Below are 54,123 nucleotides of genomic sequence, written 5' to 3' on the forward strand. Positions count from 1 at the left end.
TCGGCCGCTACTCGATCCAGACCGTCTTCTTGTTGACGAACTCCTTGATGCCGGCCTCGGAGAGCTCCCGGCCGTAGCCGGACTCGCCGACGCCGCCGAAGGGGACCCGCGGATCGGACTTGACGAGTTGGTTGACGTAGACGCAGCCGGCGTCGATGCGCCGGGCGAGTGCCTCGCCGCGCTCGCGGTCGGTCGTCCAGACGCTCGCGCCCAGCCCGAACTCGGTGTCGTTTGCGAGTTCGACCGCCTCGGCCTCGTCGGAGACCTCGTACACCGCGGCGACGGGGCCGAACGTCTCCTCGCTGTCGGCCGGACAGCCCGCCGGGATGTCAGTGAGCACGGTCGGCGGGTAAAAGGCGCCCGGGCGGTCGAGCGGCTCGCCGCCGGTCCGGACCGTCGCGCCCGCCTCGACGCTCGCCTCGACCTGCTCGTGGAGCTCCCGCATGAGATCCGGGCGGGCCTGCGGACCGACGTCGGTGTCCTTGTCGGTCGGATCGCCCACGACGAGAGAGTCGAACCCCTCGGTCAGGCGCTCGAGGAACGGCTCGTACACGTCCGTGTGGACGATGAACCGCTTGGCGGCGATGCAGGACTGACCGCCGTTCTGCGTGCGGGCGCGGACGCCGACGTCGGCGGCGGCCTCGATATCGGCGTCGTCGAGGACGACGAAGGGGTCGCTGCCGCCCAACTCGAGGACGGTCTTTTTGAGGTTCTCACCGGCGCTCGCGGCGACGGCCCGCCCCGCGGGACCGCTTCCGGTCAGCGTTGCGGCCCGGACCCGCTCGTCGGAGACGACGTCGTCGACGAGGTCCGAGGGGATCAAAAGCGACTGGAAGACGCCCTCGGGGTAGCCGGCCTCCCGGAACACCTCCTCGATGGCGAGGGCGCACCCGGGCACGTTCGAGGCGTGCTTGAGCAGCCCGACGTTGCCGGCCGTGAGGTACGGGCCGGCAAACCGAAAGACCTGCCAAAAGGGGAAGTTCCAGGGCATAACCGCCAGCACCGGCCCCAGCGGCTGGTGTACCGTCTTGACGGTCGTCCCCGGGGGGCTCGGGTGGTGTTCGTCCTCGAGGTACGCGCTCGCGTGCTCGGCGTAGTGCCGACAGCCCCACGCCGACTTCTCGACCTCGGCGACGGCCTGTCCGATCGGCTTGCCCATCTCGCGGGTCATCGTCTCGGCGTACCGACGCTTGTTCTCCTCGAGCACGTCGGCGGCCGCGTCCAACAGCGCCTCGCGTTCGCGCATCGGCCGGTCGCGCCAGGCCTCGAAGGCGTCGGCCGCGTCCGCGAGCGCGGCGTCGACGTCCTCTACGGTGTCTTCGTCGTGCGTCTCGGTTATTTCGCCGGTTGCGGGATTGAGTACGTCCATCCGTGATCGTGTCTCCCGCCCGCTCGCAGTTATGTACTCGGGTCGGGCCGCCGCGTCCGAGCCGCCGCGGCCGCGCGCCTCCGGGGGCCGACGCCGGGTCACTCCTCGGCGGCGCTGAGCCGATCGACCCGCTCTGTCAGCTCCTCGATCGCCGTCGCTTGGGCTTCGGTCTCGGCGACGACCTCGTCGGCCCGCGTCGCGACCTCGTCGGCCCTGCCGCGCACGCTCTCGACGGTCGCGGTGACCTCCTCGACGGTCGCGGCCTGCTCGTCGGTCGCCTCCGCGACCTCCTGGACCCCGTCCGCGGCGTCCTCGATCCCCTCGGAGACGGTCTCGAGGGCCGAAAGCGCCTGCTCGATCTCCTCGTCGGTCTCCGCGATCCGCTCGTGTGTGCGCTCGACCTCCCGGACGGTGTCGTCGGTCCGCGCCTGGATCGTCTCGATCAGCGAGCCGATCTCCTCGGTGTGCTGTCGGGTCTCGTTTGCGAGTGCTTTCACCTCGTCGGCGACGACGGCGAACCCGTCGCCGTCCGTGTCGACGCGGGCGGCCTCGATGTTGGCGTTTAACGCGAGGATGTTCGTCTGGTCGGCCACCTCCGCGATGATCTCGACGACCTCCCCGATCTCAGCCATGTTGTCGTCGAGTTCGGTGACGGCCTCGAGCAGCCGGTCGCTGTTGTCGCGTATGTCGTCGGTCGCCGCCCGGGCGTTCCGCCCCGACCGGACGCTCGTTTCGACGCTCCCGAGGGCGTCGTCGACCACGCTCGCGACCTCGTCGGCCGACGCGGCGACCTCCTCCATCGTCGCCGAGAACGACTCCATCTCGGTCCCGACGTCGCCCAGCGCCTCGTTCTGTCTGTCGACCTGATCGTCGATGCGGTGTGCGGTTTCTGTCACCTGATCGATCGACGCCGACAGCTCCTCGGTCTTGGTCTCGACGCGACCGACGAGCGCCTCGAAGCTTTCGGCCATGTTGTTCACCGCCTCGGTCACGCCCAACAGCTGGTCGTTGACGACGCCGTGTTCGTCCTCGTACTCGACGCGGGCGCCGAGATCGCCCGAGCCGATCCGGTCCAGCGTCTCGGTGATCTCCGTGATCAGCCCCGTCATCGCCTGCTGGTGCCGCACCTCCTCGGAGCGGTCGTCGACGAACTCCAAGACGCCGGCGAGTTCGCCCTCTCCGTCGAAAAAGGGCATCGCGATGAAGTCGATGTGTATCTCCTCGCCGTCGGTGTTCACCGAGACGCTCCGGTCGCCGTAGACGATCCCGTCGTAGTACGGGAAGTCCTCGTCGCGGCGCTCTACGTCCCAGTGTTCCGTCGCGTCCCGCGGCGTCTCGGCGACCTTGTCGGCGATCGTCTTGTGTCTGGAGTCGTCGGTGTACGTCGCCGCCGCGATCGTCTCCCGACAGTCCGCCCCGAGGTACTCCCGGTGGTCCCGGTCGAGGCCGAGCTGCTCGGCGACCGTCGAGTTGTACCCGAGGACCGTGTTCTCGTCGTCGATGAGAAACGCCGAGTACGGGACGGCTTCGAGGAGCTCCGAGACGGTCGTTTCGGGCGCGTACTCCTCCTCGGCGATCGGTTCGACCGACCCTGCGGCGGCGAACTCGTCGACCCCGATCTGTGCGTCGACCGTCGCCGCCCGGACCGTCCCGAGCAGGTCGGACTCGACGGCGTCGGGGTCTTCTCCCTCCCGGATCCGCCCGAAGGCCTCCTCGATGGCCGCCTCGAGAACGGGGCGGAACGACGCCACGTACGAGGACGGCGGCACGCCCTCGGCGGCCTGCCCGCGGGCGACCGACGCGACGCGACCGGCCCGGTCGGCGTCCAGCGGCCGCGTGCGGACCTTCGAGCGGTTCCGGGCCTGTTTCCCGAGCCGTCGACTCGACGCCGACGGCGGATACATCCCTTCGAGTTCGGTCGCGGCCACGTCGAACTCGGCGTCGTTCCGCTCGGTCCGTCCCTCCCGTTCGCCGTCCACCCCGGCGTTCGAGCGGGCGCGCCGCAGTCGTTCGTCGATCCCACGGTCGCCGTCGCCGGAACCCACCGTTCCCACGTCCGATCCGGTCGCGTCGGCCGTCGCACCGACCGCGCTCATCAGCCGCGGCATGACGCTGAATGGCATACTCTCGACGGTACGTTCGAGCGCGCCGACAAAACGGCCCGTTCGCTTCCGCATGGTGTGTCATCTCGTAGAGTTAAGTACGCGACGCGATTGGAAGGGCGCCGCCCGCTCGGAGCGTCGGGACGTTGATGTGGGCGGGGAACGCAGCGGCGGTATGGACGAGCCACCACGGTCGTTCCTCGAGGAACTGCTATCGACGTCGACGCCCTCCGGTTTCGAGACCGCCGGCCAACGCCGGTGGCTCGAGTACGTCGAACCCCACGCCGACGAGACGCGCGTCGACGCCTACGGCAACGCCGTTGCGGTTTCGGAGGGCGACCCGGACGCGCCGAGCATCGCCGTTGCGGGCCACGGCGACGAGATCGGGCTGATGATCCGCTCGATCACCGACGACGGATTCTTGAAACTCGCCCGGATCGGCGGGTCCGACCGGACGGTCACGAAGGGCCAACACGTCACGGTCCACGCCGACGACGGCGCGGTCGATGGGGTCGTCGGACAGGTGGCGATCCACCTCCGCGACGCCGGCAGCGAGGAGTACGACGACATCGCCGAGCAGTACGTCGACATCGGCGTCGAGGACGACGAGGCCGCCCGCGAACGGGTCTCCGTCGGCGATCCGGTGACGATCGACACCGGCATCTCGGAGCTGGCCGGCGGCCGGATCGCGGCCCGGGGGATGGACAACCGCGTCGGCATCTGGACCGCGGCGGAGGCGTTCCGGCGCGCCGCCGAAACCGACCCCGAGGCGACGGTGTACGCGGTCTCGACGGTCCAGGAGGAACTCGGTCTCCGGGGGGCGCGGATGGTCGGCTTCGAGTTGGACCCCGACGCCGTCGTCGCCGTCGACGTGACCCACGCGACCGACCAGCCCGACTCCCCCGGCGACAAGGCGAGCGACGTCGAGTTGGGCGCCGGGCCGGTCGTCGGCCGCGGGAGCGCGAACCACCCGGCGGTCGTCGAGGCGGTCCGAACCGTCGGCGCGGACTCGGACGTCGACCTCCAGTTGTCCGCGGCCGGAAACCGGACCGGGACCGACGCCGACGCCTTCTACACGGCCAGCGGGGGAACGCCCGCGCTCAACCTCGGGATCCCGAACCGCTACATGCACACGCCGGTCGAGGTGGTCGACCTCGAGGATCTCGAGTCCGCCGTCGAGCTGCTCGCCGCCGTCGTCTCGCGCGCAGGGGAGTTCGCCCCGTTCGGCGTCGACATCTGAGCGGGGTCGGCCCCTCGGCGGCCACCCGCCCCGTTAAGCCCGGTCGGCCCGTCCGTTCGGCGTGGACGGACTGCGTCAACAGTGGATCATTCACGCCTTTTTCCTCCTGCTCGTCGCTCTCAGCGCGGCGCTGTACTGGGCCGTGACGAACGGGGTCTTGGAGTACCTTCGATCGGGGTGAGCGGGCGAAAACTGGTGCCCTTCGTACCCGTTCGTCACAAAAACGAGTGGGTCGGGGCGGATTATGAACCTCGGTCGTTCCGCTACCCCTTCACTCCCTGGTTCAAATCCGTCCGACGCTCGCTTCGCTCCTCACGTCCGTTCGTCATAAAAACGAGTGGGTCGGGGCGGATTTGAACCGCCGGCGTCCTCCGTGTGAAGGAGGTGTCATAACCGACCTAGACCACCGACCCGCGGTCGAAATGTACCGCGGCCCCGGACTTAACGCTTTTCAAGCGCCTACGGATCGGCCCGCTGGCGCCGGTAGTTCTCGATCCGCTCGCGGACCTCGCCGATCGCCTCGCGCGTCTCGCCCTCCGCGCGCTCCTGTAGCTCTTTGAGATCCTCGCGCACCTCGTCGAAGCGGCCGGCCTCGGGCTCTTCTTCCTCGCGGGCGATGAGGTCGTCGACGCGCTCCTGCAGGGGGGCCAACTCCTCGGAGATGCCGGCCTTGGCGGTCTCTCCGGCGCGTTTCATGTGGTGTTTGGCGTCGTTGAAGTGTTCGTTCATATACATCCTGTACTACGCCGAGAGAGGAGAAAACGGTTGTGGCCCCACTGTTCCGCGGCGGGACCCGGCCGGCTCGCCCCGCGGCGTGTCGGAGCGCCCGCGCCGGGGGCCGAGGCGTCAGGGTTATTGATACCCGCACGGTATAGTGGTACATGAGCCAGAGCGTCGAGGCGTCCGGCGATCCGGTACAGGTCACCGAAGACGCCGCCGAACAGGCCATCTCGTTGATCGAAAACGAGGGGTACGACACCGACGAGGCCGGTCTGCGGCTGTTCGTCCAGCAGGGCGGCTGCGCCGGCCTCTCCTATGGCCTCCGGTTCGACGTCGAACCCGAGGAGGACGACGCGATCACCGAGCACAACGGGCTGCGCGTCTTCGTCGACCCCGCGAGCCAGAAGTACATCGACGGTTCGGTCCTCGACTTCGAGGGGGGACTCCAAGGCAAGGGCTTCAGCGTCGAGAACCCGAACGTCGAAAGCGAGTGCGGTTGCGGCGAGTCCTTCCGGACGTAGCGCACCCCTCTCCTGTCTCCCGACTCCCGTCTTCGCCCTCCGGCCCCGGAACCGAAGGCGAACGCGAACGCGGACGCGAACGTGGGTGCCGCGTCGCCGGAGTAGTAAACCTCAACCCGCGGGGCCACGTGAAACGGCCAATGAACGGAAACCGATTCGGGCGGCTCTTTCAGGTGACGACGTACGGCGAGAGCCACGGCGACGCGATGGGCGTCACCGTCTCGGGCTGTCCCGCCGGCGTCGAACTCGACGAGGACGTGATCCAGCGCGAACTCGACCGGCGCAAGCCGGGGCAATCGAAGATCACGACGAGCCGCGGTGAACCCGACGAGGTCCGGATCAACTCCGGGACCCTCGAGGGGTACACGACCGGCACGCCGATCGGGATGGTCATCGAGAACAAGGACGCGAAGTCGGGCAAGTACGAACCGTTCGTCACCGCGCCGCGGCCCTCCCACGGCGATTTCACCTACTCGGCGAAGTTCGGCACGCGCAACTGGGGCGGCGGCGGCCGCTCGTCGGCCCGCGAGACGGTCAACTGGGTCGCCGCGGGCGCGGTCGCAAAGCAGGTGCTCGAACAGTCCGAGCACGACGTCCGGATCAAGGCCCACGTCAACCAGATCGGCGACATCGAAGCGCCCGACGTCTCCTTCGAGGAGATGATCGAGCACAGCGAGACGAACGAGGTCCGCTGTGGGCACCCCGAGACGGCCGAGCGCATGCGCGAGTTGATCGACGAGTACCAGACGGCGGGCGACTCGATCGGCGGCTCGATCGCCTTCGAGGTGCGCGGCGTCCCCCGCGGTCTCGGCGCGCCCCGGTTCGATTCGTTCCCCTCGCGGCTCGGACAGGCGATGTTCTCGATCCCCGCGACGACCCACGTCGAGTTCGGCCTCGGCGCGGAGGCGCGGACGGTCGCCGGATCAGAGCGAAACGAGGACTGGACCTTCGACGATGGCGAACACATGGACACGGTCAGCGAACCGGGCGACCCGGTCCCGGTCGGGAACGACCACGGCGGCCTCCAGGGCGGCATCACGACCGGCCAGCCGATCTGGGGCGAGGCCACGTGGCACGCGCCGACCTCGATCCCGAAGCCCCAAACGACGGCCGACTGGGAGACCGGCGAGCACCGCGAGGAGCAGGTCATCGGCCGCCACGATCCGGTCCTTCCGCCGCGGGGCGTCCCGGTCGTTGAGGCCGTGTTGCATCTGGTCGTTCTCGATTTCATGCTGCTCGGCGGGCGGATCAACCCCGACAGGCTCGACGACGCCCCCGGCGAGTACGACACCCCCTATCACCCCTCGAGCCCCCGAAACGACTGAGCGGCCCGCTCGGACCGCCCGGACGCGAGGCGGCGATCCGGCCGCCGAGCGCTAACCGCCGACCCCGACCCCGGCCGTAGGGCGACGGCGTTCGACCCCACCGATCCGTGCGGTCATTTTTATACGGCTGCCGGACTACGTTTCGCCCGATGGCTGTTCTGACCGGCGCGTACGCCCTCCACGTGCTGTCGGCGGCTCTGTGGACTGGTGCGACCCTCTACGTCGTCTACGCCGTCCTCCCCGGCGGGGCCGACGGCCGCCTCTCGGCCGAGGCCTTCGTCGACGGGATCCATCGCCTGTTGATGATCACGCGCTGGACCGGTCTCGTTCTCCCGGCCACCGGCGCGTACCTGATCTGGGTGCTCTATGCGCCCCTCGAGACTCTGATGACGACCGCCCGCGGGTGGGCCGTCGTCGCGATGTTCGGCCTCTGGGGGACGATGAACACCCTGATCGAACTCGGGGTGTTCCGGACGCGTCGGTCCGTCGACGACGTCGGGGCGGTTCGGTACATGATCGAGGGGTTCCCGGCCGACGGACTCCGGGGCGGTCTGACCGCGGCGGATCTCGCCGCCGCCGCCCGCCCGTACCTCCTCGCCGCGGCGGCCTGTGCGGTCCTGTTGTTGGTCGACGCGGCGCTCTTGGCCGGCGGGATCCCGTCGTGACCCCGGGTGATCGCGCTCGCGCGTTCGTGTCGCTCCGACGCCGTTAGGTACCGCCGCCGCCAAGCGACGCGCGTGGACGATCACACCCGCGACGACACCGTTGCCCCGCCGATTGCGGACGCTCCGACCGGGTGGCGCGCCGCCCGCGGGCCCTCGAACGGGTGGGAACACGGCACGCTGCGCCGCGCCGTGATCCACGGCGTGCGCCTCTATAACGCGGGAGCGTACCACGAATCACACGACTGCTTCGAGGCGGAGTGGTACAACTACGGGCGCGGCACCACGGAGAGCGCGTTTCTCCACGGTATGGTCCAGGTCGCCGCCGGCGGGTACAAACACGTCGACTTCGAGGACGACGCCGGCATGCGCTCGCTGTTCGAAACCGCCCTCGAGTACCTCCGGGACGTGCCGAAGGACTACTACGGCGTCGACGTCTCCGACGTGCGGCGGGCGCTCGCCGACGCGCTTGAGGACCCGACGGCGATCGACGGGTGGGCGATCGGACTCGACGGCGCGCGGCCGGAGGCGACCCCGGCCGACTACCGCTACGCCGAAACGCTGGAGTAGCGCCGATCGGCCGGGCGCCGATCCCGAAACCGACGGTCTCGTCGGACGCGTCGACGCCCCGATCAGAGGTCCTTCGCGATCCCCCGGAGGCCGTTCATCCGGTCGCGCTGCGTGCCAACCTCCGTGGGGTCCATCACGGTCGATAGCCGACTGTCCTCGACGAGTTCTCTCGCGAGCCACGCGACGCGCCGTTCGATTTCGGCCCCCCGGAGGTACGCTCCGACTCGCTCGAGTTCTCGCTCCGTCGGGCGTTTCCCGCCGTCGGGATGTCGGAGTCGTTGAACGAGAGCCACCGGCTCGGTCGTCCCGTCGGGGCCCGCTGCGCCCTCCGTGACGAGCAGCGCACGCACCGTCATCGGAGCGATCTCCTCGCGGTCGTCGTACCCAAGCTCGTCGACGAGGAGCGCGCTCGCCCGCGCCGACAGGACGAGGGTCTTTCGGGCCGGGGCGCCGGACCCCTCGCTCGCCGGGGCGAACGTCGCCGACACCGCCGCTTCGCCCTCGTCGGTGCGGGACAGACGCGGATGGTCGATCATACCGACCGTTCGACGGCGACGCACTTCTGTCGTTTCCTTCCGGCCGCGCGAACGGAAACCGGTGGGTTAAATCCGGTGCGGTCGCTATCGGTGACCGCGTGCGAGGGTAGCCAAGCCTGGAAACGGCGGCGGACTCAAGATCCGCTCCTGTAGAGGTCCATGCGTTCAAATCGCATCCCTCGCACTGGTGGCCTCGCGGCCCCTCGCAAACGGCGGGCGGTCGCCACCGCGCGGGCGTGACCGAACCAACGCCCCGGTGGCGGCCCATCAGTGCGGGAAGACCGCTCGCGGAGCGGCCTTCCCTCGCGACAACTTTCCGAACGCGTAGCGACCTCGCCGCCCCGATCGCGGCCTCCGCGCGGCGATCGGATCGGGCGTCGAACTGTCGTGAGTTGGCCTCGAGTTCCCGCGAACGCGCCCGCTGGCGTCGGTCCGTGGCCGCCGGGTCGTACGCGTAGTGCGTCCCCCGTACGCGCAGAACCGCCCCCTCGTGGCGGCCCGCCTCCGGCACCGCATCCAGCGCGACGACGCGCTGTCCGACCTGCTCGCCGCCCGCCTCGAGCAGTATCACGGCGCTTTCGCTGCCCGTCCGTTCGACGACGCCCGTCCGTTCGACCGCGGGTTCGGCACCCGCCGTCGGCGCTATCGGTACGCCCGAGACGACCACGACGACGAGCACCGCGATCAGCGACCGTTGATCCATCGCGCGGGAGTGGCCGGGCCATCGTAGATAAACCGCGGGGCGTCGGGCGGGGCCGGGGGCGTCCGACCCGCGTCTGACGGAGAACTATGTGTGCTCGGCGTCTTCGGTCCGACGATGGCCGAGGAAACGATCACCGTCGGCGAAACGACCGCGGGGTCCGGGGCTGGGACGGCGGTCGATCTCCCCGTCGTCGACGTGCTGACCGGTCGGGGGTTCGTGACGGGAAAAAGCGGCAGCGGGAAGTCGAACTCGGCGAGCGTCGTCTGCGAGAAACTCCTGGACGAGGGCTACGGCATCCTGATCGTCGACATCGACGGCGAGTACTACGGCCTCAAAGAGGAGTACGAGATCCTCCACGTCGGCGCCGACGAGGAGTGCGACCTCCGGGTGAACGTCGAACACGCCGAGAAGATCGCCCAACTCGCGCTCGAACGGAACGTGCCGATCATCCTCGACGTCTCGTCGTTCCTCGACGAGTCAGACGCCCGAGAGCTCCTGACGGAGGTGACGAAACAGCTGTTCGTGAAGGAAAAGAAGCTGAAACAGCCCTTCTTGATGCTCGTCGAGGAGGTCCACGAGTACGTCCCTGAGGGCGGCGGGATCGACGAGTGCGGCCGGATGCTCATCAAGATCTCGAAGCGCGGCCGGAAACACGGCCTCGGGATCGTCGGCATCAGCCAGCGCCCCGCGGACGTCAAAAAGGACTTCATCACCCAGTGCGACTGGCTCGTCTGGCACCGGCTGACGTGGAACAACGACACCAACGTCGTCGGCCGGATCCTCGGCAGCGGGTACGCCGATGCGGTCGAGGACCTCGCGGACGGCGAGGGGTTTCTCATGACGGACTGGAACGAGTCCGTGTCGCGGGTGCAGTTCGAGCGCAAGCGGACCTTCGACGCCGGCGCGACGCCCGGCCTGGAGGATTTCGAGCGCCCCGAACTGAAAAGCGTCAGCGGCGACCTCGTCGACGAACTCGAGGAGATCACCGACGAGCGAGACCGACGCCAGAACCGGATCGCCGAACTCGAATCCGAACTCGAACGCCGCGAGGAGCGCATCGAGGACCTCGAACGGCAGCTCTCGGAGGCCCGGGACCTCGAGCGGATGGCCGATCGCTTCTCGCGGGCGATGATGGAGCAGGTCACCGGTCGGCCGCTGTCGGCCGCGACGGGACGACAGAGCGAACTCGACGAGGCCGCCCCGGGATCGCTCCGGCGCGACCCGGAGCTCGAAGCCGAACTCGACGCGGTCCGGAACGGCGAGGCCGAACCGACGCCGCCGCCCGTCCCCGACGCCGCCGAGGAGCGAAACGGCGACGGCGACGGCGGCGCCGATCCCGAGGAGGGGTCGGCGTCCCGAGCCGACGACTCGACGACGGGGGACCGATCCGAGGGCGCCTCAACGGGCGGCGCGGACGACGCAGCGGACGGAAACACGCGGGACGCCCCCGATCGGAGCGAGGACGCTTGGGACTTCGAACCGTTCGGGACGGGCGCCTCGACGGACGCGGACGCCGCGATGGACGCGCACCGCGGCGCCTCGACGGACGGGTCAGACCGACCCGATCCGGGGCGTCCGACCCGCGAGGCCGCCTCGTTCCCGGACGAGGATCCGCTCGTCGCGGGGCTCCGGGACGAACTCGACGAGCTCTCGGAGACGGCCCTCGGGATGCTCAGGCGGTACCGGACGCACGGCCCCGCGACGCCACAGGAGGTCCACGCCATGGCCGGCGGCGCGGGCGATCGCGGCCCCGCCTACGCGGCCAACCGGACGCTTCGGCGCCGCGGGTTCGTCGAACACGTCGGTCGCGGGCAGTACGACTACGCGCTCTCTCGGCTCGTTCGCGAGGAACTGTCCGATCCGCTCCGCCCGAACCGGACGCCGGGGGAGGGCGCGGTCGAGGACCTCGTCGACGCCGTCGAGGCCGCGTTTCTCGACCGAGCCTCGGGGACCGACGGCGCCGCCGACGCCTCGGGACGGGCGGACGATCGGCCGGCCGGAACGGTGAGCGACGGGCCTCTCGATCCCTCGCCGGAGCTATAGCGGTTCGACGAGCGCCTCGAGCGCCGCTCGGGGGTCGTCCGCCTTGGCGACGCCGGAGGCCAAGAGGACGCCCTCGGCCCCGAGATCGGCGGCGGCGGCGACGTCGGCGCCCGTCGAGATCCCGGCCCCACAGAGAACGGGGACGCCCTCGGCGGCGGCGCGAACGGACTCGGTGACGACGTCTGGGTCGGCCTTCGAGACGGGCGTTCCGGTCCCGATGAGTTCCGGCGGTTCGACGGCGACCGCAGCGGGAGCCAGCCGCGACGCCGCGGCGACCTGTCTCGGGTTGTTCGCACAGACGATCGTCCCCAGTCCGGCCCGCTTAGCCGCCCGCACCCCGGCGTCGATGTCGGCGAGCCGGAGCCGCCGCTCGGAGTGGTTGAGAAGCGCCCCGCTCGCCCCGGCGCGGGCGATCGCCGCCGCGAGCGTCGATCCGGTGTGCGAGCCGTGTCCGACCCCCGAGACGTGTTGGGCCCACGTCTCGACGCCGGTCGAGGCGACGGACTCGATATCGGCCGTCTGCGGGGCGACCGCGATCCGGACGCCCGTCTCCTCGGCGACCTCGCCCGCGACCGTTGCGATCTCGACCGGATCGCAGGGGTAGGCCTTCAGATTGAGTACGACGAACATACCGACCCGGCGGCGGCCACGGAAAAATACCTGTCTATGAACGACGGCGGTCGCGCCGGGCGCTCCGAGGGGCCTTCGTGGGGTTCTTATCCGTATGCGCCGACGGTACGGGTATGGACTCTGCCCGGAGACGCCGGACGTTTCTCGCCGGACTCGTCGGCGCCGGCACCGCCGTCACCGGGTGTATCGGCGGTGGCAACAGCAACGGCAACGGTGGCGGTGACGACGGCGAGGAGCCGCCGGAACCGACCCCCGACGACGAGCGCGAGCCGGTTTCGGGTTCGTGGGCGACGTTCGCCCACGACGAGGCCAACACCGGACACTCCCCGGGGATCGACGGCCCCGCCACCGAGATCCGGCGGGCGTGGCGCTTCGAGACGGGCGGCCCCGTAACGGCGAGTCCGGCCATCGCCGGCAACACGCTGTACGTCGGCTCGACCGACGGCTCCGTGTACGCCCTCGATCCGTACGTCGGCGCGGAGATCTGGTCGTTCGAGACCGGGGCTCCCGTCTCCTCGACGCCCGCCGTGCGCGACGGGACCGTCTACGTCGGCTCCGGCGACGACCACCTCTACGCCCTCGACGCCTCCGACGGAACCGAGCGCTGGCGGTTCGACACCGCCGGCCGCGTCGGTTCGAGCCCGACCGTCGGCGAGACGCTCGTGTACGTCGGGTCGGTGAGCAGCGCCGCCTACGCGGTCGACCGCGAGACCGGCGAGCGGGCGTGGCGGCTCCAGGCCGGCGCGTCGGTCCTCGGTGCGCCGGCGCTCTCGGCGGACGGCGAGACGGTCTACGTCGGATCGAGCGACCAGCGCGTGTACGCCCTCGAGGCGACCGAGGGGACCGAACGGTGGTCGTTCCGGACCGACGGCGCGGTCGCCGGCGCGCCGGTCACCGCCGGCCGAACGGTGTACGCCGGCTCGCGGGACGACAACGTGTACGCCCTTGAGGCCGACTCCGGCGAGACGCGCTGGGCGTACGACGTCGAGGGACAGATCCAGGGCAGCCCCGCGGTCACCGACGCCGGGATCTACGCCGGATCGAGCGACGGCGGGCTGTGGGCGATCGACCCCGGCGACGGCTCGCCGACGGGCCGTTGGCGGTTCAGCACCGGCGGCCCGGTCACCGCGAGCCCCGCGGCGACGGCCTCGCACGTCTTCGCCGCGTCGACGAGCGGGAACGTCTTTGCGATGCTCCCGGGCGACGGCGGGACCGTCTGGCGGATCGACGCCGGCTCGGAGATACAGGCCGGTCCGGCCGTCGCCGAGGAGTGGCTCTACTTCGGGGCGACCGACGGGTCGGTGTACGCGCTCCGGTCGGGGTCCGGGTCCGGGTCCGGGTCCGAGTCCGAGTGAGCGGGCGAGGGCGAACGCAAACGGGATTACGTTCCGAGCCCTACGAGCGGGCAATGGGCGCGTGCACGCTCTGTGAGTTGCCGACGCCCCCAACGCCGGTGACCGACGACGGCGTCGAGGGGGAGTTCTGCTGTCGGGGCTGTCTCGAGGTGTACCGGAGCCTCGGCGACGTCGACCCCGACGCCGTCGAGGCCGAGGACATCGGAACGCCCGAGGGCGCAAACGAGGTCCCCGAGGACGCCGAAACGGCGTACCTCTCGATCGACGGGCTGCACTGTTCGACCTGCGAGCTGTTCATCGAGGCCACCGCGAGCGACATCGAGGGCGTGTACGCCGCCGAGGCCAGCTACTCGACCGACATGGCGCGCGTGAGCTACGACCCCGAGACCTGCGATCGGGCCGCGCTGCCGGAGCGACTCAGCCGGTTCGGCTACTACGCGTCCGAACCGGGCGAGGAGCCCGAGGGCTTTCTCGACCGGCTCTCGTTCGGCGACTACCGCTCCGTCGTTGCGATCCTCGTGATGATGCCCGTCATGGCGCCGTACCTGCTTTTCGTCTACCCGACGTACCTGGGGATCTACCCGCGCTCGTTTCTATTCGAGTCGAACCTCTATTTCATGGTCTTCGTCCCGCTTTTCGTCTGGAGCACGCTCATCGTCGTCGGCGTCGGATACCCCTTCTTCAGAGGGGCGTACGTGAGCCTGCGGGTCGGTCAGCCGAACATGGACGTCCTGATCGCGCTCGCGGTGAGCGCCGCGTACCTCTACTCGGCGGCGTCGCTTTTCGTTCTGGAGGGCCGGACGGTGTACTTCGACGTGGCCGTGATGATCCTTGCGGTCGTCACCGTCGGCGATCACGTCGAGTCGCGCTTCAAGGAGCGCGCCCTCGGCTACTACTCCGAGTTGGCGGAGTCGCGGGCGACGCGCGCGAGGCGGCTCCTCGAGGACGGCTCGAGTGAGGAACTCGACCCCGAGGCGTGTCGCCCCGGCGATCGGCTCCTCGTCCGCCCCGGAGAGCGGGTCCCGACCGACGGGCGCGTTCTCGACGGGACGGCGGCCGTCGACGAGTCCGTCGTCACCGGCGAGTCGATCCCCGTCGAGAAATCCCCCGGCTCGTCGGTGATCGGCGGGTCGATCGTGACCGACAACGCCCTCGTCGTCGAGGTCGGCGCCGACGGCACGAGCACCGTCGACCGGCTGATGGAACTGCTGTGGTCGGTCCAGAGCGCCGACGCCGGCGTCCAGCGGGTCGCGAACCGCTTCGCGCTGGTGTTCGTCCCGGTCGTCGCCGCGATCGCGGTGGCGACGACGCTCGGGTGGCTCTCGCTGGGCCGTCCCCTCAGCGAGGCGGTCCTCATCGGCGTCTCCGTGCTCGTCGTCTCGTGTCCCTGCTCGCTCGGGATCGCGACGCCGCTCGCGCTCGCGGCCGGATCGAACGCCGCCTCCGAGTCCGGGCTGTTGGTGTTCGAGGCGTCCGTCTTCGAGCGCGTCACCGAGGCCGACACCGTCGCCTTCGACAAGACGGGGACCCTGACGACGGGGGAGATGTCCGTCGTCGACGTCGTCGGCGACGATCCCGAGGCGGTGCTGCGGCACGCGGCGGCCGTCGAGGAGCGCTCGAACCACCCGATCGGCGGGGCGATCCTCGAGGCGGCCGCCGACGTGCCCGCGGACGTCTCCGGGTTCGAACGCAACCCCAGAAGCGTCGCGGCGACGGTCGACGGCGACCGGACGCTCGTCGGACACCCCGACACCTTCGGGTCCGCCGAGTGGCGGTACCCGACGGACCTCAAGGCGGCGGTGGAATCGGCCAGAGCCAACGGCACGCACCCGACGCTCGTCGGGTGGGACGGCGCCGTCCGGGGCGTGATCGTCGTCGAGGACACCCCGCGGCCGGAGTGGCGCGAGGCGGTCGAAGCGCTGAGCGACGACGCCGACACCGACGTCGTCGTCATCACCGGCGACGACGAGCGCGTCGCGGCCCGCTTCGAGGACGCCCCCGGCGTCGATCGGGTGTTCGCCGAGGTCCGCCCCGAGGCCAAACGCGAGTTGGTCCGCAGGCTCCGCAGCGAGGGCCCCGTCACGATGGTCGGTGACGGGACGAACGACGCGGCGGCGCTCGCAAGCGCCGATCTCGGGATCGCGATGTCGCACGGAACCGAACTGACGATCGACGCCGCCGACGCCGTCGTGACGAACGACGACCTCTCGACGGTCCCGGCCTTCTTCGACACCGCCGAGCGCGTCCGGGCGCGGATCAGACAGAACCTCCTCTGGGCGGTCGGCTACAACCTGGTTGCGATCCCCCTTGCCGTCGTCGGCTTCATCAACCCCCTCATCGCCGCCGTGTTGATGGCCGCGAGCAGCCTGATCGTCGTCTCGAACTCGAAGCGATCGCTGAGCTGACCGCGTTTCAGCGGGCGCTCAGATCCTCTCAGCGCGTCGACGCCCGGACCGACGCTCGGGCGGCCGATCCGCGGCGGTAGTCGCCCGCCGGCGAGATTACGCGCCGACGGCGTCCGTCCCCGCCTCGTCCGACTCGGCGAGGTGGTAGTTCGACTTCCGTGCGTCCATCAGGTAGACGCTCTCCTCGACGATGTCGACGTCCTCCAGTTCGTTCAGCGCGTGGCGGACGGTCCGCTGGGGCAGAAGCGACGCGTCGGCGAGTTGCGCCTGGGTCATCGGCCCCTCGTACTGCAGCGTTTTATAAACCAACTTCGCGCTCGGTGGAAGCGAGGCGACTGCCGACTCGGTCTCTGACATGCGTATCTCATCGACCCCCGGACGCTTAACCGTCGTTCGGTCTGGTCAATCGCACACATTTACGCCGTGGATATTTATAGGGTTATGCGAACCGCCGGCCGGCGTTACCCCTCGTCCCGCTCGTCCAACAGCCCGAGGTCGGCGGCGACGTAGTCCGCGAGCCGATCGAACACGTCCGGGTCGACCGCCGCCACCGTCTCGCCGCCGTGTCGCTCCTCGTTGTGCCGCTCGACGGTCGCCTCCACGTCCGGGAACGGGACCGACGTCCGCGTTCCGCACTCGGGGCAGACGACCGGGATCGCCGGCGGGCCGGTGTCGTCGCTCATACCCTTTCGGTCGGTCTCGCCCGGATAAAACCGATGCGATCGATCGGGGCCGGGCGCCCCTCGCCCCGTCGGCTCCGTCAGGCCGGCTGAGCCGGCAGCGCCGACAGCGCCCGAGCGAGCTCTCGGGTGTCCGGGAGCACGTACAACTGGGCTTCGGCCTCCTGATCCCCGAGTTCGATCGCCGTGTCGACGGTGAAGGCGTACTCCTGGTCGCCGGAGAGCCGCTGTTGGACCGTCCGGATGACGCTCGACCCCGTGTCTCGCATGAACTCCGGCGGCGTGTGCTCGATGCTGCTCTGTAGCGTGTTCGCCCAGCTGTCGATGAAGCCGCTCGTGATGATGTTCCCGAGTTCCTCGATGGCCGCCTCGGTCATGCCGTCGCCGACGGCGCCCCCTCCCGGCGTCATCGCGGCGGCGATCCGCTTGGCGGAGGACTCGGTGAACATGGCGATGAAAAAGCCGCTCGGCAGACCGCTCAACTCGAAGACGACGCTGACGTACTCGCCGCCGCCGATCTCCGCCGACATGTCAGAAAAGGAGAGAAACCGGAGCTGGCTCACCGTCACGTCGGTCCGAAGCCCGGTCAGCTGGGCGATCTGCTCGGAGGCCCGTGCGGCGCTCCGGCTGGCGAACCCGTTGAACACGGTGAGCTTATTCGCCGGAACGGCGATCCCGCTCGGTTGGCCCTCCAGTAGCTTCACGAACTCGCAGTACTCGGGGATCAGGTAGATCGGAACGGAGAGATCGTGCGACACGGCCTCGAGGCGGCTCTCGAAGAGGAACGCGCCGTGTTCGGCGGCGTTTCGCTTCGTCAGCCGCGGGAGGATGCGGGTGCCGGTCGCCTCGAGGTACGTCGGCGGTGTGATGTCGACGGACGTGTCCAGGTGGTTCGCCCACCCGTCGATGAACCCGCCGATCATGATGTTTCCGAGCTCGGCGAAGGGGCCGCCGGCGAGCGAGCTCTCGCCGCCCCGCGAGCGGAGCTGTCTCCGGAGCTGGCCGGCGGAACCGGGGTCGAAGATCAACACCGTCTCCCCCGAGATGCCGCCGCTCAGACCGACCTGGACGCCGACGTAGCGGTGCCCGGTGAAGATGTTCTCCAGGGCCGACTCCGAAACTAAGCTGACGCCCGTCGTCTCGTTTCGCATCCGGACGCCCGTCATCTGAGAGAGCGACCGCGCGGCCTGTTTGGCGCCCCGCGACGCGAGTTGGTTGTACGCCTCGAGTTGGCTGATGGCGATCTTCACGGCCCGGTCCCCTCCGAGCGGTTCGAACGCCCCGGTCGGTTCGGACCCGACGCGTCGATCGAGCGGGTGTCCATACGCCGGGTTCGCGTCTCGGTATAGTAACCCCCCGGACCGATACAGCGCTCGAAACCCGGGGCCGCGCCGATACCCTCGGCCTCACGGTTCTCGCCTCTTCTGAGGCGTCAAACGGGAGTCCACGCGAAAGCCCTCCCCTCAACGAACGAGTGGGTCCTTAGCCCCCGAGCGAAGTAGGGTAGGGTAGTTTACTCGAACATCCCGGTCGACATGTAGCGCTCGCCGGAGTCCCAAAAGACCGTCACGACGAGCGGACAGGCCTCCGGGATCGGCTCCGGCGTCCGGGGATCGTCCTCGAGCACGCCGACGTCGTTGTCGGGGCTCGGGCACGCCGCATCGGCCGCGTCGGCGAGGCGCCGCGCGACGCGTTTCGCGGCGACGAGCGATCCCCCCGAGGACTGCCCGACGAGGATGCCCTCCTCGCGTGCGAGCCGCCGGCACTCGGCCTCGGCGGCCTCGATGCTCACCGTCTCCACGTCGTCGAGCAGCTCCCGGTCCAGGTTCGGCGAGACGAACCCCGGGCCCATCCCCTGGAACTCGTCCTCGCCGGGGTCGTCCCCCGAGAGGACGGCGTTCGTGTCGGGCTCGACGCCGACGACGGACATCTCCGGGAACGACTCGCGCAGCCTCCGACCGACCCCCGAGACCGTCCCGCCGGTACCGACGCCCGCGACCAGCGCGTCGACGCGGTGGCCCTCGAGTTCCGCGAGGATCTCCTCGCCCGTCGTCCGGTAGTGCGACTCGGGGTTCGCCGGGTTCTCGAACTGCCCGAGCTGGACGGCCCCCGCCTCGGCTTCGATCTCGTCGGCGCGCGCCTTGGCGTCCGTGATCGAGCCCTCGACGAGTTCGAGGTCGGCCCCGTAGGCCGCCATCAGCTGTCGTCGCTCGGGCGATTTCGAGGCCGGCATGACCACCGTGAGGTCGTACCCCTTCGCGGCGGCGACGACCGCCAGGCCGATCCCGGTGTTCCCGGAGGTCGGCTCGACGATCCGGTCGCCAGGGGCGAGTTCGCCCGCCCGTTCGGCCGCCTCGACCATCGCGAGCGCGGGCCGGTCCTTCGCCGACCCGCCGGGGTTCTTCGACTCGATCTTGGCGGCGATGACGGACCCGGGCGGCGACGACACCTGCACGAGCGGCGAGCCGATGGTTCCGAGGATACCCCGCTTCATTGCCGTCGGGTTCGGGGTGCTGGTATAAAACGTCCGTGGCGCGTCCCGCCCGGCGATCGCCGCGCCGTCGGCCGCTCAAGACCCTTTCGGGCGCCGACGTGACCCGCGCGGTCCCGGGCGGTCCCGGACGGTCCCGAGCGTCCCCGAGCGGGCTCTTTATCACCCGCGCGGCGGATACGGGAGATATGGAACTCGAAACGATGCGGCCGAACCCGGTCTGGGACGCCGACGCCTACGACGACGCGGTCGGCGTCCTCCGGTCGGTCGCCGACGACGTCGTGGTGAAGGTCTGGGGCGGCGACTGGTGCGTCGACTGTCGGTCCCAACTGCCCGATTTCGGCGCGGCGCTTGACGCCGCCGGCGTCGAAGCGGTCGAGCACTACCCCGTCGAGAAGGCCGAAGACGGCTCGAAGACCGGTCCCGGCGTCGAGGCCTACGGGATCGAGTTGATCCCGACGGTGGTCGCCGAGGACGCCGACACCGGCGCGGAACTGGCGCGCTTCGTCGAGGAGGCCGACGCGCCGATCGCGGTCCATCTGGCCGAACAACTCGCCTGAATGCGCCGGTTTGCCTCCGCGTGACTCGTGCCGTCAAGCCCCGGCTTTCGTCTCTGTGGCCCGTCCCGTCCGCCCTGTCCTGCCGCGTCCGGGTCGCCCCGGACACCCTTATGTTTGTCCGCTCCCTCGCTTCGGTCAGTGTCGACGCAGGACGGGCGCTTCGTTCGGTTGCTCTCGATCCCGGCCGCGGCCGCCGAGCGCCTCTCGGCGTACGCGGTCGACGACGCGGTCTCGTATTTCGACCCCGACGGGCTCCTCGTGCCCGGCGAACGGAGCCCCCGGGGTCACGCGACGGTGCGGAACGCCGCGTCGGCGCGGCCCGCGATCCACCCGCAGTTGGGCCGCGCCGACGACGGGATCGAGCACGTCCGCTTCGGTCCCGACGGGCGTCGCTCGGAGGCGGCGGGCCCGCCGTCGCCCGGAGCGATCGATCTCCTCGCGGTCCACTCGGGGGACGTGTTGGCCGCCCTCGGGGAGCGACTGGCCTCCGGGGAGCGCTCGACGGGCGCGGACGCGGCCACGTACCTCTTCGTTCCGGAACTCTCAATCGAGGCCGACACGACGGCGCTCTCGGCCGATCTCCCGCACGCCGCCGACGTGGCGGCGATCGCGGACGAACTCCCCGAACCGGTGGTCGTCCTCGCCGGCGGACAGCCGGCCGGCTACCACCACGTCTGGCGACTCGCCGGGCGCGACGCCAAGGCGAGCGTCGAGGTCGCGGTCGTCGGACTCGGGGGCGGCGGACCCGACGGCGGCGAGGACCGCCTCGCCGGGGTAGCCTGTACGGCCCGCGGCGCGGCCGCCGCCGAGACCGTCCCGCCGGACTCCTTCGGCCTCCGGGCGCTCGAGGGCGTCGGCCCGGCGATAGCGGACCGCCTCGGATCGCTCGGCTGTCGGACCCGCGGCGACGTCCGAAACACCGCCGTCTCCGAACTCGCCGCCCTCGAGGGGCTCGGACGCGAGGGGGCCGAACGGCTCCACGCCCACGCCGAGGTGATCGCCTCGGGGGAGCCGCTGGTGCTCACGAACGAGACGCCGGTGCGGACCCGAAGCGGCCGCCCCCCGTTGTGTCTCGACGTCGAGACCGACGGGCTCTCGCCGACGATCATCTGGCAGTTCGGCGTCTACGACCCGGCGGCGGACGCGTACCGGGCCTTCACGGAGCGATCGACCCCGACGGACCCGGCCGGCGTCCTCGGTGAGTTCATCGAGTGGCTGTTGGGCACCCACGCCGACCGGACGCTTCTGACGTGGAACGGGTCCGGCTTCGATTACCCCCAGATCGAGCGGTTCCTCCGTCGGCACTACCCGGAGTACGTCGACGCCTGGCGGGACCTCTGGACGTACGATCTGTACCAGTGGGCGGTCAGGGACGGTAACGCCCTGCTGCCGGGGCGGACGAACCGCCTCGACGACGTCGCCAGGGCGCTCGGGTACGAACGCGCCGCGAGCGGGCTCTCCGGGGCACAGACCGCGGCCGCCTACCGCCGGTTCATGCGGCGACCGACGGACCCGGCCGCCGAACCCGACTGGGAGCGCCACGAGGCGTACTGCCGGGACGACTGCGAGGCGCTGTACCGCGTCTACGACGCGATCGAGACGGCCGACCGACGCGACGTGACCGACAGCGGGGCGGGCGGGGCCGCCGGCAGACAGAGCGGACTGACGGAGTTCTGACATGGATGACACACGCCCACCGGACGGTCGCACGCTCGTCGAACGGTTTCCGAGACGCGGACTGACGACCGACTCCGGGCGCGTCTCGACGGTCACGGTCCCACCCCGGGAGGCCGCTACCGTCCCGGCCGACGGCACGTTGCCGCCGGCGCTCGCGGAGCCGTACCCACACGAGCTGTACACCCACCAGGCCGCGGCGCTTTCGGCGCTCTCCGAGGGCAAGAACGTCTGCGTCTCGACGTCGACCGCAAGCGGCAAGACCCACGTGTACGCCCTCCGGATCGCCCGACACCTCCTCGAGTCCGGGGTCATCGCCCCCGACGGGAGCCGAACGGGCGATCCCTCGGCGGGGTCGACGGCGCTCTGTGTGTACCCGATGAAAGCGCTGACGAAGGACCAACACGAGGCCCTCGAGGCGCTGTACGACGCGCTCGGTCTCGACGTCCGGGTCCGGGTGTACGACGGCGACACGCCCCGGGCGTCGCGCCGCGAGATACGCGAGAGTGCCGACGTCGTTCTGACGAACTTCCAGGCGCTGCACGTGTACCTCGAACACCACGACCGCTGGAGCCGGTTTTACAGCGCCGTCGATCTGATCGCGATCGACGAGTCCCACACCTACACGGGCGTCCAGGGGATGCACGTCGCGTGGATCCTCCGCCGGCTCCGCCGCGTCATCGAGTACTGGGGCGGGGACCCGGAGTACGTCCTCACCTCGGCGACGATCGGGAACCCGGCGGCTCACTCCGCCGAGTTGCTCGGCGAGCCCGTGACCGTCGTCGACGACGACGGCTCCCCGCGAGGCCCCCGCGACGTCGTCCTCTGGAACCCGCCGCCGACGGAGGGCCCGACCGACGAGTCGGTGCCGGACGAGCCGACGACCGACCCCGAATCCGCCTCCGACTCAGAGGAGGGCGTAACCGACCGCGTCCCGGCCAGCGTCGAGGCGCCGCGGGTGTTCGGCCACCTCACCGCCCGCGACGTCGAGACGCTTCTGTTCTGTCCGAGCCGCAAGCTGACCGAACTGAGCGTCCGCCGGGCCGCCGAACACGTCCGGAGCGAACCGCACGCCTACGACGCCGGAACGCCCCCGCTCGAACCGTACCACGCCGGACTGGGCAAACGGACGCGTCACGCCCGCGAGCAGGCGTTCAAGACGGGCGACGTGACAGGTCTGGCGACGACGTCGGCGCTGGAACTCGGGATCGACATCGGCTCGCTCGAGGCGGCCGTGCTCATGGGCTACCCCGGTCAGCGGCAGTCGTTCCGACAGCGGATCGGCCGGGCCGGCCGTGGCACCGAGCGCAGCCTCGCGGTCATGATCGCCGACCACCGGACCCTCGATCAGTACGTCGTCTCGAACCCCGAGTACCTCCTCGAGACGTCCGTCGAGGACGCGGTCGTCGACGTCTCCAACGACGCGGTCTTCGCCCGACACCTGCTCTGTGCGGCCGACGAGATCGCGATCGGGACCGACGACCTCGATGCGTTCGCCGACGCCGACCGGCTCGAACGCGCGATCGAGATGTGGCGGCGGGCCGGTCGACTCGAGGGCCACCCCGAGTCGGCGGTCCACTACGTCGGCCCGCGGCGGCCACAGAGCCGCATCAGCGTCTACGGGACCGACGAGACGGAGTTCCGGCTCGAGTTGTCCGACGGCGTCGACCGCGCCCGGTGGGGCCTCCCGGAGGACGTCGACCTCGAGCCCGTCGGGCGCAACCGCGCCTACCGGGACTACCACGAGGGGGCCGTCCGGCTCCACGACGGCCAGCAGTTCGAGGTCGTCTCCGTGGACGAAACGCGCCGCCGACCGACGATCGAACTCGCGCCCGTCGACGTCGACTACTACACCCGGACCCGCTCGGACGTGACCGTCATGGACGCCGAGTCCGAGCGACACCGAACGATAAACGGGTTCGAACTCCACTTCGGACGCGGGACCGTCCTCGTCCATCACCACGCGTACGATCGGGTGTCGATCGACGACAGCGACCCCGAGGAGGCCGCGATCCCGACGGGGACGCCGCCGATATCGATGGACACCCAGCTCTGTTGGGTCGAGGTCCCCGAGGGGATCGAATCGGCGCTGGTCCGGAAGTACCGCGAGTACGGCGTCGAAACGGGCGTCGACCCCGACGACCCACAGCCGCCGCACCTCGGGTACGTCGCCGGACTCCACGCCGCCGAGCACGCGACGATCCAGACCGCGCCGCTCGAGTTGCGCGTCGACAAGGGCGATCTCGGCGGGCTCGCGACGCTCGCGTTGGACACCCACTACGCCCACCGCGAACTGGAGCCGCTCTCGGAGACGACCGACGACTCGCTTGCGGCCGCCGAACACGCCCTCAGGCGCCGCGGGCGGGAACTCGACACGACGCCGTCGTCCGGCTGGTTCGTGTACGACGGCGTCGAGGGCGGGCTCGGCTTCGCGCGGGCGATCTACGACTCCTTCGAGGCCCTCGCCGAACGGGCCCGCGATCAGCTCCGCGATTGTGAGTGCGGGCGGCCGAACGGCTGTCCGGCCTGCACCTTCGACGAGAACTGCGGCAACGACAACCGGCCGCTGTTGCGCGCCGCGGCGATCGACACGCTCGATGCGCTCCTCGGCGAGCGGACGCCCGGGTCCTTCGACCCGGAGCGGTCGGCGTCCGACTCGGATTCCGATTCCGACTCGGACTCCGGGGACGACCGCCGTCCGGTCGTGTTCTACTCCTGAGATCCCGTCGGCCCGTTCGCGGGGCCTCCGCTGGAACCGAGAGCCGATCGTCGTGGCGACCGTTTATATGCGAGGCTCCCGGACGCACGATACGGATGTACCGCGCCCGCGATCAGGTCGAACACGACGAGTGGACGGCGGCCATCGACGACGCGGCCGAGCGTCTCGACCTCGGCGGCGACGCGAAGTCCCGCGCGATCGACCTGTTTCTCTCGACGGTCGCCGACGCCGACGCGGACCGATCGAAGCGGGCCACGGCGGCGGCGAGTCTGTACGCTGGCGCGCTCATCGCCGGCGAGGAGCGCTCCCAGTCGGCCGTCGCCGACGCGGCCGGCGTCTCCCGGCTGACGGTCCAAACGCGGTGGAAGGACCTCCTCGCGGAGGCCGGACTCGAACCGCCCGGCTGGTGAGACCGCCCGCCGACGCCGCGGCGACCGCCGCTCCGGGTGCGATCCATGGAAAAGCCTTATGACCGCGTTCGCAGTGTGTTCCGACGATGTGTTCACCGCACGGCGGCGACCGCCGCGTCCCCGGTTTCGGTCCCGCGTCCGGCTTCGGTTCTGCTTTCGATTTCGGCTTTGATCCTGCTTCCGGCTTCGGTTCCGGCCCCAGTTCGGCCCCCCTCGGAGCCGCTTTCCTCGCCCCCGACGACCGCCTCGCGCGCGACGTCTCGCGCCCGGAACCCTCCGAGGCCCCCCGATGGAACGCATGAGCCGAGCGAGTGCGCTCCGCGCGTGGCTGGCGGTGTATCTCAAGGGCGCCTGCATGGGGGCCGCCGACACGGTTCCGGGCGTCTCTGGGGGCACGATCGCGTTCCTCTTGGGCGTCTACGAGCGCCTGATCACGGCTCTGACCGCGCTTGGCCCCGAAACGATCCGGTCTCTCGGCGCCGTCCACACGCCCGAGGGCCGGACGGAGGCGACGAGGGCGCTTCTGGAGGCCGATCTCCCCTTCCTCCTCGTGTTGGGCGCCGGCGTGCTCTCCGCCGCCGCGACGATCGCAACGGCGATGAACCTCGCGGTCACGCGGTACCCCGCGCCGACGTACGCCTTTTTTTTCGGGCTCATCGCCGCCTCGGCGGTCGTGCTGTTCCGGTACGTCTCGGTCCGGACGCCACAGCGGGTCCTCGCCGGCCTGTCGGGGTTCGTTCTGGCGTTCGTCCTGACCGACCCGTCGCTGGCAGGGACGCGGGCGACGACGGCTCCGCTGTTGTTTCTCGCCGGGGCGATCGCCGTCTCCGCGATGGTGCTTCCCGGTGTCTCCGGGGCCTTCCTGCTTCTCGTCTTGGGACAGTACGAGTACGTCAGCGGGATCCCCCGGGCGGTCGTCGACGGGGTGATACGCGCCGCCGCCGGAACCCCCGGCCCGCTCGTCGACGCGCTCGTTCCGCTTTTCGTCTTCTGTTCGGGCGCCCTCGTCGGGCTGTTCTCGGTCGCCTACGCCGTCCGGGCCGCCCTCGCCCGGTACCGCCAGCGCACGCTCGTCTTCCTTCTCAGCCTCATGATCGGCGCGCTGCGGCTCCCGATCAACGAGGTCCGAAACGCCCTCCCGGACGCCTCGCCCCGGTCGGCCGCGCTCGCCGGTGTCCCCGCCGCCCTCGGCATCGCGGCCGTGTTGCTTCTGGATCGCTACACCGACGACCTCGAATACTGATACGCCTCGGGTCCGAGAGACGACCATGGGCGGTCCCACGCGCACGACGCTCGCCGCGTTCGCCCTCGTGTTCCTCGCCCGGACGCTCGGGGGCGCGTTCGGGATCGATCCCGGGGCGTTCGCCCTCGCCGCGCCGCTCGGCCACCGACCCTGGACGATCGCGACGAGCGTCTACACCCACGCCGGGCTCGGACACCTCCTCGCGAACGCCGTTGCGCTCGCGGTGGTGGGCCCGCTCGTCGCCCGCGTGAGTACCCCGATCCGCTTTCACGCGTTCGTTCTCTGTACCGGCGGGCTCGCCGGGATCGCACAGGTCGTCGCGACCGCGCCGTTCGGCCGGACGGCCGTCCTCGGGGCGAGCGGCGCCGTGTTCGCCCTCTTCGGGTACGTCCTCATCGGTAACCGCGCCTCAGAGCGGTTCGTCTCGTGGCTCCCGCTCGGACGCCGCGGGCGACTCGCCGTCCTCGTCGTTTTGGCGGCGTCGCTGACGGCCGCAACGGCGGCGCCCGGGGTAGCGCTCGTCGCGCACTTCGTCGGGTTCTGTCTCGGCGCACTCGCGGGCCGCGGCCGGATCCTCCATGCGACCGCCGAGGCGGCGCGCCGGTAGGCGCTCCGAGCGCCCCGCGGCACAACGCAACACAAAAGACCGATCCGGGCGGAGCGATCGGTATGTACGAGGGCGTCCACGCCTACCCCGACGGCCGCGCGACGGTGGCCCGGTTCGCCAAAACCGCCGCGGCGTACGGGTACGAGGGGGTGGTCGTTCGGAACCACGGCGACGCCCAAGCCGAGTACGACCCCGAGCGGATCGGGGATCGCTACGGCATCGACGTCGTGCCGGGGATCGAGATACGCACCGACGACCCCGGACAGGCCGGCGGTCTCGTCGGCAACTACCGCTCGAAGCGGACGATCGTCTGCGTTCACGGCGGATCGTTAAACCGGTTCGCGGTCGAGCAGCCGGCCGTCGACGTCCTCGCCCACCCGATGGCCGACGGCGACGTCAACCACGTGTTGGCGAAGTCGGCGGCCGAAAACGGCGTCCACCTCGAGTTCAACTTCGCCCGCGTGCTCCGGGCCGAGGGCGGCGAGCGGGTCCAAGCGATCGGGGCGCTGAAAAAACTGCGGGAGCTGGTCGAGCAGTACGACGCGCCGTACGTCGTCTCCGCCGACGCGGCCTCGCATCTCCACCTCGAGGCGCCGCGGGAACTGCTCGCGCTCGGCGAGGCGATCGGCTTCGATAGGGGGGCGATCGAATCGGGGCTCGCCGCCTGGGGCGCGCTGTCCGACCGGAACCGCAGACGCCGCGAGGACTCCTTCGTCGAGCCCGGCGTCAGGATCGAGCGCCGCGACGAGGAATAGAAGGCGGCCACCCCGGCCGCCGCCGCCGAAGCTATGAGGCCAGCGCCCCCAGCACGAACGCGTGAAACACCTCCCGAAGCATCTGCGGCCCCGGTGGCGATACGTCGCCGTCGGCATCGAATCGTGGCCCGGCGCCGACGTCGACCGTCGGGCGTTCCAGCGGGCGCTTTGGTTCGCCGCACAGAACCTCGTCGGCGACGTCGGCAGCGCCGACATCGACGCGAGCCTGCTGCGGTTCCGGTTCGCAGACGCCGCGGGAGACGCCGTCGTCCGAGCCCGTCGGGGCGAGGTCGAGCGGCTCAGAGCCGTTCTGGCGACGATCGACGAGATCGACGGCGAGCCGGTCGGGCTTTCGGTCCGGGGAACCAGCGGAACGGTCCGGGCCTGTGAAGAAAAGTATATACGACGCCCGCCGGAAGCATTTGAGGAGAGAAACGTCGCGTTCGCGGCCGCGGAGCGGACGGCGTCGGTCCGAGGCGATCGGGTTGATCTCGACCTCCCCGAGGGCCGCGTTGGCGCGACAGCACTCGATATTCGCGACAACTAACAATGCAGGGACAATCGCAGCAGCAGGCGTACGACCGCGGGATCACCATCTTCTCCCCGGACGGACGCCTGTACCAAGTCGAGTACGCGCGCGAGGCGGTCAAACGAGGCACGGCGTCGATCGGTATCCGAACCGACGACGGGGTCGTGCTGGCCGTGGACAAACGCATCCGCTCGCCGCTGATGGAGCGGACGAGCGTCGAGAAGATCCACAAGGCCGACGACCACATCGGCATCGCCAGCGCCGGCCACGTCGCCGACGCCCGCCAACTCATCGACTTCGCGCGCCGACAAGCACAGGTCAATCAACTCCGGTACGGCGAACCGATCGGCGTCGAGACGCTGACGAAGGCCGTCACCGACCACATCCAGCAGTACACGCAGGTCGGCGGCGCGCGACCGTTCGGCGTCGCCCTGATCATCGGCGGGATCGAGGACGGCGAACCGCGCCTCTACGAGACCGACCCCTCCGGGACGCCCTACGAGTGGCAGGCGCTCGCCGTCGGCGCGGACCGCGGCGACATCGAGGACTACCTCGAAGCGAACTACAGCGACGACCTCTCGCTCGACGAGGGCGTCGACCTCGCCTTGGAGGCGCTCGCCTCCGTGAACGACGGCGGACTGACGCCGGAAGGCATCGGTCTGGCGACCGTCTCCGTCGGCGACGACGGCTTCGGACAGCTCTCCGACGACGAGATCGAGTCCCGGCTCGAAGCGGCGGGCGTGCTCGCCGACGAGGCTGACGAAGACGACGAGGACGACGAGGAGTAGTCCTCCCGGCTCTTCGGGGCCTCCGGACCCTCCGGGTTCTCCGCTTTCCGCGCCCCGGACCGCGGCGGTACGTGCAACACTTTTTATCGATCGGGTCGCGTACCGACACGCATGATATCCCTCGACGAGGCGGTGACGGCCAGACTCGAATCCCACGGCCAGCGCTTCGAGGTGCTCGTCGACCCCGACGCCGCGTTAGCGATCAAACGCGGGGAGTTCGACGGCGACCTCGAGGACGTCATCGCCGCCGAGGACGTCTTCGAGGACGCGTCCTCCGGGGACCGACCGCCGGAAAACGCCTTGGAGGAGGTCTTCGAGACGACCGACCCGCTCTCGATCATCCCGGAGGTGATCCGGCGCGGCGAGATCCAGATCACCGCCCAACAGCGCCGGGAGATGCAGGAACAAAAGCACAACCAACTCGTCACGGAGATCGCCAGAAACGCGGTCAACCCACAGATGGACGACGCCCCCCACCCGCCCGAGCGGATCGAACGCGCCCTGGAGGAGGCGGGCTTTACTGTCGACCCGATGGAGCCGGTCGGGGCGCAGGTCGACGACGCGCTCGACGCCCTCCGGCCTGTGATCCCGATCCGGTTCGACGAGGTCGTGATGGCGGCGCAGATCCCGGCCGAGTACGCCGGCAGCGCCCAGGCGCAGATCCGACAGTTCGGCGATCTCGAACGCGAGGAGTGGCAATCGGACGGCTCGTGGGTCGGAGTGTTGCGGTTTCCGGCCGGCCTCCAGAACGATTTTTATGACCTCGTCAACGAGCAGACCAGCGGCGAGGCCGAGACCCGGATCATCAAGGACGAAGACGAGATCGGGACGCGCTGACCGCCCGCGCCCCCGGAACGCGACCCGTTCAGGGGAGTCCCCGTAATTGAAATACTGTGACGCCCTACCGTTAGGGAAGTGACAGGAACCAACGGCCGAGCGGTCATCGCAAAGCGCGCCGACGACGGCGACCCCGACACCGAGGAGATACGGGATCTCGCCCGCGCCGCGGGCTATACGATCGCCGGCGAGGTGACACAGACCCGCACCGAGGACCCGGCGCTCTGTCTCGGCGAGGGGAAGGTCTCCGAACTCGCCGCGCTCGTCGCCGCCGAGGGCGCGACGACGGTCGTCTTCGACAACCGCCTCGGCCCCTACCAGACGTACAACCTCGGCACCAAACTCCCCGAGGGCGTCGAGGTCGTCGACCGGTTCAAGCTCATCCTCGACATCTTCGGCCAGCGCGCACAGACGAAAAAGGCGCAGCTCCAGGTCGAACTCGCCGAGCTCAGATACGAACTCCCGCGCGCCGAGGCCAAAGCCTCACTCGCCAAGCGCGACGAGCGACCCGGGTTCATGGGCCTCGGCGAGTACGACGAGTCGCGCGAACGGGACATCAAGGCGCGGATCAGCCGGATCGGCGACGAACTGGAACGGATCGAACAGACCGAGGCCGACCGCCGCGAGCAGCGCCGCCAGTCCGGGTTCGATCTCGTGGCGCTCGCCGGGTACACCAACGCCGGGAAATCGACGCTGTTGCGGCGGCTCGCGACCGATCTGGACATCGACGAGAACGAGGGGCTCCACCCGGACCTCGACGCGACCGCCGAGTCCGAAGACCGGCTGTTCACGACGCTCGGAACGACCACCCGACGGGCGACGTTCGACCGGCGGGACGTGCTTGTGACCGACACCGTCGGCTTCATCTCGGATCTCCCCCACTGGCTCGTCGAGTCGTTCAGATCGACGCTCTCGGAGGTGTACCGCGCCGATCTCGTCTTGCTCGTCGTCGACGTCTCCGACCCGATCGAGGAGATACGCGAGAAGCTCGTGACGTGTCACGACACCCTCTACGAGCGGAACGAGGCGCCGATCGTGACGGTGCTGAACAAGGCCGATCTGGTCGACGAGGCGGAACTGCGGACCAAACGCGAGGCCCTGTCGGCGCTCGCCCCGACGCCCGTCGTCGTGAGCGCGGCGACCGGCGAGAACGTCGACGCCCTCCGGGATCGGATCGACGACGAACTCCCCGAGTGGCGGCGCGAGCGGCTCGTCGTCCCGATGACCGACGACACCATGAGCCTCGTCTCGTGGGTCCACGACCACGCCCACGTCGGCGACGTCGACTACGGCAACGAGGTCACGATCGACTTCGAGGCCCGCCCGGCGATCGTCGAACAGGCCAGAGCGAAGGCCCGCGAGCTGTCCGCCGCGCCGGCCGAGTGATGCGACCGCCGTTCGTCTCCCGGCGCGACCCTCGGCTCACGGCCGACGCTTCTGTTTGGAGAGGACCTCGACCCCTCGGATCTCCGTCGTCGGGTACTCGCCGTCCTCGCTCTTTTCGGCCGCCTTCACCATGTCCCACACCACGTTCAGCCCCGTGGTGACGCCCTGTAAGGCCTCCATCTCACACCCCGTCTTGCCGGTCGTCTCGACCGCGACGGTGAGCTCAACCCCGTCGTCGTCGACCACGAACTCCGTGTCGACGTTCGTGATGGGGATCTGGTGACACATCGGAACGGCTTCCCAGGTGTGTTTGACCGCGTCGATCGCGCCGACGCGGGCCACGGCGAGGACATCGCCTTTCTCGACGGTGTCGGCCTCGATCGCCCTGAGCGTCGACGCCCGGAGGTCGATCCGCCCCCGCGCGACCGCCCGCCGCGCGCTGTCCGGCTTCCCGGAGACGTCGACCATCTGTGCGTTACCGTCGTCCGTGACGTGCGTGAGGTCCGGATCGTCGCCCATACCCGTTCGTTCGTCGCCCGGGCGAAGAATCCATCGGGCCTACCGCCCCTCGGGCCACAGCGCCGACGGGACGGTCCCGAGAAGGTCTGTCGCCGTCAGCCCGTCCCCGTTCGTCGCCGCCGCGAGGTCGCCGGCGCGGCCGGTCGCGTACGCGCCGAGCGACGCCGCCGGGTGCGCCTCGAGCACGCACGCCATCGCCCCTGTCACGCCGGCGAGCACGTCGCCCGTCCCGCCGACGGTCATCCCGGCGTTTCCACTCCGGTTGTACCGGGTCCGCTCGCCGTCGGAGACGACGTCCTCGGCGCCGGTGACGAGAAGCGTCGCGCCGAGATCGGCCGCGAAGGACTCGATGCGCGCCGCCCGCTCCGACGCGTCGTCGATCGCACAGCCCATCGCCGCCAGCTCCCCGGCGTGTGGCGTACAAATGAGCGTGGCGTCCGTCTCGGTCTCTGGGACCGCCCCCAGCGCGTCGGCGTCAACGACCGCGGTCCCGTCGAACTCCCCGAGGAACGAACGGACGGCCGCCCGCGTCTCCGAGGCGTCGCCGAGCCCCGGACCGACGACGACGCAGTCTGCCCGTTCGGCCCGCGAGAGGACCTCCGGGACGTGATCGGGACCGAGCCGCTCGCCTTCCAGCGGCGTGACGATGAGGTTCTCGCTGTACCCCTGGATCTCGCCTGCGACCGACACCGGAGCGACGACGCTGCTCAGGTCCGCGCCGGCCCGAAGCGACGCCTGGGCGGCAAGCGCCGGCGCGCCGGCGTACGGGCCGCCGCCGACGACGAGGACTCTGCCGAAATCGCCCTTGTGTGCCCCTGGGACCCGCGAGAGCCGGAGGAGATCGCCGCGTTCGACGGTCCGCTCGGCCGCCGCCGGAATCCCGATCTCGGCGACCGTCACCTCGGCGTCGACGGCCGAAAGCCCAGGCTTTCCGTCGTGGAAGGTGACGACGTGGTCCGCCTCGACGGCGACGCCCTCGGTGTCGCCCGTGTCGGCGTCGACCCCCGAGGGTACGTCGACGGAGACGACCGTCGCCTCGGCGTCGTTGATCGCCGCGGCGGCGCTCGCCTCCGGCTCCCGCAACGCCCCGGTCGCCCCGGTCCCGAGCATCGCGTCGACGACGACGTCGGGCGTTCCGAGATCGAACGCGGTCGAGTCCCGAACGGTCCGAACCGTCGCGTCCGTCGCCTCGAGGGCGTCGAAGTTCTCCCGGGCGATCGCCGTCGAGATCGCCGCGGGCCGGCCCAGAAGCCGGACCGTCACGTCGTGCGACGGGAGAAACCGGGCCGCGACGAAGGCGTCGCCGCCGTTGTTCCCGCGGCCGCAGACGAGCGCCACCGACCCGCCCGGCTCGGCGAGACGCCGGACCGCGCGGGCGACGGCGCTGCCCGAGGACTCCATCAGTTGTTTTCTCGGAACGCCGAGCGCCGCGGCGTTCGCGTCGACGACGGCCATCTCGTCGCTGGAGATCATACCGCCGCTCCGGACCGCTCGGCACTAACCTTTCCGCCGTCAGCGGCGAACCTCGAATCCGTCGACGCCGGTCGGGTCCCCGTACTCGACGTCGACGCCGTCGACGCGCGCCCTCGGGCTCCCGGTCCGACACCACTCGATCATCGCCTCGACGGCGGGCCGGTCGCCTTCGAAGACCGCCTCGACGCGCCCGTCGTCGAGGTTTTTCACCCAGCCGTCGACGCCGTTTTCGGCGGCGGCCTCCCGGGTGCTCGCCCGGTAGTACACGCCCTGGACGTGTCCGGAGACGAACACGCGTGCGCGGACCTTGTCGCTCACGCTCACACGTCGGAAGCCGATCGATAAAACTGCCACGGACGCGGTCGTCCGCCCCGACACCGCGTGCCGCGGTGCGTGTCGTGTCGTGCTGTGCCGCCCTGTACCGCCTCGTCCATCTCGGTCCGTTTCAGGCGTCGCCGTCGGTTCGGAGGTGATAGAACACGTAGGTCTGTGCGTACCCGGCGTACTCCCCGCCGAAGCGCGCCCTGATCGCCCGCGACGTCTCGGCGTAGTTCCCGCGCTCGCAGTCCGGGTAGTGCTCCTCGATGGCGGTCCGGATCCACGTGTCCAGCGGGACGGCCTCGAGGTAGCCCAGCGAAAAGAGCAACACGCAGTCGGCAACCTTCTCGCCGACGCCGACGAACCGGGTCAACGACTCGCGGGCCGCCTCGTACGCCAACCCGAGGGCCTCCTTCGGGTGCGCCTCGCCGTCGGCCACCATCTCCGCGGTCCGTCGGACGTAGGGGGCCCGATAGCCCAACGAGAGGTCTCGGAGCTCCGATTCGGTCGCCGCGGCGAGCCGTTCCGGCGTCGGGAAGGCGTCGTACCCACGGCCGTCGAACCGGACGGTCTCGCCGTAGCGCTCCGCGAGCGCGCACTGCATGCCGTGGATGCGGGCGACCCGCATCTGCGCCGAGCAGATGAACGAGACGAGACTGCCGAAGGGCGGATCCCGAACGAGCCGCATCCCCCGGTGGGCGTCGTACGCGCGATCGAGCAGGGGGTCCTCCGGCGTCGCCTCAACGATCGCATCGAGGTCGTCCTCGAGCCTGAGCAGGTGGACGAGCCGGTCGTAGGCGTTCGGCGTCGAAGAGACCCACTCGAGTCGGCCCTCGGTCTGTCTGACCCGGAGCACCTCCGGTTCGTTCGTCTCCGTCGTCTCCGCCGGGAGCACCGTGTGATACCACGGCGAGCCGTCCGTCTCGCCGTCGTACATCCGGCCGTCGTCGCGCCGCCAGAGGTACGACTGCCCGCTTTCCAGCGTCGTCGTCAGATCGAGTCCGCCGTCGAACGCCGCCGTCGGACGGCTCCCTGTCTCCATACCCTCGTCACGGCCCCGGTCGGTTTCGTCCTTTCGAGTCTGTGACGCCTCGACCCTCGGAGGGAGAACCTTCTTCACGCAGGGGACGTAATACCGTACCATGGATCGCCGAGTTGTCGTCGAAGCCGCGGTCCCGGTGTACGACGTCGAAACGGCCGACGAGGCGGTTCGGATCGCGATATCGAAGACCGGCGAGATGCTCAACCCCGATCTCAACTACGTCGAGATCAGCATGGGCGAGCGGACCTGCTCGGACTGCGGCGCGGTCCACGACCCCGCGTTCATCGCCGCCGACGAGGGCCTCGTCGCCCTCGAACTCGAGATGACCGTGTTCAACGTCGAACGCGACGAACACGCGGCCCGGATCGCGCGCAAGGAGATCGGCCAACGACTCGAGAACATCCCGCTCGAGGTCCTCAAGATCGAGACCGTACCCGATGACGACGACACACAACCCGATGACACGTCCACCGACGACGCGCGAACCACCGATACGCAACCCGACGACGCGTCAACCGAGGACGACGAGGTTCTCCCGGAGTTCGAAGAGCTCCTCGACGAGTGACTCACGGACGCGCCCGAAGCTAAGAGGTACTCGCTAACTCGGACCGATGGGCGTCGCTACGTGCGGTAGTCCGGCAGAACGGGTTCCGGCGCGCGGTCAGTCGGCGGTCGCCGACACGGGCGCTTCGGGTTCGGTCTCGGTCTCCATTTCCTCGGTGATGCCGTCGGCGAGCGCGAAGACGGCCGCCTTGTGGTCTGTCTTCGATTTGTGGATCGATGTCGGTCGGACGCCCAACTCGGAGTACTTGGCGTGTTCGACGTCGCACTGTGCCATCTGTTCGTAGTGGTTGCATACCTCGGCGAGCAGGCCGTGGAGATGAATGAGCTCCTGCTTTTTCATAGTCGTATTCGCTTAACGACTCGGGGTATTTAGTAGTATCCTGAGACAAGTTAACACGTTTCCAGTCCAGAGACGCTATACGCCCCGATATCGGCTGGTTTCGGTGCTGTCGGGTCCTCCCGGAGGCTGAGATCGCGCAAAAAACGTCCGGGGATCGCCCGTCGATCGTCTGCCGATCGCCCGCCGATCGCCGTCGAGTGCTCCGGGACGGGCGCCGGCCGCCCTTCAGACCAGCTCCAGGAACCGCCGCTCGAAGCGACCGGTCCGGACCCGCCGCCAGCCGCGGAGCGTCTCGTCTACCTCCGGGTCGCCGGTGTCGACGCGGAGCACGCCGATGCCGTCGAGTTTCTCACCCGAGGCGACGATCCGGACCTCCGAGCGGCGGATGACCGCCGGGGAGATCTGGTCGTTGCCGCGGCCGAACACGAACCCCTGTCCGCCGATCGGCGAGACGACGACGACGTTTCGCTCCCCGAGGGCGGCGACGATGTCGGCCTCGCTGCCGTCCCGGACGAGGACGGCGCCGTTTCGGTACACGTCGACGCCGAGCGGCGTCCCGTCGAACCCGAGTTCGGTCTTGATCGCGTCGAGCGTCGATCCCGGCCCGAGCACGTAGACCGCGTCGTCGGCCTCGATGTCGTCGGCGACCCCCGCCGCGAGCGAGGCGACCGTCCCGCCGCCGATCTGTTTGGACGCCTGCAGTTCGTCGGCGACCGGCACCGAGACGACCCCTTTCAGTTCCGTCTCGACGTCTCCGCCGCGGTAGGCGTCCTCGTCGATGTCGTTTACCTCCCGGCGTTCGGTCCGGTCGTACGTCGCCGCGATGTCGCCGGCGGCCCGCGGGCTGACAGCGAACACCGAGGAGTACACCTTCACGCCCCCCGGAACGCCCAACACCGGCGTGTCCGCCCCGAGTTCCTCGAGCGCCCCGGCGACGTCGACCGCGGTCCCGTCGCCCCCGACGAACACGACGAGATCGACGCCCTCGTCGACGAAGCGCCGGACCGCCTCGCGGGTGTCGAGCGCGCCCGTCTCCGCCCCCGCCGGGCGCCCGACCACAACGGGCGAGAACCCGACGCCGAGCGCTTCGTCCTCGCCCATCGCCCCCCCGTAGGCGTACAGTTCGAGCTCCTCGGCGCGCTCGTAGAGCGCCTCGAGCGCCTCCCGTCCCCGGCCCGGCGCGCGCGGTTCCGCGCCGCGCCGTCTGGCCTCCTCGAGTTTGCTGTCGGTCCCTTTCAGCCCGACGCGCCCGCCCATCCCGGCGATGGGATTGATCACGAACCCGATACGTCTCATACGCCGGGTACGACTGCGAGCGAAAAAAGCCACCCGGTGTCGGGCACGCGCCGAGCGCGCCGGCCGCGCCGGCGAAATGGAATCCGTTAAGAGGGCCCCACCGGAACCGGAGCCCATGAACGCCGTTTTGCAAGCCTATCAGGACAATCCGTTCATCATCGATGTCTCGGGTTGGGTCGTCTTGCTCGCAAGCCTCGCGATCACCGTCGGGTGGCTCTGGTACCTCTACCGGTAGCTCACACCGTTTCGCTGTTCGCCTCAAGCCACGCGATCGCCGCCGATACGGTCTCCTCGTCGGTCCCCTCGATCTTTATGCGCACGCTCTCGCCCGGGTAGCTGCCGACCTTGACGTCGAAGCGCTCCTGTAGCTCCGCGAGGCGGTCCAACAGCGCGCTCTCCGGTTCGTCGACGGCGACGTGTTCGACGTGTCTCGCGTCGCCGGTGAACGCCGAGCGCACCGACTCGAACATCGCCTTCATCTCGTCGGGGACGCCCGGCAGCACGTAGATGTTCTCGACGACGCAGCCGGGTGCGACCCCGGCGGTGTTGTGTACGGGCTGCGACCCGGCCGGGATGTCGCCGGTTCCCTCGGTGAGGTCCGATCTGGCGTAGCCGCCGTGTTCGGCGAGCCACTCGAGTGCGGCCTCGCTCGTCTCCAAGGACCGACCGACGGCCGCGGCGACGCCTCTCATCGTCACGTCGTCGTGCGTGGGGCCGACGCCGCCCGTGACGATCACCGAATCGTACTCTGCCGCGTACTCGTTGACGACGCGGGCGATGTCGGCGACGCGGTCCGGGACCACGGTCGCGCGCTCGACGTCGACGCCGCGCTCGTCGAGTCGCTCCCCGAGCCACGCCGCGTTGGTGTTGACGGTGTCGCCGCACAGCAGTTCGTCGCCGACGGAGACTAAGGCCACGTTCATACGCGCCGTAGGGGTGGGGACGGAATAAACGCATAGCACGCGCCGGCGCTCGCCCCGACCGTCCCTCTCGTTCTGACGGCGCTACCGCATCCCCGGCGGCGGCCCCTCGTCGTCGCCGCTCTCGCCGATGTCGAACCCCTCGGACTCGCGGCGCTCGGTCGCACTCCTGATCTGTCTGTAGTAGTACGCGGCGCCGACCACGCCGATGAGACCGGCGATAGCGGCCAGCCCGCCGAACAGCCAGAGGTCCCGGTCGAGATACCACCGCACGACGACGACCGACGTCTCGACGGAGTCCCACCGGAGGTGGACCCGATCGTCGACCCGCTGGCGGTCGTCGTTCGAGGGTTGGACCCGCGAGAGAAGCGGCAGGGCGGCGTCCGTCTCGGGCGGCAACGCGACGTCGTAGCTCCCGTGGACCGGCGTGTAGACGGTGAGCTGTTTCCCGCTTTTCGGCGCGGTGAACGCGAGTTGGCCCTCCTCGGCGGGCAACTCGACGACCGTCCGGCGGCGCGTGTTGTCGACCGCCAGGCTGTCCGTCGGCTCCTCGGTCCCGTCGCCGGCTATCCGGACCGCCTCGCCGTCGACGTACCTGACGATCGTCCCGTTCGGGTACCTGAACTGCAGCGCCGAGATCTCCAGGGGCTGTTCGACCGTCAGCCGGTTCGTCCGCCACAGCTGCATCGTCCCCTCCCCGCCCGTCACCTTCGCCGAGACGTTGTACACCGCGGTGTACTCGTTGCGATCGATCGCGATGTTCGCGTCGTACTCGGTGTCGTACTCGTAGTCGGCGTCCGCCGACAGCGCCTCGGGATCACCGACGTCGGTCCCGAACACACCCGTACACCCGGCGGAGCCGGCGACGAGGACGAACGCCAGCGCGGCGAGGAGGCGGCGGTTCATGCTTATGGAACGACGGCGAGCAGTTCGGCTTCGAGGTGCGGTCCGATGTCGGCGAGCAGCCCGGGTGCGTCGGTGCCCTCCCGGCAGACGACGCTTCCCTCCAAGAGCCCGAGCCGCTCGACGGTGACGATGTCGTCGGCGTGGCCGGAGCGGTTGACCGTCGCTCTGATCTGGGCCCGCGTGGTGCTGTTGACGTTGACCCGGTCGGTCCCGCGGGTCCACCCGTAGAGTCGGTCCCGCTCGGCGTCCGCGAGGCGGGTCTCCCCGTCGTCCTCGACGAACTCGAGGGGCATGTGCTGGACGAGCCCGAACCTGGTCCGGATCTGCGCCGGCGTCCCCTGTCCGAGCCCGAGCCCGTCGGCCGGGACCCGAACGGACTCGCCGGCGTCGAGGACGATCCCGTCGTCGTCCCACGACTCGAGCGTCCCGACGTGCGTCTCGCCGGCGTCCCTGTGCGGCGTGATCGCGCCCCACTCCTCGGCGAGGAGCGCCCGGGCCACCGGCGCGTCCTCGCCGGTGACGGTGACGGAGGGGAACCCGTCGTCGCGGAGCCCGACGCTGAACTCGACGTCGAGTTCGCCGAGTGCGTTGCCGACGAGCGACTCCAGTGAGTCCATCGCCCGGCGCCTGCTCTCGCCGGTCACGTACACTTTCGTTGCGAGGACGACCATCAGGCGTCCGCGGCCTCGGGCTCGGTTTCGGCCTCGGTTCGCACGTTCAGTTCGTCGCGAAGCTCCTCGATCCGCCGCCGCATCGTGTCGACGAGCCGGTCGTTGTCCATCGTTTCGACCTGTCCGCCGCACTGGGGGCACTCGAACCCGAACTCCATCGCCTCGCCGAACTCGAAGCGGAGCTGACACTGCCCACAGAGGTAGAACTCGTTGTTCGTCTCGTACTCGCGTCGCTCGTCGAGCGCCTCAAGAAGACGGTTCATCTCGAACTCCAGTTGCTCGGGGATGTTCTCGTACTCGAAGGTCCAGAGGTACGTGAGCCACCCGGAGTCCTCGTCGCGGAGCCGGCGGTAGGAGGCGAGATCGTTCTCGTAGAGAATGAAAAGCGCCCGCCGGACGTCGTTGAGTTCCAGCCCGAGTTCCTCCGCGAGCTCCTCGTCTGTGACCTCGCCGTCGGGCGGCGCGGCGGCGACGGGCATCCCCGTCGGACCGACGAGCTCGTGGAGGTACTTCTGAATGACGGGATCGTTCAGTAGTTCCTCAAAAGCCATTACGTACACGTCGGCCAGCGAGTCGGTTAAAAGCTCCGGAACCAGGGGCGACGCCTCAAACGCCCGCCCTCTGACGCCCCGCCCCGCTCGGGGACGCCCACCGTCCGGGCGTTCCGGCTCCGTTCGGTTTTTGCGTCCGTCGCCCGACGCCCGCGTATGACGACACCGGAGGAGGTCCGTCTCGGGACGCCGCACGCACCGAACGCCACGACGCTTCTGTTGCTCGGCAGCGGCGAGTTGGGCAAGGAGCTGCTGATCGAAGCCCAGCGGCTCGGCGTCGAAACGGTCGCCGTCGACCGGTACGACGACGCGCCCGCGATGCAGGTCGCCCACCGCTCACACACCGCCGACATGACCGACGCCGACCGGATCCGCGCCATCGTCGACCGCGAGGAGCCCGACCTGATCGTCCCCGAGATCGAGGCGATCGCAACGGACGAACTCGAGCGGCTCGAGGACGAGGGGTATCAGGTCGTCCCGACGGCGAAGGCGACGCGGCTGACGATGGACCGCGAGTGGATCCGGGAGTTCGCCGCCGAGGAGATCGGCGTCCCGACGAGCGAGTACGCCTTCGCCGACGGCCGAACCGCCTACGAGGAGGCCGTCGAATCGATCGGGCCGCCCGTCGTGGTCAAGCCGACGATGTCCTCCTCGGGGAAGGGACAGTCGATCGTTCGAGGTCCCGACGATGTCGCCGACGCCTGGGCGGCGGCCCGGGAGGGAACGCGCTCGGACACCGGCCGGGTCATCGTCGAGGAGCTCGTCGGGTTCGACTACGAGCTCACGCTGTTGACCGTCAGACACCGGGACGGAACGAGCTTCTGTCCGCCGGTCGGGCACACCCAATCCGGCGGCGACTACCGGGGAAGCTGGCAGCCGCATCCGATGACGGACGACGAACTCGAGGCCGCAAAGCGGATGGCCGAACGCGTCACCGACGGGCTCGGCGGACGCGGCATCTTCGGCGTCGAGTTCTTCGTCCGCGACGGCGAGGTGCTGTTCAGCGAGCTCTCGCCGCGCCCCCACGACACGGGGCTCGTCACGCTCGGCTCGCAGCCCGTCAGCCAGTTTGGGCTGCACCTCCGGGCGATACTCGGGCTGCCGATCCCCGAGATAACGGTCGACTCCCCGGGGTCGAGCGTCCCGATCGTGTCCGAGGATCCGATCGACGAACCCGCCTTCGAGGGCGTCGACGACGCCCTCTCGCTGCCGGGGACGCAGCTCCGTCTCTTCGGCAAGCCCGAGGCCTACGCCGGCCGGCGGATGGGTGTTGCGGTCTCGACCGCCGAAGACGTCGAAACCGCCCGCGAGCGGGCCGAAGACGCCGCCGAGCGGGTCCGGATCGTCGAGGACGCCACCGACGAGCGATCCGGGTAGCGGCCCTCAAGCGACGAGCGCCGGCCGCCGCTCTCGTTTCGGTATCTCAAACGGCCGTTTTGCATTCGGATACCGTTACGGTCCGGCCGACCGTTCCCCGAGTTATGAACCGACGCGTGGTACTCGGCGCTCTGTCCGGCGTCGTCGGCGCGACCGCGGGCTGTCTCGGCGGCGCGGGACGCGAGGACGACACCGAGTTCGAACTGGTCGATCCGGTTTACGCCGTCGACGACCCGCCGGACGTCGCCGTCGAGGGCGACACCGTCCGCATCGAGGGGACCGTGAGGTACGCCTCGAGCAGTTGCGGGACGGCGGAACTGGTCTACGACGGGTACGAGCGATTCCAGCGGCGCGTGGACGTACTCGTCGTCGCCGCGGACGCCGTGGACGACGCCGACGGGTGCACCGACGACCTCGTCGACACCGGCTACCGCGCCGTCGTCTCGCTCCCCGAGAACGCCCGGCGGGTGGCGGCGACCGAACACCACGCCTTCGGCGACGCGTACTCGGCCGCGGTCGATCCGACCGACTGACCCGCGCGCCGCCCGTCACCGCTCGCGGACCCGGCGGCTCGTTTCGACGCTAATCTCCAGCGTTTCGGTGCCGCGGATCCACTCGATGTACCCCTGGAGACGGTCGGCGGATCGGAGCGACTCGATCTCGTCGTAGGCTTCCCGGAGCTCCTCGTTCGTAAACAGCGCGTGGATCTGCTCGTGGCAGGGCCGACAGAGCATCACCGTCGGGCTCGTCGCCCGCTCTTCGGGCCGGAGGTGGTGCTCCTGGAGGGCCTGCGGGTCGGCGATGCGCTCGTCGGGGATGACGCGCCGACAGAGCGCACACGTCGTCGGCATACCCTCGTTAGGACCCACAAGGACATAGTTTCTCGGCGCGGTTCAGTCGTCGCAGGGACACGGCGACTCCGCGCGCCGCGCCGACCCGGCCCCTCCGCGGCGCCGTCGCCACCGCCGGAGCCGACACACCTCACACCGTAGCGTCTGTCGTTCGACGAGCCCGAACCCGACGACCACTATCAGGAACCCCGCGACGGTCGCGGCGGACAGTCCGGTCCCGAGAAGCGCCCACCCGGCGAGCGCGGCGACGACGGGGACGACGTAGGCGACCAGGTTCGTCCGGACCGGCCCGATCCGCTCGAGCAGATCGAAGTTGATGGCGTACGCGACCGCCGTCGACGGGATCCCGACCGCCAGGAGGCTCACCAGCGTGAGCCGGCCGACGCCGACCGCGCGCGCCGGCGACTCGCCGGCGGCGACGCTCAGAGCGTGCAGGAGCACAGCCCCGAGGACCATCGCCCACGCGGTCAACGGGAGACTCCCCATCTCCGGACGAACCCGCTTGAGCAGGACGCTCCCGATCGCGACGGCGGCGGCCGCCCCGAGGACGAGGACCTGGCCGACAGTCCCCGCCCCCGTGAGCGTCGAGGGCGACGGCTGGACGATAGCGGCGACGCCGGCCAGTGCGACGCCGATCCCGAGCATCCCGGTCTTCGAGAGCCGATCGTCGAGGATCCACCACGCGAACACCGGCGCCAACACCGGGTTCAACCCGTACATGATCGACGCCATCGCCGGCGTCGTCGACCCCTGGCCGACGAACAGCAGGGCGTTGTTGGCCGCGACGATGAACACGCCCGCGACGGCGATACCGGCGATGTCCCGGCGCGTCCGTGGGAGCCACGCCGACCGGGGCCGCCGTAGGAGGACGTACCCGATCAGCGCGGCCGCGCCGATGTCGAACCGGAGCCCGGCGAACAGAAGCGGGGGCAACTCGCGGAGTCCCGTCTCGATCGCGACGAACGTACCGCCGAACAACAGCGCCAACAGCGCGAACAGCGCGGCATTGCGGTACCGGAGCGGCAGGGCGAAACGGCCGGGAATACTACGAAATCTGGTAGGTATACTCAGCGCCACCACACGCTCGAAGGCGTCGTTCTCATACTCCGAGTATAGGGGCTAGAGACGTAAGAAAGCCGCGTGAGGGGCCGTATCACGATCGGATCCATCACGAAAGATACAACGCAAAGTCGTCCGACTCGACGAAAGCTTACGGATATATTACACTTTTCTCCGGCCGAACTCCCCGGCGAAATCACGCCTCCGTCGCCGCTCGGAGCTCCGGAAAGTACCGGCCGTGGAAGTCGAACGGCGCCGCGTGAGGCAGCGTCGCCCGGGCGCGTTCGGTGAACGTCTCGCCGTCGAGAACGAGCAGCCGCGATCGGTCGGCCTCGGTATCGAGGGCGACGGTCAGGACCACCCCGGCGTCCTCGGCGTCGCCCTCCGGCGCTGGAACGAAGATCGGTTCCCCGAAGTAGTCGCCGCCGTCGTCGAACATCGAGGCGGTCTCGGCGTCCGCGTCGATCTTGACGATCCGCCGCGCCCACTCCGTGACCGGCGTGTCGAGCCCCATCGCGTAGACGTACCGGTGTCGTCGACACCACCGCGCCGGCGACACCGTCGGCAGCGCGCTCCCGTCGTCGTACAGCATCTCCCGCGAGACGGTCGCGCCGGACGGTCCGGTCCCGTTCTGTGCCCCCGGATCGCCCCCGAGATCGACGGTGAACCGTTCGATCTCGCCGACGATCGCGCCCATCTCGCCGGCGCGGACGTTCTCGAGGTACAGCGAGTCGATCGTCGTCGCGTCCGGGACGGTCTCGAGGTCGAACACGATCTCCGCGCCGCCGTTTCGCTCGAAGGCGTTGACGTGGTGAAAGCCGAACACCGCGTCGGTCACCGGCTCCGCGACAACCGCCCCGGTGGTCCGGTCCACGACGACGATGCGGGTCCCGCGGTCCGGTTCCCACTCGAACTGCTCGATGAACGGCGCCTGCCGCCCCGGCTTGAGGAACCGCAGCGGATCGAGCCGGAACGGGAACTCGGTCAACACGACGTACCGCGGCGTCAGCGCGAAGCTGTGCATGTACGCCGGTTCGTCCGTCTCGACGCTTCCGACGTGGCGTCTCTCGCCGTCCGGCGTCCAGGCGTAGACGTGGTACCGACAGGTCCGCCCGAAGGCCGTATCGACGTTGACGACCGCCCCGGTCGTCGGGTCGCGCTTGAGGTGTGCACACGAGAGCTGCCCGCTCGGTACGCCGTCGCCATCGCTGTCGGCGTGGCCGATCGTCCCGAGCGTGTTCGGATCGAACCGGACCCGCCGCGGGGACTCGGTCAGCGCGACGTACTCCTCGCCGATCCGCTCGACGATGACGTTCGTGTTGTCGTAGGGCTCCGAGAGCAGCCCCGCCAGACGCCCCCGGAGCGTCGTTTCGCCCGTTGCGAACCCGCCCTCGAACTCGCCGTCGACCGCGTCCTCGTAGGCGTCCGTCCGGAGAAACCGGTTGCGGTAGTGGACCGTGCCGCCGTTTTCCGTCGTCCCCGGATCGAACGTGAACCGGTACAGCATCGCGAGGCCGTCGAACCAGTGATCGACGCCGCTGCCGTCCGGAAACGAGAAAGCGCCGGGGCCGTTCCGGACGAGGCTGCCGTCGAGCCACCCGGGCAGGTCGCCGGTCACGTCGATCGCGGCCGTCGTCTCCTCACGAAGCGAGTGGAAACCGGAGTGAGAACCCATACCGTCACCGACGGGCGGTTCGGATTAAGGCCTGACGCCCGCCTCCGGACGCCCGGATCGCCGGCGAGTAGGGTCGGTTCCGTCGCCGGAGGGCCGCCGGGAGGTCAGGATTCAAGCCGCTCCGTCCCCTCCAAACGAACGGACCGATGACGGGAAACCCGACGCCGGGCGCCGCGGACCGGACGGAGCCGGAGACCCCGCGGACGGACGCGACGACGGTCCCGGTACCGGAGGAGATCCCGAGCCCGAGTGAGGTCTGTGCCGACCGCGACGCGACGGGGTACGTCGTGTGGCACCGAAAGCACCTCCGGACCGACGACCACCTCGCGCTCTCGCGGGCGCTCGCCGACGCCGACATCGTCTGTCCGCTGTTCGTCTTCGACCCCTCCTTTTACGATGACGGGGGGTTGGCGTGCGACGCCCGCCTCCGGTTTCTCCACGAGGCCGTCGGAAGCCTCGATCGGCTGTACGCGACCGCGCCGGCGACCGTCGCCGTCCGCTCCGCGGAACGATCCACAGAGCGGGTCGCAGAGCGGACGCCGCTTTGCCCCCGGCGCTCGGAGGAGCGGACGACGGCGGCCGACCCCGTTCCCTGCGCCGCGTCGCCGGGCCTGACGTTCGGGTACGGCGATCCGGTCGCGGTGCTCTCGAGGTTCGTCGACAGCGGCTGGAACGTGATCACGATGGCGACGCCGACGAGCCGGTACGGCAAGCGCCGCGACGAACGGGTTCGGGCGGCCTGCGGGGACGGCGTCTCGTTCGTCTCCGGCGATGGGCTGGTCCGGTGGCGGGAGCGATCGCGGCGGAACTGGCAGGCCCACGTCGAGGGGTGGCTCGAGGCCCCACAGCACGCGCCGGGGTGGACCGACGGGGACGGGAACGCGGACGCGCTCGCGCTCGACGCCGGCGTCACCCCCGCCGTCGTCGACCGCGCCCACGGCGTCGCGCCGACGAAGACGAAGGTACCGACCGGCACCCACCGTGTCGGCGCCGAGCGACTGCGCTCGTTCGTCGGTCGGATACGCTCGTACCCCGAACGCATCTCCGCGCCCCAGGACGCCAGAGGCGGGACGAGCGGGCTCTCGCCGTATCTCAACTTCGGGCTGTTCTCCGTGCGGCAGGCGTACCAGTCCGTCACCGACCGCGCCCCCTCGTGTCGCGGCGTCGAGATGTTCACCGACCGGCTGGCGTGGAACCTCCACTACAACCAGAAACTCGTCGACTGGCCGGGGTGGACCGATACCGCCGTCAACCCGGTGTTCGAGGGGTTCAACGAGGATCGCCACGACCCCGAGTTGGTCCGCGCCTGGAAGCGCGGTCGGACGGGCTTCCCGATGGTCGACGCCTCGATGCGCTGTCTCAGCGCGACCGGGTGGCTGAACTTCCGGATGCGCGCGATGTGTGCCTCCGTCTTCGCGCACGTCCTCCAACAGCCGTGGTGGATCGGCGCGGACTGGTACCACCACCACCTCATCGACAGCGACGTCGGCATCAACTACACGCAGTGGCAGAGCCAGGCCGGCCTGATCGGCAAGCCCGCCCAGCGGGTGTATAACCCCCGCAAACAGGTCCGCGATCAGGACCCCGACGGCGAGTGGATCACCGAGTGGGTCCCCGAACTCGAGGCCCTTCCGAGCCGGTTTCTCGACCGCCCGGAGCGGACGCCGCGTTCGGTCCAGGAGGACTGCGGCGTGCGCATCGGCGAGGATTACCCGCGGCCGGTGGTCAACTTCGACGCCCGGCGGGAGTCCTTCTGGCTGCGGTACGAACGCCGGCGCCCGGCGGCGGCGCGCGCACTCGCCCGCCCGGACATCGCGGAACGGGCGTCGTTTTCGGGCGGCTACGGGGCCGCCAAGGCGATCGCGGCGAAACACGGCGGCGACCCCGAAACGGCCTCGGACGTCCAGGTGTCGCTCTCGGACGCCCTGGGCGCCGAACGGCACTCCGGTGAGTCGACCCCGTCCCCGCCCACAGCCCCGACCGACGGGGAGGGGTCCCCCGGGCGATCGCTCGGGCCCGACACGACGGCCCGCGGGGACGACCCGGCGCCCGAGACGACACGTCCGACCGGCGCCGGGAACCGCGCCGGCGAACCCTCTCCGGACGATCGCGCGGCCGCTTCCGGACGCGGGGCGGACGCCGCGGACGGCCCGTCGGATGGGGGCGGGACGGACGAGGGCAACGCCGCCGACGGAGACGACGAACAGACGACGATCGGGGGCTTCGAGTGACCGGGCCGGGGCGCGATCATTCCGCGGCGTCCGGCCGCGGCGCCGGGTCGTCCCCGTGGCGAGCGAGCACGATGCCGACGACAAAGAGCACAGCGGCGATCGCGAGCAGGGCGACCGTTCTCGATCCCTCGAACAGAAACACCCCGACGCCGGCCGTAACCGTCGCCGTCAGGTGGGTGATGGCGGTCCAGTTCACGCCACTGTTATGTCTTCCGGTTTCAAAACAGTCCCGGCCGCGGCACTCGCGCGCTCGCCGCGGCGTCGAGTTACGCTGCGTCCGTCCGCGCCCGCAGAGTCGCTCGCGCCTCGGGTCTCTTGCGTGCGCTTGGGGCGGGCGGTCACGTCGGGAACCGGCCGGCGCGCTCTAGCCCCGCAGCGACGGCCAGCGTCCCGAACAGGACCGCCGCGGCGGCGACGAAGACCGCGTCGTAGGCGAACCCGCGCCCGACGAGGCCCCCGAGCGCCGACGATCCGACGGACTGTACGAGCATCCAGACGGCGCTGAAGACGGCGTAGGCGCTCCCGCGGGCCGAGTCCGGCAGCGCGGTCAGGACGTACGCGTCGGTCGCCGGGAACAGCGCGTGGACGACGAACCCGATGACGGCCGACAGCGCCGCGAGCGCGACCACCCCCTCCGCGGCGACCAACAGCAGGAGGCTCCCGCCGAAGGCGCCGCCGATCCCGAGCAACAGCGCGACCGGCGGCACCCGGTCGGCCAACTCGCCGGCGACGAAGAACGCGGGGACCCCGGCCGCAAAGACGACCGTCAGCATCGCCGAGGCCTCGGCCGGCGAGAGCCCCTGGGACCGCATGTACAGCTCGTAGAAGTTGAACACGCCCTGCCAGACGAAGACGGCGACGCCGGTCAGCCCCAGCGCCGCGGCGATGATCCGCCACTCCGAGCGCGCGCCCGAGAAAAGCGACCGGTCGGCCTCGCCCGCCGCCGGCATCTCCGTCCGCCGGGCCTGGACGGTGGCGTAGGCGGTGACCGCGGCGGCGCCGACGGCGATCGCCCACAGCGCGTAGCGCCACTCGACCCACAGCGCGACCGCGACGAGCGGCGCCGCCGCCACGGCCGCGAGCTGACTCGCCGCGCCGTGGGCCCCGAGGACCCGGCCGACCCGCTCGGGGAACAGCTCGCTCAACAGCGGGTTCGCGGCGATGAAGTACACGCCCGAGGCCGTCCCCATCAGAAACGCGCCGACCATGAGCTGCCGGACGGTCGTCGCAGCCCCGGCGCCGGCCGCCGACCCCGCGAGGACGGCCCCCGAGACGAGCACGAGGTAGTGTCTCGGGACGCGGGTGAGCAGCCAGCCGGCCGGGAGCCGGAGCGACGCGCTGCCGACCCACACGAGCGTCACGATGAGGCCGGCGGCCGCCTCGCCGATCCCGAACTCCGCGATGAACACGCTCAAAAGCGGCGCGAACACGACCCTGGCGAGGTTCAGAAAGAAGACGAGCCCACACAGCGACCCGAACAGGCGACGGCGACTCACACCGGCGGTTCGACGATGGGCGACTCAAGCGTTCCGGAGTGGCCCGCCCCGCCTGTTGCACCCACGCCTGAAAACGCGGGCTCGCCAGCCGGTGCCGACACGGAAACGCTTACGTATTAGTTGGTTGTACAATCAGGTGTTAAAATGAACGTGCTCGTCACGGGCGCGAGTCGGGGCGTCGGACGATCGGTCGCGTCGACCCTCGGGGGCGACCACGACGTCGCGATCAACCACCGGGACTCGGCGGCGGCGGCCGCCGACGTGGCCGAGGCGGTCAGAGACGAGGGCGGTACCGCGGTCGTCGTCGAGGCCGACGTCCGCGACTCCGAGGCCGTCGACTCGATGATCGAGGCGGTCCGCGAGGGCCTCGGCGGCCTTGATGCGGTGATCAACAACGCCGGCATCGCTGACCCGGACCTCGCGACCGACATCGGGGACGACCAGTGGCGCCGGGTCATCGACACGAACCTCACCGGCGCGTTTTATGTGACCCGGGCGGCCATCCCCCACCTCGAACCGGGCGGCGACGTGGTGTTTGTCTCCAGCATCGGCGGCACCGCCGGGACGGTCGACGCCGGGTACGCGGCGAGCAAGGCGGGCCTCCACGGGCTGACCCGCTCGCTGGCGCGGGAGTACGGCGACGAGGGGGTCCAGGTCAACGCCGTCGCGCCAGGCCCCGTCGAAACGGAACTGAACGACGCGATCCTCGAGCACCTACAGGAGATCGAGTTCCGGGGCCACGAGAACGTCGGGACGCACCTCCCCGAGTACGCCTGCCGGCCCGACGCCGTTGCCCACACCGTGGCGTACCTGCTGGAAAACGAGTACGTCCAAGGCGAGATCATCAACGTCAACGGCGGGATGCAGTTCCGGTAGCGCCCCGCTCATACGAGTACCGACTCCAGGGTCTGTTCGGTCAGGTAGGCGGTGTACCCGGTCGCCTCGCTCACCATCCACAAAAGAAAGAGCAGATAGAGCCCGACGAGTAAGGCCCCTTCCCTCCGGGTGAGTTCGAAGTCGGTCGCGGCGGCGACGATAACGACGAGCGTGCTGTAAAACAGGAACAACAACAGCGGCACCGACGTCAGAAAGCTGACCGAGATGCCGCCGGCCAGTATGATCCCGATCGGAAAGGCGCCCACGAGATTGAACGTGTTCGTCCCGAAGACGTTTGCCATCGCCGCCTTCCGGTCGCCGCCCTGTCCCATCTTCACCCCGACGAGCAGATCGGGGAACGAACTCAGCACCGACAGCACGGTCACGGAGATCAAAAACGGCGGCGCGCCGAGGGCGGCGGCGATCTCGACGGTCATCGTGACCATCGATTCGACGCCCACGAGAATGATACCCAACCCGCCGAGAAAGCGGCCCACCTGCCTTCCGACGGCCGTCTCCGTCCGCGTGACGTCCGTGTCGCTGTTGCGCCGCCCTTCGACGATGAGTATCACGTAGACGGCGTACAGACACAACAGCCCGACGCCCATCGCGGGGGAGACCGTAGCCACCTCGGGGCCGTCCGTGCTGAGGATGCCGAGCGCGATCACCGCGAAAAAGCCCAGTATCGCGACGATATAAAACAGCGCGTCCCGGTAGACGATCCCCCGGGTCGTCGTCGTCGTCCCGGCCGTGAGCGCGACCGCACCCGGGATGACGAGGATGTTGAACACGGCGGTCCCGATCAGCGCGCCGGCGCCGACGCCGAACTCGCCCAACAGGAGGACCGAGATGACGATGATCGCCAACTCCGGGAACGACGTCGCGACGGCGACGATGAGGCTCCCCTGGATCGCCTGCGAGACGCCGTAGTGGTCGCTGAGCTTTTCCGTGGTGACCTCGACGACGTTCGCGCCCTTCCAGGTGAGCGCGAAGCCGATGATGCCGAGGACGATCCACACCGCGAGCGACTGCTCGCCGAGCAGCGTCCGAACCAGTGTCACTGGGTCGGATCACCGCTCAGATGCGCAAAATAATTGCGGTTCGCACCGAGAGACGCCCCCTTCGACGGCCGCCACCGGGCGCTCGACGGTCACCGGCGTTCGCCCCGGTCGCCGCGGCTCAGTCGGCGGGCTCCCCGGCTTTCAGTTCGATCCGGTAGCCGAAGGGGTCCTCGACGTACACCGCCGGCGCCTCCCCGGTCGCCCCTCGCGGGGCCTGTCGCTCGTTTTCGACGACGACGCCGGCCTCTCCGAGCGCCGTTTTCAGCGCCGCGATGTCGGCCTCGACGACCAACGCGACGTGATCGTAGTTGTTCCCCTCGGGGGGATCGAACGCCGCCGTCGGCCACAGGTGGATCACGTGCGCCGGCGCGAGCCGGACGTCGAAGAAGGACTGCTCGCCGTCCCGGTACCGCTCGAGGCCCTCGATGCCGAACCCCAACCGGTCGGCGTAAAACCGGACCGCCGTCTCGACGCCGTCCTCGGGGATGCGGAGGTTCAGGTGATCGATCCGTCTGACGTTCACAGGGCGACAGTGGCGGTCGCCGGACAAATAGCTGTCTCCGATCGACGCCCTGCCCCGCCTGCGTCGTCGGCTCCCCCCGGTGGACGGGGTGAACATTCATTATCGCCCGGGCGCAGCCATTGGGTAATGTCGCCCTTGGATCAACTCGACCGTACGGCGCTCCTGATCGGCGGCGACCGCCGAGAGGCGAGCGACGGCGCGACGCTGACGACGGAGAACCCGGCCACGACCGAACCGCTCGCCGACGTCCCAGCGGCGACCCCGGCCGACGTCGATGACGCGGTCTCGGCCGCCCGCGAGGCGTTCCGGGCGTGGCGGGACACCGCCCCAGACGAACGGGGCCGGATCGTCCACCGGATCGCGACGGAGATCCGCGATCACGCCGAGGAACTGGCGCGCCTCGAGAGCACCGACCAGGGCAAGCCGCTCTCGCAGGCCGAAAGCGACATCGAGGGGGCCGCGGCGTACTTCGAGTACTACGCCGGCGCGGCCGACAAACTCGAGGGCGCGTCCATCCCGGTCGGTCCGGATCAACTCGACTACACGGTCAGGGAGCCCTACGGCGTGAGCGGGCAGATCACGCCGTGGAACTACCCCGCGAACCTCTTTGCCAGAGGCGTTGCGCCGGCGCTTGTCGCCGGCAACGCCGTTGTGGTGAAACCGGCCGAGCAGACGCCGCTGTCGTCGATCCGTCTGGCGGAGCTCTGTGTGTCGGCCGGGCTTCCCGAGGGGCTACTAAACGTCGTCACCGGCTACGGCGACCCCACCGGCCAGGCGCTGGCCGAACACGACGGCGTCGATCAGCTCACCTTCACCGGCAGCGTTCCGACCGGAAAGCACATCATGCGCACGGCGGCGGACAGCGTGACACCGGTAACCCTCGAACTCGGCGGCAAGAACCCGGCGATCGTGTTTCCCGACGCCGACCTCGGGGCGGCCGCGGAGTGGATCGCAACGGGCATCTTCACGAACGTCGGGCAGATCTGCTCGGCCGCCGACCGGGTGTTGGTCCACGAGTCGGTGCGGGAGGAACTGATCGACCGACTCGCCGGGGTCGTCGAGGGGTACACCGTCGGTCCCGGCACCGAGGACCCCGACATCGGGCCGTTGGTCTCCGAGGCCCAACACGAGACCGTCTCGGAGTACCTCGAGGTGGGGCGCTCCGAGGGGGCGACCGTCCGCGTCGGCGGGGAGCCGATGGACCGGCCGGGGTACTTTATCGAGCCGACGATCTTCACCGGCGTCGATCCGACCGACCGGGTCGCACGCGAGGAGATCTTCGGTCCGGTCCTGTCGGTGCTGTCGTTCGAGGCGACCGACGAGGCCGTCTCGATCGCGAACGACGTCGAGTACGGGCTCGTCGCCGGGGTGTTCACGAACGATCTCACCCGGGCCCACCGGCTGACAAGAGAGCTCGAGGCCGGGAACGTCTACGTCAACACGTGGTTCGGCGATACGAACCAGACGCCGTTCGGCGGGTACAAACACAGCGGGATCGGCCGCGAGAAGGGCCTCGAGGCGCTCGATTCGTACCTCCGAACGAAGAACGTCGCGATCGACCTCGGGACCTGAACGATCGCCCGATACGACGAGACGGCCGCCCCGAAGCGAGGACGACCGCCCGGACAGCACGCCCGGCGGTCCGATCACTCGGGCGTCGTCGGACGCAGCGCCGCCCGCGTGACGCCCCGCGAGTCGGACTCGGCCAGCGCCTCGTCGACGTCCTCGAGATCGAAGCGCGCGTCGACGAGGTCCTCGTAGGGGTACTTCTCGGCGTTCCGTTCGAGGAACCGCAGCGCGCGCTTGAGGTACCACGGCTGGTACCGGACGACGGCCTCGATCGTCAGCGCCGCCCGGGTGAGCGACCCGGGATCGAACTCGGTCGTCTGTCCGGGGCTCACGTTCCCGACCTCGAGGTACCGGCCGCCGTCGCGGACGAGATCGATACCCTCGGCGAACGCGTCCGGAACGCCGGCGACCTCAACGCCGACGTCGGCCCCGACCCCGCCGGTCAACTCCCGGACGCGCTCGGCGCGGGCCTCGACCGTGTCGTACTCCCGGAAGTCGATGACGTGATCGGCGCCGAACGCCCGCGCGCGATCGATCCGCCCGTCGATCCCCTCGATGACGATCGTCTCGGCGCCGCGCTCCTGTGCGATGGCGACCGTGTTCAGCCCCAGGCCGCCGGCGCCCTGGACGACGACCGTATCGCCGTACTCGACGCCGATCTCGTCGAGCCCGTACAGCATCTGCGAGAGCGCGCAGTTCGCCCCGGCGGCGATGGAGGGGTCGAGCCCCTCCGGAACCTTGTAGAAGTACTGATCGGGGTGGACAACGTAGTGCGTCGCGAAGGTCCCGTGGAAGTGCGGCGGCTCCTCGGGCGGTTTCGACCAGTTCTCGTAGGCGTTCTGACAGAGGTTGAACTGGCCCCGCTGGCACGAGTGACACCGCTGGCAGGTGACGTAGTACGCCGGCGCGATCAGATCGCCCGCCGCGATCGGTTCGCCCGCGTAGTCCGTTTCGACGCCCGCACCGAGTTCGCTCACCCGACAGAGGACCTCGTGCCCGAGCACCCCCTCTTTGACCTCGGGGTGGTGCCCCCGCCAGATGTGTAGCTCCGAACCGCAGACGTTCGCCTGCTCGACCTCCGTCAGAACGGCTCCGGGATCCGGCTCCGGGACCTCGTACTCCCGCATCTCGACGCGCTCCGGTTCGGACAGGTACGCCAGCTTGCCAGTGGGTCGTGTTGTCATACCATCCGATACTCTCAGCGACCTCTTCAGTCCTTCGCAGACGCGAGCGCCGGCGGGCCTTCCTCCTCTCTTACTCATATATGATGTAGCCCAATGGACGAATGGTTTCATATACTCCTCCCCTGCCATCGTTTAGTCCATCGCGGGTGCCGTTCTCCTGCTGTGGGGTGTATCACGTGACCGACGCTCGTGACAGCACTCAGCTATACGTACCGAAGGTACTCCCCACATCGAAGGACAGAGGAACAGTCCCCTCGATGGCGTGGCTTACGATTGACGATGACCGGAGCCAAATACGCTGAATCTTCCACTCCTATTTCGCCGCATCGAGGGCCTTTCGTCACTTAGTCGTCGTCAGCGGTGTACGCGCCGCCCCGACGCTTGATACGTGCGATGACGAGCCGCCCGTCGTCCTGCCGGAAGCTCACGGAGAGCCGGAACTCCCCGACGCGTATCTTCTTGTACGGGCTGTTCTGGAGCGGCTCGCCGTAGTCCGGCGGGTCGCGCCACGGCGAGGAGACGATTTCATCGAGCTTGTCGAGTATCCGGTCTTGGTCGGCGGGGGACAGTCCGTCGAGGTCGTCTTCGGCTGTCGAGGAGAGTTCCCACATTCACCCGTCGTCACTCATCGCTCGTGCCGAACCGCTCGCGGGCCTCCTCGGCGCTCGTCGTTCGTCCCTCGCGGATGTCCTCCTCGGCCTCGAGCAGGGCGACGAGTTCGTCGCGGTCGAACGTCGGGAACTCGACGGCGTCCCGAAGCG

At 69.8% G+C, this 54,123-nt stretch carries 53 protein-coding genes, 2 tRNA genes and 1 pseudogene; 26 read left to right on the plus strand and 30 right to left on the minus strand.

Annotation, left to right across the window (positions count from 1 at the left end; translation table 11 throughout):
- Positions 1-7: 7 nt before the first annotated feature.
- On the minus strand, positions 8-1,369 hold the full coding sequence (locus tag Q0916_RS07065; RefSeq protein WP_299236101.1) for an NAD-dependent succinate-semialdehyde dehydrogenase: 1,362 nt from the start codon (positions 1,367-1,369) through the stop codon (positions 8-10).
- Between the two features lie 98 nt (positions 1,370-1,467).
- Positions 1,468-3,492 (minus strand): methyl-accepting chemotaxis protein, encoded by a 2,025-nt coding sequence (locus Q0916_RS07070; protein ID WP_299236103.1) that lies wholly within the window; start codon positions 3,490-3,492, stop codon positions 1,468-1,470.
- Between the two features lie 154 nt (positions 3,493-3,646).
- Here Q0916_RS07070 and Q0916_RS07075 point away from each other — a divergent pair, with 154 nt between their 5' ends.
- On the plus strand, positions 3,647-4,711 hold the full coding sequence (locus Q0916_RS07075) for a M20/M25/M40 family metallo-hydrolase (protein ID WP_299236104.1): 1,065 nt from the start codon (positions 3,647-3,649) through the stop codon (positions 4,709-4,711).
- A gap of 338 nt (positions 4,712-5,049) precedes the next feature.
- Here Q0916_RS07075 and Q0916_RS07080 read toward each other — a convergent pair.
- Both Q0916_RS07080 and Q0916_RS07085 read right to left on the minus strand, forming a co-directional pair.
- A tRNA-Val gene (locus Q0916_RS07080) sits at positions 5,050-5,124 on the minus strand.
- Positions 5,125-5,170: 46 nt separating this feature from the next.
- Complete coding sequence (locus Q0916_RS07085; protein ID WP_299236106.1) at positions 5,171-5,440, minus strand: DUF7553 family protein; 270 nt, start codon at positions 5,438-5,440, stop codon at positions 5,171-5,173.
- Between the two features lie 152 nt (positions 5,441-5,592).
- Here Q0916_RS07085 and Q0916_RS07090 point away from each other — a divergent pair, with 152 nt between their 5' ends.
- The 4 genes from Q0916_RS07090 (at position 5,593) to Q0916_RS07105 (ending at position 8,509) form a co-directional block, all read left to right on the plus strand.
- Positions 5,593-5,952, plus strand: coding sequence for a HesB/IscA family protein (locus tag Q0916_RS07090; protein WP_299236108.1), 360 nt, complete (start codon positions 5,593-5,595; stop codon positions 5,950-5,952).
- 140 nt (positions 5,953-6,092) lie between these two features.
- Positions 6,093-7,277, plus strand: a complete 1,185-nt coding sequence (aroC, locus tag Q0916_RS07095) for a chorismate synthase (RefSeq protein WP_299236110.1) — start codon at positions 6,093-6,095, stop codon at positions 7,275-7,277.
- Between the two features lie 149 nt (positions 7,278-7,426).
- Positions 7,427-7,942: a hypothetical protein gene (locus Q0916_RS07100; RefSeq protein WP_299236112.1), complete on the plus strand. Its 516-nt coding sequence runs from the start codon at positions 7,427-7,429 to the stop codon at positions 7,940-7,942.
- A gap of 72 nt (positions 7,943-8,014) precedes the next feature.
- On the plus strand, positions 8,015-8,509 hold the full coding sequence (locus Q0916_RS07105) for a DUF309 domain-containing protein (protein ID WP_299236114.1): 495 nt from the start codon (positions 8,015-8,017) through the stop codon (positions 8,507-8,509).
- 62 nt (positions 8,510-8,571) lie between these two features.
- On the opposite strand, the gene Q0916_RS07110 is transcribed toward Q0916_RS07105, so the two are convergent.
- The gene (locus tag Q0916_RS07110; RefSeq protein WP_299236116.1) at positions 8,572-9,045 is read right to left on the minus strand and encodes a hypothetical protein; all 474 of its coding nucleotides are present in this window, start codon (positions 9,043-9,045) and stop codon (positions 8,572-8,574) included.
- Positions 9,046-9,145: 100 nt separating this feature from the next.
- Between Q0916_RS07110 and Q0916_RS07115 the strand changes: the two genes are divergently transcribed.
- Positions 9,146-9,229 (plus strand) — tRNA-Leu (locus tag Q0916_RS07115).
- A 633-nt stretch (positions 9,230-9,862) separates the two neighbouring features.
- Entirely contained in the window at positions 9,863-11,791 is a 1,929-nt protein-coding gene (locus Q0916_RS07120; protein WP_299236118.1) for a helicase HerA domain-containing protein, read from the plus strand.
- Here the strand turns inward: Q0916_RS07120 and tpiA are convergent.
- Entirely contained in the window at positions 11,786-12,421 is a 636-nt protein-coding gene (gene tpiA / locus Q0916_RS07125) for a triose-phosphate isomerase (protein WP_299236120.1), read from the minus strand. The genes Q0916_RS07120 and tpiA overlap by 6 nt on opposite strands.
- 113 nt (positions 12,422-12,534) lie before the next feature.
- Here tpiA and Q0916_RS07130 point away from each other — a divergent pair, with 113 nt between their 5' ends.
- A complete protein-coding gene (locus Q0916_RS07130) occupies positions 12,535-13,776 on the plus strand; it encodes a PQQ-binding-like beta-propeller repeat protein (protein ID WP_299236122.1) in 1,242 nt (413 codons plus the stop codon).
- Between the two features lie 53 nt (positions 13,777-13,829).
- Positions 13,830-16,181: a heavy metal translocating P-type ATPase gene (locus Q0916_RS07135; protein WP_299236124.1), complete on the plus strand. Its 2,352-nt coding sequence runs from the start codon at positions 13,830-13,832 to the stop codon at positions 16,179-16,181.
- A gap of 96 nt (positions 16,182-16,277) precedes the next feature.
- Here Q0916_RS07135 and Q0916_RS07140 read toward each other — a convergent pair whose 3' ends face one another.
- The 4 genes from Q0916_RS07140 to Q0916_RS07155 all read right to left on the minus strand — a co-directional run bounded on the left by Q0916_RS07140 (position 16,278) and on the right by Q0916_RS07155 (position 19,355).
- A complete protein-coding gene (locus tag Q0916_RS07140) occupies positions 16,278-16,538 on the minus strand; it encodes a winged helix-turn-helix transcriptional regulator (protein WP_299236126.1) in 261 nt (86 codons plus the stop codon).
- 104 nt (positions 16,539-16,642) lie between these two features.
- Complete coding sequence (locus Q0916_RS07145; RefSeq protein WP_299236128.1) at positions 16,643-16,864, minus strand: hypothetical protein; 222 nt, start codon at positions 16,862-16,864, stop codon at positions 16,643-16,645.
- Between the two features lie 77 nt (positions 16,865-16,941).
- Positions 16,942-18,111 (minus strand): chemotaxis protein CheC, encoded by a 1,170-nt coding sequence (locus Q0916_RS07150; protein ID WP_299236130.1) that lies wholly within the window; start codon positions 18,109-18,111, stop codon positions 16,942-16,944.
- Positions 18,112-18,374: 263 nt separating this feature from the next.
- Complete coding sequence (locus Q0916_RS07155) at positions 18,375-19,355, minus strand: PLP-dependent cysteine synthase family protein (protein WP_299236132.1); 981 nt, start codon at positions 19,353-19,355, stop codon at positions 18,375-18,377.
- A gap of 185 nt (positions 19,356-19,540) precedes the next feature.
- On the opposite strand from Q0916_RS07155, the gene Q0916_RS07160 reads away from it, so the two are divergent.
- From Q0916_RS07160 to hflX, 11 genes are all read left to right on the plus strand, one after another.
- Complete coding sequence (locus tag Q0916_RS07160) at positions 19,541-19,912, plus strand: thioredoxin (protein ID WP_299236134.1); 372 nt, start codon at positions 19,541-19,543, stop codon at positions 19,910-19,912.
- Positions 19,913-20,050: 138 nt separating this feature from the next.
- Positions 20,051-21,589 carry a ribonuclease H-like domain-containing protein gene (locus tag Q0916_RS07165; RefSeq protein ID WP_299236135.1) on the plus strand — a complete coding sequence of 513 codons (1,539 nt, stop codon included), beginning with the start codon at positions 20,051-20,053 and terminating at the stop codon, positions 21,587-21,589.
- 1 nt (position 21,590) lies between these two features.
- On the plus strand, positions 21,591-24,305 hold the full coding sequence (locus Q0916_RS07170; RefSeq protein ID WP_299236137.1) for a DEAD/DEAH box helicase: 2,715 nt from the start codon (positions 21,591-21,593) through the stop codon (positions 24,303-24,305).
- A 95-nt stretch (positions 24,306-24,400) separates the two neighbouring features.
- A complete protein-coding gene (locus tag Q0916_RS07175) occupies positions 24,401-24,715 on the plus strand; it encodes a transcription initiation factor IIB family protein (protein WP_299236139.1) in 315 nt (104 codons plus the stop codon).
- Positions 24,716-25,004: 289 nt separating this feature from the next.
- A complete protein-coding gene (locus Q0916_RS07180) occupies positions 25,005-25,958 on the plus strand; it encodes a DUF368 domain-containing protein (protein WP_299236141.1) in 954 nt (317 codons plus the stop codon).
- Positions 25,959-25,983: 25 nt separating this feature from the next.
- A complete protein-coding gene (locus tag Q0916_RS07185) occupies positions 25,984-26,565 on the plus strand; it encodes a rhomboid family intramembrane serine protease (protein ID WP_299236143.1) in 582 nt (193 codons plus the stop codon).
- A 62-nt stretch (positions 26,566-26,627) separates the two neighbouring features.
- Entirely contained in the window at positions 26,628-27,320 is a 693-nt protein-coding gene (locus tag Q0916_RS07190; RefSeq protein WP_299236145.1) for an RNase P subunit p30 family protein, read from the plus strand.
- Between the two features lie 61 nt (positions 27,321-27,381).
- Entirely contained in the window at positions 27,382-27,867 is a 486-nt protein-coding gene (locus Q0916_RS07195; RefSeq protein ID WP_299236147.1) for an Rpp14/Pop5 family protein, read from the plus strand.
- A gap of 2 nt (positions 27,868-27,869) precedes the next feature.
- The gene (gene psmA / locus Q0916_RS07200; RefSeq protein ID WP_299236149.1) at positions 27,870-28,637 is read left to right on the plus strand and encodes an archaeal proteasome endopeptidase complex subunit alpha; all 768 of its coding nucleotides are present in this window, start codon (positions 27,870-27,872) and stop codon (positions 28,635-28,637) included.
- Between the two features lie 111 nt (positions 28,638-28,748).
- Positions 28,749-29,474 carry a ribosome assembly factor SBDS gene (locus tag Q0916_RS07205; protein WP_299236151.1) on the plus strand — a complete coding sequence of 242 codons (726 nt, stop codon included), beginning with the start codon at positions 28,749-28,751 and terminating at the stop codon, positions 29,472-29,474.
- Between the two features lie 78 nt (positions 29,475-29,552).
- A complete protein-coding gene (gene hflX, locus Q0916_RS07210) occupies positions 29,553-30,860 on the plus strand; it encodes a GTPase HflX (RefSeq protein WP_299236153.1) in 1,308 nt (435 codons plus the stop codon).
- Positions 30,861-30,896: 36 nt separating this feature from the next.
- Here hflX and moaC read toward each other — a convergent pair whose 3' ends face one another.
- The 4 genes from moaC to Q0916_RS07230 form a co-directional block, all read right to left on the minus strand.
- Positions 30,897-31,379: a cyclic pyranopterin monophosphate synthase MoaC gene (gene moaC / locus Q0916_RS07215; RefSeq protein ID WP_299236155.1), complete on the minus strand. Its 483-nt coding sequence runs from the start codon at positions 31,377-31,379 to the stop codon at positions 30,897-30,899.
- A 39-nt stretch (positions 31,380-31,418) separates the two neighbouring features.
- Positions 31,419-32,852: an NAD(P)H-hydrate dehydratase gene (locus Q0916_RS07220; RefSeq protein WP_299236157.1), complete on the minus strand. Its 1,434-nt coding sequence runs from the start codon at positions 32,850-32,852 to the stop codon at positions 31,419-31,421.
- A 39-nt stretch (positions 32,853-32,891) separates the two neighbouring features.
- A complete protein-coding gene (locus tag Q0916_RS07225) occupies positions 32,892-33,170 on the minus strand; it encodes an acylphosphatase (protein ID WP_299236159.1) in 279 nt (92 codons plus the stop codon).
- Positions 33,171-33,297: 127 nt separating this feature from the next.
- Positions 33,298-34,212, minus strand: coding sequence for a DNA-3-methyladenine glycosylase family protein (locus Q0916_RS07230; protein ID WP_299236161.1), 915 nt, complete (start codon positions 34,210-34,212; stop codon positions 33,298-33,300).
- Between the two features lie 100 nt (positions 34,213-34,312).
- On the opposite strand from Q0916_RS07230, the gene Q0916_RS07235 reads away from it, so the two are divergent.
- The gene (locus Q0916_RS07235; RefSeq protein WP_299236163.1) at positions 34,313-34,777 is read left to right on the plus strand and encodes a DUF555 domain-containing protein; all 465 of its coding nucleotides are present in this window, start codon (positions 34,313-34,315) and stop codon (positions 34,775-34,777) included.
- Between the two features lie 96 nt (positions 34,778-34,873).
- Here the strand turns inward: Q0916_RS07235 and Q0916_RS07240 are convergent, their stop codons facing one another.
- The 6 genes from Q0916_RS07240 to tfe all read right to left on the minus strand — a co-directional run bounded on the left by Q0916_RS07240 (position 34,874) and on the right by tfe (position 39,460).
- Positions 34,874-35,116 (minus strand): UPF0058 family protein, encoded by a 243-nt coding sequence (locus tag Q0916_RS07240; RefSeq protein ID WP_299236165.1) that lies wholly within the window; start codon positions 35,114-35,116, stop codon positions 34,874-34,876.
- Positions 35,117-35,341: 225 nt separating this feature from the next.
- Entirely contained in the window at positions 35,342-36,412 is a 1,071-nt protein-coding gene (locus Q0916_RS07245) for an ATP-NAD kinase family protein (RefSeq protein ID WP_299236167.1), read from the minus strand.
- A gap of 236 nt (positions 36,413-36,648) precedes the next feature.
- Positions 36,649-37,335: a competence/damage-inducible protein A gene (locus Q0916_RS07250; RefSeq protein WP_299236169.1), complete on the minus strand. Its 687-nt coding sequence runs from the start codon at positions 37,333-37,335 to the stop codon at positions 36,649-36,651.
- Positions 37,336-37,416: 81 nt separating this feature from the next.
- Positions 37,417-38,238: a DUF5803 family protein gene (locus tag Q0916_RS07255; protein ID WP_299236172.1), complete on the minus strand. Its 822-nt coding sequence runs from the start codon at positions 38,236-38,238 to the stop codon at positions 37,417-37,419.
- 2 nt (positions 38,239-38,240) lie between these two features.
- A complete protein-coding gene (locus Q0916_RS07260; RefSeq protein WP_299236174.1) occupies positions 38,241-38,909 on the minus strand; it encodes a DUF2110 family protein in 669 nt (222 codons plus the stop codon).
- The gene (gene tfe / locus Q0916_RS07265; RefSeq protein ID WP_299236176.1) at positions 38,909-39,460 is read right to left on the minus strand and encodes a transcription factor E; all 552 of its coding nucleotides are present in this window, start codon (positions 39,458-39,460) and stop codon (positions 38,909-38,911) included. The genes Q0916_RS07260 and tfe overlap by 1 nt, the downstream gene beginning before the upstream one ends.
- Positions 39,461-39,616: 156 nt before the next feature.
- Between tfe and purT the strand changes: the two genes are divergently transcribed.
- Together purT and Q0916_RS07275 are read left to right on the plus strand one after the other, a co-directional pair.
- On the plus strand, positions 39,617-40,837 hold the full coding sequence (gene purT, locus Q0916_RS07270) for a formate-dependent phosphoribosylglycinamide formyltransferase (RefSeq protein ID WP_299236178.1): 1,221 nt from the start codon (positions 39,617-39,619) through the stop codon (positions 40,835-40,837).
- 104 nt (positions 40,838-40,941) lie between these two features.
- Positions 40,942-41,370, plus strand: coding sequence for a hypothetical protein (locus tag Q0916_RS07275; RefSeq protein ID WP_299236179.1), 429 nt, complete (start codon positions 40,942-40,944; stop codon positions 41,368-41,370).
- A 15-nt stretch (positions 41,371-41,385) separates the two neighbouring features.
- Here Q0916_RS07275 and Q0916_RS07280 read toward each other — a convergent pair whose 3' ends face one another.
- The 3 genes from Q0916_RS07280 to Q0916_RS07290 all read right to left on the minus strand — a co-directional run bounded on the left by Q0916_RS07280 (position 41,386) and on the right by Q0916_RS07290 (position 44,422).
- Entirely contained in the window at positions 41,386-41,688 is a 303-nt protein-coding gene (locus Q0916_RS07280) for a hypothetical protein (protein WP_299236180.1), read from the minus strand.
- A gap of 42 nt (positions 41,689-41,730) precedes the next feature.
- Positions 41,731-42,765 (minus strand): DMT family transporter, encoded by a 1,035-nt coding sequence (locus Q0916_RS07285; RefSeq protein ID WP_299236181.1) that lies wholly within the window; start codon positions 42,763-42,765, stop codon positions 41,731-41,733.
- A gap of 178 nt (positions 42,766-42,943) precedes the next feature.
- Positions 42,944-44,422 (minus strand): carotenoid oxygenase family protein, encoded by a 1,479-nt coding sequence (locus Q0916_RS07290; protein ID WP_299236182.1) that lies wholly within the window; start codon positions 44,420-44,422, stop codon positions 42,944-42,946.
- A gap of 146 nt (positions 44,423-44,568) precedes the next feature.
- Between Q0916_RS07290 and Q0916_RS07295 the strand changes: the two genes are divergently transcribed.
- Positions 44,569-46,653 carry a cryptochrome/deoxyribodipyrimidine photo-lyase family protein gene (locus tag Q0916_RS07295; protein WP_299236184.1) on the plus strand — a complete coding sequence of 695 codons (2,085 nt, stop codon included), beginning with the start codon at positions 44,569-44,571 and terminating at the stop codon, positions 46,651-46,653.
- Positions 46,654-46,669: 16 nt separating this feature from the next.
- Here the strand turns inward: Q0916_RS07295 and Q0916_RS07300 are convergent, their stop codons facing one another.
- The gene (locus Q0916_RS07300) at positions 46,670-46,849 is read right to left on the minus strand and encodes a hypothetical protein (protein WP_299236186.1); all 180 of its coding nucleotides are present in this window, start codon (positions 46,847-46,849) and stop codon (positions 46,670-46,672) included.
- 142 nt (positions 46,850-46,991) lie between these two features.
- Complete coding sequence (locus Q0916_RS07305) at positions 46,992-48,149, minus strand: MFS transporter (protein WP_299236187.1); 1,158 nt, start codon at positions 48,147-48,149, stop codon at positions 46,992-46,994.
- 144 nt (positions 48,150-48,293) lie between these two features.
- On the opposite strand from Q0916_RS07305, the gene Q0916_RS07310 reads away from it, so the two are divergent.
- Complete coding sequence (locus tag Q0916_RS07310) at positions 48,294-49,025, plus strand: SDR family NAD(P)-dependent oxidoreductase (RefSeq protein ID WP_299236189.1); 732 nt, start codon at positions 48,294-48,296, stop codon at positions 49,023-49,025.
- An 8-nt stretch (positions 49,026-49,033) separates the two neighbouring features.
- Here the strand turns inward: Q0916_RS07310 and Q0916_RS07315 are convergent, their stop codons facing one another.
- Positions 49,034-50,086: a sodium:calcium antiporter gene (locus tag Q0916_RS07315; RefSeq protein WP_299236190.1), complete on the minus strand. Its 1,053-nt coding sequence runs from the start codon at positions 50,084-50,086 to the stop codon at positions 49,034-49,036.
- A 118-nt stretch (positions 50,087-50,204) separates the two neighbouring features.
- The gene (locus Q0916_RS07320; RefSeq protein WP_299236191.1) at positions 50,205-50,609 is read right to left on the minus strand and encodes a VOC family protein; all 405 of its coding nucleotides are present in this window, start codon (positions 50,607-50,609) and stop codon (positions 50,205-50,207) included.
- A gap of 126 nt (positions 50,610-50,735) precedes the next feature.
- On the opposite strand from Q0916_RS07320, the gene Q0916_RS07325 reads away from it, so the two are divergent.
- Positions 50,736-52,181, plus strand: coding sequence for an aldehyde dehydrogenase family protein (locus tag Q0916_RS07325; protein ID WP_299236192.1), 1,446 nt, complete (start codon positions 50,736-50,738; stop codon positions 52,179-52,181).
- Positions 52,182-52,255: 74 nt separating this feature from the next.
- On the opposite strand, the gene Q0916_RS07330 is transcribed toward Q0916_RS07325, so the two are convergent.
- The 3 genes and pseudogenes from Q0916_RS07330 to Q0916_RS12150 form a co-directional block, all read right to left on the minus strand.
- Complete coding sequence (locus Q0916_RS07330; protein WP_299236194.1) at positions 52,256-53,362, minus strand: zinc-binding dehydrogenase; 1,107 nt, start codon at positions 53,360-53,362, stop codon at positions 52,256-52,258.
- 344 nt (positions 53,363-53,706) lie between these two features.
- Positions 53,707-53,973: a type II toxin-antitoxin system RelE family toxin gene (locus tag Q0916_RS07335; protein ID WP_299236196.1), complete on the minus strand. Its 267-nt coding sequence runs from the start codon at positions 53,971-53,973 to the stop codon at positions 53,707-53,709.
- A gap of 10 nt (positions 53,974-53,983) precedes the next feature.
- Positions 53,984-54,123 (minus strand): annotated as a pseudogene (locus Q0916_RS12150) (CopG family transcriptional regulator); the annotation flags it as partial.

It is taken from the genome of Natronomonas sp. (genome assembly GCF_028274965.1).
Taxonomy (GTDB): Archaea; Halobacteriota; Halobacteria; order Halobacteriales; family Haloarculaceae; genus Natronomonas.

Bases quoted from the DNA above. Each gene is read 5' to 3' on its own strand.
- Q0916_RS07065 (WP_299236101.1), bottom strand. From the start codon at position 1,369: ATGGACGTACTCAATCCCGCAACCGGCGAAATAACCGAGACGCACGAC.
- Q0916_RS07070 (WP_299236103.1), bottom strand. From the start codon at position 3,492: ATGCCATTCAGCGTCATGCCGCGGCTGATGAGCGCGGTCGGTGCGACG.
- Q0916_RS07075 (WP_299236104.1), top strand. From the start codon at position 3,647: ATGGACGAGCCACCACGGTCGTTCCTCGAGGAACTGCTATCGACGTCG.
- Q0916_RS07085 (WP_299236106.1), bottom strand. From the start codon at position 5,440: ATGAACGAACACTTCAACGACGCCAAACACCACATGAAACGCGCCGGA.
- Q0916_RS07090 (WP_299236108.1), top strand. From the start codon at position 5,593: ATGAGCCAGAGCGTCGAGGCGTCCGGCGATCCGGTACAGGTCACCGAA.
- aroC (WP_299236110.1), top strand. From the start codon at position 6,093: ATGAACGGAAACCGATTCGGGCGGCTCTTTCAGGTGACGACGTACGGC.
- Q0916_RS07100 (WP_299236112.1), top strand. From the start codon at position 7,427: ATGGCTGTTCTGACCGGCGCGTACGCCCTCCACGTGCTGTCGGCGGCT.
- Q0916_RS07110 (WP_299236116.1), bottom strand. From the start codon at position 9,045: ATGATCGACCATCCGCGTCTGTCCCGCACCGACGAGGGCGAAGCGGCG.
- Q0916_RS07120 (WP_299236118.1), top strand. From the start codon at position 9,863: ATGGCCGAGGAAACGATCACCGTCGGCGAAACGACCGCGGGGTCCGGG.
- tpiA (WP_299236120.1), bottom strand. From the start codon at position 12,421: ATGTTCGTCGTACTCAATCTGAAGGCCTACCCCTGCGATCCGGTCGAG.
- Q0916_RS07130 (WP_299236122.1), top strand. From the start codon at position 12,535: ATGGACTCTGCCCGGAGACGCCGGACGTTTCTCGCCGGACTCGTCGGC.
- Q0916_RS07135 (WP_299236124.1), top strand. From the start codon at position 13,830: ATGGGCGCGTGCACGCTCTGTGAGTTGCCGACGCCCCCAACGCCGGTG.
- Q0916_RS07140 (WP_299236126.1), bottom strand. From the start codon at position 16,538: ATGTCAGAGACCGAGTCGGCAGTCGCCTCGCTTCCACCGAGCGCGAAG.
- Q0916_RS07145 (WP_299236128.1), bottom strand. From the start codon at position 16,864: ATGAGCGACGACACCGGCCCGCCGGCGATCCCGGTCGTCTGCCCCGAG.
- Q0916_RS07155 (WP_299236132.1), bottom strand. From the start codon at position 19,355: ATGAAGCGGGGTATCCTCGGAACCATCGGCTCGCCGCTCGTGCAGGTG.
- Q0916_RS07160 (WP_299236134.1), top strand. From the start codon at position 19,541: ATGGAACTCGAAACGATGCGGCCGAACCCGGTCTGGGACGCCGACGCC.
- Q0916_RS07170 (WP_299236137.1), top strand. From the start codon at position 21,591: ATGGATGACACACGCCCACCGGACGGTCGCACGCTCGTCGAACGGTTT.
- Q0916_RS07175 (WP_299236139.1), top strand. From the start codon at position 24,401: ATGTACCGCGCCCGCGATCAGGTCGAACACGACGAGTGGACGGCGGCC.
- Q0916_RS07180 (WP_299236141.1), top strand. From the start codon at position 25,005: ATGGAACGCATGAGCCGAGCGAGTGCGCTCCGCGCGTGGCTGGCGGTG.
- Q0916_RS07185 (WP_299236143.1), top strand. From the start codon at position 25,984: ATGGGCGGTCCCACGCGCACGACGCTCGCCGCGTTCGCCCTCGTGTTC.
- Q0916_RS07190 (WP_299236145.1), top strand. From the start codon at position 26,628: ATGTACGAGGGCGTCCACGCCTACCCCGACGGCCGCGCGACGGTGGCC.
- psmA (WP_299236149.1), top strand. From the start codon at position 27,870: ATGCAGGGACAATCGCAGCAGCAGGCGTACGACCGCGGGATCACCATC.
- Q0916_RS07205 (WP_299236151.1), top strand. From the start codon at position 28,749: ATGATATCCCTCGACGAGGCGGTGACGGCCAGACTCGAATCCCACGGC.
- moaC (WP_299236155.1), bottom strand. From the start codon at position 31,379: ATGGGCGACGATCCGGACCTCACGCACGTCACGGACGACGGTAACGCA.
- Q0916_RS07220 (WP_299236157.1), bottom strand. From the start codon at position 32,852: ATGATCTCCAGCGACGAGATGGCCGTCGTCGACGCGAACGCCGCGGCG.
- Q0916_RS07230 (WP_299236161.1), bottom strand. From the start codon at position 34,212: ATGGAGACAGGGAGCCGTCCGACGGCGGCGTTCGACGGCGGACTCGAT.
- Q0916_RS07235 (WP_299236163.1), top strand. From the start codon at position 34,313: ATGGATCGCCGAGTTGTCGTCGAAGCCGCGGTCCCGGTGTACGACGTC.
- Q0916_RS07240 (WP_299236165.1), bottom strand. From the start codon at position 35,116: ATGAAAAAGCAGGAGCTCATTCATCTCCACGGCCTGCTCGCCGAGGTA.
- Q0916_RS07245 (WP_299236167.1), bottom strand. From the start codon at position 36,412: ATGAGACGTATCGGGTTCGTGATCAATCCCATCGCCGGGATGGGCGGG.
- Q0916_RS07250 (WP_299236169.1), bottom strand. From the start codon at position 37,335: ATGAACGTGGCCTTAGTCTCCGTCGGCGACGAACTGCTGTGCGGCGAC.
- Q0916_RS07255 (WP_299236172.1), bottom strand. From the start codon at position 38,238: ATGAACCGCCGCCTCCTCGCCGCGCTGGCGTTCGTCCTCGTCGCCGGC.
- Q0916_RS07260 (WP_299236174.1), bottom strand. From the start codon at position 38,909: ATGGTCGTCCTCGCAACGAAAGTGTACGTGACCGGCGAGAGCAGGCGC.
- tfe (WP_299236176.1), bottom strand. From the start codon at position 39,460: ATGGCTTTTGAGGAACTACTGAACGATCCCGTCATTCAGAAGTACCTC.
- purT (WP_299236178.1), top strand. From the start codon at position 39,617: ATGACGACACCGGAGGAGGTCCGTCTCGGGACGCCGCACGCACCGAAC.
- Q0916_RS07275 (WP_299236179.1), top strand. From the start codon at position 40,942: ATGAACCGACGCGTGGTACTCGGCGCTCTGTCCGGCGTCGTCGGCGCG.
- Q0916_RS07280 (WP_299236180.1), bottom strand. From the start codon at position 41,688: ATGCCGACGACGTGTGCGCTCTGTCGGCGCGTCATCCCCGACGAGCGC.
- Q0916_RS07290 (WP_299236182.1), bottom strand. From the start codon at position 44,422: ATGGGTTCTCACTCCGGTTTCCACTCGCTTCGTGAGGAGACGACGGCC.
- Q0916_RS07295 (WP_299236184.1), top strand. From the start codon at position 44,569: ATGACGGGAAACCCGACGCCGGGCGCCGCGGACCGGACGGAGCCGGAG.
- Q0916_RS07310 (WP_299236189.1), top strand. From the start codon at position 48,294: ATGAACGTGCTCGTCACGGGCGCGAGTCGGGGCGTCGGACGATCGGTC.
- Q0916_RS07325 (WP_299236192.1), top strand. From the start codon at position 50,736: ATGTCGCCCTTGGATCAACTCGACCGTACGGCGCTCCTGATCGGCGGC.
- Q0916_RS07330 (WP_299236194.1), bottom strand. From the start codon at position 53,362: ATGACAACACGACCCACTGGCAAGCTGGCGTACCTGTCCGAACCGGAG.
- Q0916_RS07335 (WP_299236196.1), bottom strand. From the start codon at position 53,973: ATGTGGGAACTCTCCTCGACAGCCGAAGACGACCTCGACGGACTGTCC.